The organism is Streptomyces sp. NPDC048483, assembly GCF_040651455.1.
GTDB lineage: Bacteria > Actinomycetota > Actinomycetes > Streptomycetales > Streptomycetaceae > Streptomyces.
In genome coordinates, this window is record NZ_JBEZJZ010000039.1 from 1 (window position 1) to 55,421 (window position 55,421).

The window sequence follows — 55,421 nt, forward strand, 5'->3', positions numbered from 1 at the left end:
CGAGATACGCGCAGACCTCCACCAGGCACTACTCGAACTCGCCTGCTCCATCATCTGCTTGCGACGACTACGAACCGCATTCTGAAACGATCAGTAAGTGCCATGAGCCAGGACTCCGCTGCCGTACCAGATGCCGCACGCAAGCTTGCCGCCCGTCGACGCCGCGAAATAGTCGCGGTGCTCCTCTTCAGTGGCGGCCCCATTTTCGAGAGCTCCATTCCGCTCTCGGTTTTCGGCATCGACCGCCAAGACGCAGGCGTTCCGAGGTACCGGCTACTTGTGTGCGCGGGCGAAGATGCGCCTTTGCGCACGACCGGGGGGCTCGAACTTTCCGCCCCCTACGGGCTGGAGGCGATCTCCCGTGCCGGGACGGTCGTCGTACCGGCCTGGCGTTCCATCACCCAGGCCCCGCCGCCCGCCGCGCTCGACGCGCTGCGCCGCGCGCATGAAGAAGGGGCCAGGATCGTCGGGTTGTGCACGGGGGCGTTCGTCCTCGCCGCAGCCGGACTGCTCGACGGCCGTCCGGCCACCACCCATTGGATGTACGCGCCGACGCTCGCCAAGCGTTATCCGTCCGTCCATGTCGATCCCCGCGAGCTCTTCGTCGACGACGGCGATGTGCTCACCTCAGCGGGGACGGCGGCCGGCATCGACCTGTGTCTGCACATCGTGCGGACCGACCACGGCGCCGACGCGGCCAATGCGCTGGCCCGCCGGCTGGTCGTACCGCCGCGCCGGACCGCCTCCGACATGGGGCACCAGCGCTACCTCGACCGCTCTTTACCAGAAGAGATCGGCGCCGACCCGCTGGCCGAGGTCGTCGCCTGGGCTCTGGAGCACCTCCACGAGCAGTTCGACGTGGAGACGCTGGCCGCGCGTGCCTATATGAGCCGGCGCACCTTCGACCGGCGGTTCCGTTCCCTTACGGGGAGCGCGCCGCTGCAGTGGCTGATCACCCAGCGGGTGCTGCAGGCCCAGCGGCTGCTGGAGACCTCCGACTATTCGGTGGACGAGGTCGCCGGGCGCTGCGGATTCCGCTCGCCGGTCGCGCTGCGCGGCCACTTCCGGCGGCAGCTGGGCGCCTCGCCCGCGGCCTACCGCGCGGCCTACCGCGCGCGCCGGCCGCAGAGCGGTGCGCCGGAGCCCGCGCTGCGGCCGGAGCGGGGCGAGCGCGGGGAGCGCCCGCCGCTGGGGCACGGCGGTCCGGAGCGGTTCGCCACGGTGGCCGGGCACGGTCCGGCGGCCGCGATGGCCGCCGCGGATGCGGGCGAGGCCGGGAAACCGACGTCGGACGCGTTCGCCGCCCGGATCCCGGAGGCACCCGTCTCCCGCAGCGCGGGCCGCCCCGTGCTGCCCAGCCAGCGGGAACGCCCCGTAGGGTGAGACGCATGAACGATCGCATGGTGTGGATCGACTGCGAGATGACCGGACTCTCGCTGGCGAATGACGCGCTCATCGAGGTGGCCGCGCTGGTCACCGACTCGGAGCTGAATGTGCTGGGCGACGGGGTGGATGTGGTGATCCGCCCCCCGGCCGAGGCACTGACCACCATGCCGGAGGTGGTGCGCACCATGCACACCGCCTCCGGGCTGCTGGACGAGCTGGACCGCGGTACGACGCTGGAGGACGCCGAGGCGCAGGTGCTGGCGTACATCAAGCAGCATGTGCCGGAGCCGGGGAAGGCCCCGCTGTGCGGGAACTCCGTCGGCACCGACCGGGGCTTTCTGCTGCGCGACATGCCGGTGCTGGAGAGCTATCTCCACTACCGGATCGTCGATGTGTCGTCCGTGAAGGAGCTGGCCCGCCGCTGGTATCCGCGGGCCTACTTCAACAGTCCGGACAAGAGCGGCAACCACCGGGCGCTGGCCGACATCCGCGAATCCATCGCGGAATTGCGCTACTACCGGGAGGCGGTCTTCGTGCCGCAGCCCGGCCCGGATTCCGACACCGCCAAGGCGATCGCGGCGAAGCACGTCCTGCCTGCCGACCCGCAGGCCACACCGCAGTGACACAGCTCGCTCCCGGGCCCGAGAAACCCGGGAGCGAGCACCCCTCAAGACCCTGTACACTTTTCCTCAGCCGGTGGGGAAAAAGAACCACACAGCACCGGTCATGGTGGGTATAGCTCAGCAGGTAGAGCACCTGGTTGTGGTCCAGGATGTCGCGGGTTCAAGTCCCGTTACTCACCCCACTGTCAAGGCCCCCGACCTCAGGTCGGGGGCCTTGACTGTTTCCGGGGGAATGCCGGGACGGAGCGTCAGTAGCCGACGGTGAAGCGCTCGCCGATGTGGCGCGGCCGCTCGACCTCGTCGAGGACGGCGACGGCGTAGTCCTCGGCGGAGATCCGGCTGTTGCCCTCGTCGTCGGTGATCAGGTCCTCGGTGGCGGTGCGGTAGCCGCCGGTGCGCTCGCCGGGCTCGATGATGTTGGCCGGGCTGAGGTTGGTCCAGCGGACGTCGGAGACGGTGCGGTAGTGATCCAGTGCATCGCCGTGGGCGTGCATGATCTGGAGCAGGAACTCCGGGAGGCCCTCCGCGTCCCAGACCTGCTTGCCGTCGGGGGTACGGAGCGAACCGGCGCCGCCGACGGAGATCAGCCGGGGCGCCGCGTCGCCGAGCGTGCGCAGACCGGCGACGAGGGACTCGGCGGCGGGCTTGATGGTGGCGAGGTGTCCCGGTCCGTCCCCGCCGCCGACCGCGCTGATCACCACGTCCTGGCCCTTGGCCACGGCGGCGACGGACGCCGGGTCGAGGACGTCGCCCTTGGTCACGGTCAGGTTCGGGTGGCCGGCGGTGATCTTCGCGGGGTCGCGGACGACCGCGGTGACCTGGTGACCGCGCTGCAGGGCCTCGTTCAGGATGCGGCTGCCGATGGTGCCGTTGGCCCCGAAGAGAGCGATCGTGGTGGACATGGGGGTCTCCCAGCTGTGGTTGCGTCCGACGCTACGGACTTCCGTTTTCCGTCAGCGGTTGTGCCGACGCCTTCTACGCTAGGGGCAGGAGCGGGACATTTCGGGGTAGCAAGGGGACGGGCGATGGTCAAAAAGCGACAGGAAGGGCCGAAGGGCGGGCAGGCCGTGCCGGAGATCCGGGAGGTGGCGTTCGCCGCGCTGGCCGGGCGGCTCGCCGGGGTGGAGGTGCTGACGCTGGCCGAGCTGCGCGAGCGCGCGGACGCCTGCCTGCTGGCCACGCCTCACCGGCCCGGCTTCCATCACCTGCTGCTCCTGGACGTCGGCCGGCTGGTGCACAGCGTCGACTTCCGCGAGCACGTCCTGGCGCCGGGCGATCTGCTGTGGTCGCGCCCCGGGCAGGTGCAGCACTTCGGCGATCTGGCCGGCGCGGAGGGGCGGCTGGTGCTCTTCGAGTCCGGCTTTCTGGACCCGGCGACCGCGGCGGCGGCGCGGGTGGAGGACTGGTACGGGCCCGCCGTACGCCGTCCGCAGGGCGCGGCGGCGCGGGGCGTGGCCGCGGCGATGCGGCAGCTGCACGAGGAGTTCGGGGCGCTGGGCGGGCTGCCGCTCGAGATCCATGTCGAGGTGCTGCGGCATCTGCTGGCCGTACTGGTGCTGCGGGCCGCGCATCCGGACGGGCAGGCGGGGGACGACGACGGGGCCTGCCGGGCGAGCGAGACCTATCTGCGCTTCCGGGACGCGGTGGAGCGGGACTTCACGCGCAGCCGCCGGGTCGCCGACTACGCGCGGACGCTCGGCTATGCGCCCCGTACCCTCTCGCGGGCCACCGAGGCCGGGGCCGGGGTCGGCGCGAAGGAGTTCATCGACCGCCGGGTCCTGCTGGAGGCCAAGCGGCTGCTGGCGCACGGCGACCAGTCCGCGGCGCGGATCGCGGACCGGCTGGGCTTCGCCGACGCCACCAACTTCAGCAAGTTCTTCCAGCGGCGGGCCGGGACGACCCCGATCGCGTTCCGGGCGGCCGTACGGAGCGGGGCGGGGGCCGCCGCGTAAGCGGCGGGGCGGCTACCCGAGGAGCGGGGCGAGGGCGGTGCGCAGATCCCCGGCACCGCGGAAGTGCACGCCGGTCATGCCCAGGGCGACGGCCGCCTCGATGTTCTCCGGCCGGTCGTCCACGAACAGACAGCGGTCCGTACGGGCCCCGGCGCGGTGCGCCGCGATCTCGTAGATGCGCCGGTCCGGCTTGGCGATGCCCACCCGGGAGCTGTTGATGACGCCGTCGGCGAGGTCGGCGAGTCCGAGGGAGGCCAGATCGTTGTCCAGCCACGGCGGTGCGTTGGTGACCAGCACGAGCGGGCAGCGCCGACGGGCCCGGCGCAGGAGGTCCACGACCTGTGCATCGGCCCGGAAATCCGCCCGGCTGAATGCGCGTGCCAGGGCCCGCGCATGGGGCAGCGGCACGCGGGGCGCGAGCCCGCGGACGATCGACTGCGCCCACTGGCTCCGGGTGATCTGCCCGAGCAGCAGCGGCAGGTCGTTCTCCGGCGCGTAGCCGATCGCTGCGGTACTGCCGGGCGGCAGCCCCGCCGCCTCCTCCAGACGCGTCACTTCGGTCATGTCGTAGAAGCGGATCACGCCGTCGAGGTCGCAGAGGACGGCATCGAAGGACGGTTCGCGGGCGGGTGGCGGCGGCTTCGGCACACCCCAAGGACAGCACAGGGCGGCGGGGCGCAGCGGGTGGGGGGAGTTCCGCCGCGCCCCGCCTCGGGGGGATGTCAGCCGGTGTAGGCGCCGAAGGCCTTGGTGAAGGCGAGCGGGGCCTGGTCGATGGAACTGCACGTGGGCTGGGCGGAGTTGCCGCCACCCTCGCAGGGCTTGTCGCGGGTCGAGGACCACATCGACAGCCCGCCCAGGTGCTTGTCCTGGGCGAACTTCACCAGCTCGGTGGCGTCATCGACCTTGAAGACCTCGTTCTGGACGTCGTTGACGCCGATCATCGGGGTCACCGCGACCGTCTTCCAGGCGTCCGCGTCGCCGAGGCCGAGGGCCTTCTTGAGCTGGCCCTGGGTGGCGGTGGCGGCCTTGGTGGCGTAGGTGCCCATGTCGCCGTCATAGGAGGGGCCGTAGTCCATCGCCATGATGTTGACGGCGGAGATCTTGACGCCGTTCTTCTTGGCGTCGGCGACGAGGTTCACCCCGTCCTGGGTCAGGCCCTCGGGCATGACCGGCAGGGTGAAGGAGACGTCCAGACCGGGGTGCTTCTTCTGGAGCTGGGCGATGGCCTGGGCGCGGCGGGTGTTGGCCTCGGTGTTGGGCAGCGCGCCGCCCTCGATGTCGAAGTCGGCCTTGGTGAGCTGGAACCGGTCGATGACCTTGCCGTACGCGGCGGCAAGTTCGTCCGCGGACGTGCAGGCGAGGCCGAGTTCGGAGCCGTTGGCGCCGCCGAAGGAGACCCGGACGTCGCCGCCGGCCTTGCGCAGGGCCGGTATCTGCTTGGCCACCGCGTCGTTGCCCAGCTCGCCGGAGCCGCCCCACTTGGGATCGCAGCCGCCGCCGGAGGTGATGAACGCGAGGTTGAAGGTCTTCACCCCGGTCTTTTGGGCGGTGTCCACCAGGTCGTAGGCGGGGGCGAGGGACGTGTCGACGTACGGGGCGAAGCCTGCCTTCGCGGGGGCGGCGTCGGTCTGCGGTGCCTTGTTCGCCATGGCCGAGCCGGCGATGGCGAATGCGCCGCCGGCCGCGACCGCGGCGGCCGCGCCGGTCACGATCAGCTTGGTGGTACGGCTCTTGCGCCGGCGGTGTACCGAGGGAGTCATGGGGTGCCTGCCTGTCACGTGGGGGGCTGGGTGCACGGGGTGTGCGCCGGTCCTGCACCGGTGGTGCATCCGGGTGCGTCCCGCACGCTAGCGACCGCGAAACGGACAATTGCCGGGATCGGGGCGGCACTTGGCGGAATTATGGCCGCCTTAAGGAAGCGGAAGGGGGTGGTTAAGAGGGGGTGAGAGGGGTGGTCAGGAGCCCCCGCCGGCCCGGACCGCCCGCCGCCCCCGCGCGCCCAGCCTGCGCCGCAGCCGGTGGCCGCGCCGTACGCCGTGGTGGTCCTGCCCGTCGTCCAGCGCCAGCCAGACCCGTACCTCGGTGCCGCCCAGGACCGAGCGGCCGATCCGGACGTCGCCGCCCGTCGATTCGGCCAGCCGGCGCACGATGTCCAGGCCGAGCCCGGTGGAGCCGTCCCCGCCGCCGCCGTGACCGCGCCGCAGCGCCGCGTCCGGGTCGTCGATGCCCCCTCCGGCGTCCGAGACCAGCACGATCACCGCCTCCTGCGCGTTGTGGACATCGACGGCGAAGGCGGTGCCCTCGGGGGTGTGGCGGAAGACATTGCCGAGCATCGCGTCCAGGGCGGCGGCGAGTTCGGGGCGGGCGACGGGGATCCGTACGGGACGGCCCGCGCCGGCCACCCGGACCGTGCGGCCCTCGTCCTCGGCGAGCGCCGACCAGAAGTCCATCCGCTCGCGGATCACCTCGGCGGCGTCGCAGCCCGCCACGGCGGCGGCCTGCTGGGCGTGGGCCTTCTGCTCGCGGGCGGTGCGGATGATCTGGTCGACCTCGCGCTCCAGCTGTGCGACGGCGGCGCGGGTCTGTTCCGCGGCGGGGGTGTCGCCGAGCGAGGCGGCGTTGAGGCGGAGGACGGTGAGCGGGGTGCGCAGGCGGTGCGAGAGGTCGGCGGCCAGTTCGCGTTCGTTGGCGAGCAGCTGGACGACCTGGTCGGCCATGGAGTTGAAGGCGATGGCCGCGGAGCGCAGTTCCTTGGGGCCGTCCTCGGCGACCCGTACCCCGAGCCTGCCCTTGCCCAGGTCGTGCGCGGCACCGGCCAGCCGCTCGGCGGGGCGCACCAACCGGGTGCCGAGCCGGTCGGCGACCGCCACCGAGCCGATGATGAGCGCGAGGCCGACGCCGGCCAGCACCACCCAGGAGGTGGTGACCCCGTTGGTGAGCGCGGCGTCGGGGACGAACACCTCGACCACGGCGATACCGGAGGCGACGGCGGTCGGCTGGAGGAGGCAGGAGCCACCGGGGACGGGCGAGATGGAGGCCCGGCCGAGCTTGACCGCGGCGGCCACGGCCTCGCGCGCGGCGCGGCGGGTGCCGATCTCGGCGGGGTGGGTGTGCTTGCCGCTCGCCGGGACATGGACGCCGATCCGGCCGCCGGGTCCGGTCTCGGCGCTGGCGACGGCGCGCTCGAGCTGGGTGCGGTCGGTGGTGATGGCGAGGACCGGACCGATGGTGGCGGCCTGCCGCTCGGCGTTGGAGAACGCGCGGTCGCGGGCCATCTCCTTGACGACGAGCCCGAGCGGTATCGCGAATGCCACCACGACCATCACGGTGACCGCCAGCGCCACCTTGACCAGCGCCCATCTCACAGCGGTGGCTCCAGCTTCACGCCCACGCCGCGCAGGGTGTGCAGATACCGGGGCTTGGCCGCGGTTTCGCCCAGTTTGCGGCGGAGCCAGGAGAGATGGACGTCAATGGTCTGGTCGTCCCCGTACGCCTGCTGCCACACCTCGGCGAGCAGCTCCTTACGGGCCACCACGACGCCGGGCCGCTCCGCGAGGAAGGCCAGCAGGTCGAATTCCCGGCGGGTCAGGTCGAGCGCCACACCGTCCAGTTCGGCCTGCCGGCGCAGCGGGTCGACGGAAAGACCGCCGACCCGCATCACTCGGGAGGGGGGTTCCGTCCCGGTGGCGCTCGCGCGGGAGCGGCGCAGTACGGCCGCCATCCGGGCCGAGAGATGTTCCACGGAGAAGGGCTTGGTGAGGTAGTCGTCGGCGCCGTCGTTCAGCAGCCGTACGATTTCGGCCTCGTCGTCCCGGGCGGTGGCGATGATCACGGGGACGTCGGTGATACCGCGCAGCATCTTCAGCGCCTCGGACCCGTCCAGATCAGGCAGTCCCAGGTCGAGGATGACGACGTCGAAGCCTACGTGCGCCACTTCGCGCAGCGCCTCCAGAGCGGTGCCGACGCTGCGTACCGTGTGGGAGGCGTCGGTCAGATGCCGGATGAGGGCCGAGCGAACGAACTGATCGTCCTCGACGACGAGCACACGTGCCATGGGCGGCACCGTACGCCATTCGGGCCTGTGCCTTTACGTGAGGTTGACGCCGGGCGGGGGTGGCGGACGTCACGCGCGGGCTGCAACCGGGCGGGCCGGTGGTGCAGTATGAGCCAAATGCAACGAGGACTGGTTCACGCGCTGGCCTGGACGCTGGCAACCGGCGCCGCGGTCACCTTGTCGTGGTTCGGCGTGCACACGGTGCTGTCCGGTACGGCCTACGACGCGCCGCGCGCGCTGCCGCTCTCCGACCAGGTGGCCGCTTCGGGGGACCGGGCGGACGGCGGGATCTCGCCACGCGCCTCCTCCACGCACCGCCCCAAGCCGTCCGGGCCGGCCGGACACCGCCCGTCCCCCTCCGACGGCACGCCGTCGAAGTCGTCGTCCCCCTCCGGCTCCAGCGGCGGCGGCCCCTCCCACAGCCCCTCCCCCGCCCCGCCGAGCGGCTCCTCGCCGGCCACCGACGGCCAGATCAAGAGCTACGCCACGGCGGGCGGCCGGGTCGTCTTCGACATGGACGCCCGGTCCGCCGAGCTGGTCTCGGCGACCCCGAACGCGGGCTGGGAGATGCAGGTGTGGAAGCAGGACCAGTGGATCCGGGTGGACTTCACCGGCGGCGGCGCCCATACGTCGGTGATCTGCACCTGGAACGGGCATCCGCCGACGGTGGAGACGAGCAACCACGCCACCTAGGCGAGGGGTTCCGCGTCCTGGCCGTTGAGCGGCCCCGCGCCGGTGTGCGGTGCGGCGGAGGTCAGGGACGGAGGGCGGTGGCCAGCCATACGGCGCCTCGCGTGCACACCCCGTCCGAGGTCTCGTACGGCCGGAGCGCCGCCGTCAGCTGCTCGCGGGCCTTCCTCACGGTCTCTTCGGGCACGCCGTCGAGGTTGCAGCGCACCGGGCCCATCGCGAAGAAGAAGTCCACGGCCTCGTCGGCGTCCCGCCCCCAGTTGACGGGGCCCTCGACGGAGGCCACCGTCACCTCGGCGTATCCCGCGGCGCCGAGCACCTCATGGATGCGGGCGGGGTCGGACAGCGACATCATGCCCCGCGACGCGGGAGAGGGCTCGCGGATGAGGGCGTTCACCGGTCCGAACACCTGGGCGGAGTCGCCGTCGTCGGCGGGCAGTTGCGGGCAGATGAAGGCGAGCCGGCCGCCGGGCAGCAGCGCGCGGTGGATGTGGGTGAACGCGGCGATGTGGTCGGCGAAGAACATGACCCCGCCGCGGCTGACGGCCACGTGGTAGCCACCGGAGGGAAACGGGTGGACCTGCGCGTCGCCCTGCTCGAAGGCCACGTTGGCCATGCCTTCCTCGGCGGCGGTGGCGCGCGCCCGCTCCAGCATCGGCGCGGAGATGTCGATCCCCACGGCCTGCCCTAAGGGGGCCCGGCGGGCGGCGAGGCGGGTGGTCTGGCCGGTGCCGCAGCCGATGTCGAGCACGCGGTCGCGCTCGCCGATCGCGGCCGCGGCGAGCAGCGCGTCGTTGAATCCGCCGTTCAACGTGTCATAGCGGTCGGGGTTGTCGGCCCAATGCGCCCCCTCGTGGCCGTTCCACGCCTGTGCGTGCCGGGTGTTGGCGATGGATGGCATCGACACTCCTCAGTTTCACCAGAGTTCGTCACTAGAGCTCGTCACTAGTGTTCAACTCTAGAGATAGAGTGCGGGCATGGGTGAGGTCAAGAGGGCGGGGAAGCGGGCCCTGAAGGCTCAGGAGACGCGGCGGCGCATCCTGGAGGCCGCGCGCGAGCTGTTCGTGGAGCGCGGTTACGGCGCGACGATGCTCCAGGAGGTCGCGGACAAGGCCGGGGTCGCCGTGCAGACGATCTACTTCGTGTTCGGCAACAAACGGACCCTGCTGAAGGAGCTCGTCGACACCACCATCGCCGGTGACGACGAGCCCGTGGCAACGATGGACAGGCCCTGGTTCCGCGACGCCCTGGCCGCCGGGACCGCCGATGCGCACCTGCGCGCGCACCTCCGCGGGACACGGGGAATCCTCGAACGCATCGCGCCGATCATGAAGGTGGTCGACACCGCGGCCGCGATGGATCCCGAGGTCGCCGAACTCTGGCAGCACGACGAGGACCCACGGTTCACCGTGCAGGCCACCGCCGCGAAAGCCCTGATGGCCAAGGAGGGAGCGCGCGAAGGGCTCCCCGTTGCGCAGGCCGCCGACGTGCTGTTCGCGCTGCTCAGCCCGGAGCTCTATCTGCTGTTCGTGCGCGAGCGCGGGTGGTCACCCGAGCGGTGGGAACGATGGGCCTACGACACCCTGCGCCCGCAGCTCTGCGCCGCCTAGATCCGCCTGGCCCCGAGTGCAGGACGGTACCCGGCGCCACCGGTTGACGCCTCGTCAGCACCTCGTCAGTCGAAGGCCGCGGCCGGCGGGGCCGGTGAGGCGACCGCGGTGGCGTCGGTGACCGGTGCCGCGCCGCCGGAGAAGTCCAGCAGCGCCCGGCCGTGTTCGACCCGTCCCGCGTGCGGATCGCCGGCCGCCCGCCGGGTCAGCTCGGCGACCGGCAGCGCGCGGTCGGATGCCAGCAGTACGGCATTGCCGAAGCGTTTGCCGCGCAGGACGGCCGGGTCGGCGGTCAGACACAGCTCGGGGAAGACCGTACGGGCGGTGGCGATCTGGCCCCGCAGAAAGCGCAGCGGCGGCCCGTCGGCAAGGTTGGCCGCGTAACAGCCGCCCGGCCGCAGTACCCGGCGCACCTCCCCCACGAACTCGGTGCTGGTCAGATGCGCGGGCGTACGGGCCCCGCCGAACACATCCGCGATGATCAGGTCCGCCCAGCCGTCCGGGACCTTCGCCAGCCCCGCGCGGGCGTCCCCGCCGCGCACCCGGATGCGCCAGCCGCTGTCCAACGGGAGCTGCCGGCGGACCAGTTGGACGAGGGGCGCGTCGATCTCCACCACCTGCTGGGTGGAGCGCGGGCGGGTCGCGGCAACGTAGCGCGCCAGGGTCAGCGCGCCGCCGCCGAGATGGAGGACCTGCAGCGGCTTGCCGGGCGGCGCGGCCAGGTCGGCGATGTGGCCGAGGCGGCGCTGGTAGGAGAACTCCAGGTACGCCGGGTCGTCGAGGTCCACATGCGACTGCGGGGCGCCGTCGATCAGCAGCGTCCAGCCGCGCGGCCGGTCCCGGTCGGGCCGCAGCTCCGCGACCCCGCCGTCCACCGTCTCGGTGACGGATTCCGGGCCGCCGCGCCCGCGCCTGCTCTTTGCCATGCCACCAGTATCGGGCGGGGGCGGTGCGCCGGCGGGCGCGGGCCCCGCCCCAGGGCGGAGCGGCGGGCCGCCCCGGACCGATGTCCCGGGTAGCCCGCCGCAGCACACCACGACCCGTGCCGGACCGATGCTCTTCCGGACCGGCGCTCGGATCACTTGTTGATGCAGATGTTCCCGAATGCCGGGTTCAGCACCGCGATGAAGATGTCGACGGTGTTGCCGCACACATTGATCGGAACGTGGATCGGCACCTGAACGAGGTTGCCGCTCAGGAAACCCGGGGAGTGCACCGCAACACCGCGGGCGTGCGCGCCGCCGTGGCCATGGTGACCATGGCCGCCAAAACGACCGTGCTTGGCCTGCTGGCCGTAGCCGCCCTTGTGGCTGTGGTGGCTGCCACCGCCATGGGCGGTGGCGATCGACGCGCCGCCGAGCACCATGGCGCAGCTGACCGTGGCCATGGTGGCGGACCTGACGAGCCTCTTCATCACCTTTCTCCTTTCAGTTCACGAATGGGGCATCGGTCACAACGAACGAATTGGATCGGGGATGCGGCCGTTCCGCCTTCTGGGAAAACATTCGCCCGTCCGGTCCTTTACCCGTGGCCCGGCCGGGTGCGGTATTCCGCCGATCGGCACAGCCGGGCCGGTACCCGGCGTGCCTGCCGCCATTTTCCACAGGCTTTCTGTCAGAGTGCTCTCCTATTGGCTGATTGACGTCCGGAGACTGCACGGAAGCCCAGCGGGGCTTATGGGAATCGGAAGAGGCAGGCATGCGGAAGCCGAGGGACCGCGGCGCGCGCGGCGCCGTATGCGCGCTAGCGGCTCTGGTATTGCCGGCCGCACTGTCCTCGGCGGTTGCCGCACCGGCTCCCGGGGAATCCGCACGAATTCCGTTCACCGAGCGCTATCACGCGACACAGCACGGCGGCATCATGCGTACCGCCAACTCCTCGGTCACCTGCGGTTCGTCGCCCGGCCGCGCGGCCGGGCCGTGCACGGCCGTCCAGCAGGGCGGCTACGGCTCCAACGGCCGCTACCGGATGACCTACATCGACGTCGACGCCGACGCCCGCACCGACAACTCCAGCCGCGCCGACCTGCAGCTGCCGCCCCGCTCCAAGGTCAGCTACGCCCGGCTGTACTGGGGCGGCAACCTGCGGGCCGGCGAGCAGAAGCAGGCCGAGGACAACAGCCGGGTGCTGCTCGCCGCGCCCGGCGGCCCGTACAAGGAGGTGCGTGCCGACACCCCGACCGGCCGCCGCACCACCACCGGCGCGGACGGTTTCCAGGCGTCGGCGGACGTCACCGCGGCGGTGCGGGACGGCGGCGCGGGCGCGTACACGGTGGGGCAGGTGAATGCGGCGCGGGGGAATTCCCCGGTCGGCGGCTGGGGCGGCTGGACGCTGGTCGTCGCGTACGAAAATGCCCGGGAGCCGCTGCGCAGGATCACACTATGGGACGGATTTCAGCCGCTGAATGCACATCACCGTGCCCTTTCGGTGAGCCTGAAAGGGCTACGGATTCCGCCGAATGCACGTGGCAGCGCGGGGGTACTGGCATACAACGGGGACCGCGGCAGCGGAAATGACGAACTCTCCGCCGCGGCCGACGAAAAGACTCCCATTGCACTCTGGGATGCCGCCAACCCGGCTAATGATGTGATGAATTCCACCGTTACGGATTTCGGCCGGGACATCGTCCGGCGGCCCGCTTATCGCAATACTCTGGGATTTGATTCCGACGTATTCGACCTCCGGCCCGCACTGCGGTCCGGAGGCGACCGTCTCGATTTCCGGTTCACCACCGAGGATGCGGGATATCTGCTCGGCGCACTCTTCGTCCAGGCCGACACCCGGCACTGACCGCCGCCCCGGAATTCCCGGCGGAGTTTTCTGTCAGCTCGGATATCAGGGGAGCAGTACGTGATGAAGGTTCTGCATGTCATCACCGGCCTGGAGACGGGCGGCGCCGAGCAGCAGCTGCGGCTGCTGCTGCGGCGGCTGCCGGCGCAGTGCGAGGTCGTCACGCTCACCGTCCCCCAAGGCCTCAAGGGCCGGGGTGGGGGTGCCCCCAGCGGTAGCTGGGGGAGTGCCCCCACCGGCCCGGTCGCCGACGGCATCCGCGCCGACGGCACCCCCGTCACCCATCTGGGGATGACCAACAACCGCGACCTGCGGGCGCTGCCCCGCCTCACCCGCCTCATCCGCGACGGCGGCTACGACCTGGTCCACACCCACCTCTACCGTGCCTGCGTCTACGGGCGGATCGCCGCCCGGCTGGCCGGCGTACGGGCGGTGGTCGCCACCGAACACTCCCTGGGCGACGCGGTGATCGAGGGCCGCCGGCTGACCCGCGGCGTGCGCACCCTCTACCGGGCCACCGAACGGCTCGGCTCTGCCACGGTCGCCGTCTCGGACACCGTCGCCGCCCGGCTGCGCCGCTGGGGCGTACCGGAGCCGCGCATCCATGTGGTGCCCAGCGGCATCGAGGCGCACCGCTTCCGGCACGACCCGCTCGTCCGCTCCGCCGTGCGGACCCGGCTCGGCATCCCGGTCGATGCCTTCGTGGTCGGCGGCGTCGGCCGTCTCGTCCCCGCCAAGCGGTTCGACGTGCTGGTCCGGGCGGTCACCCAGCTCTCCGGCGTCCACCTGCTGCTGGCGGGCGAGGGGCCGGAGCGCGAGATGCTGCGGACGATGGCCGGGCAGTTCGGCTCGGGCGACCGGATTCATCTGCTGGGCGCGGTGGGCCGCGCGGACCACGCACCGGCGGCGGCCGCCGAAAGCACGGGCAAGGGACCGGGCAGGGGCCCGGACAAGGTGCCGGACATTCCCGGGCTGCTGGCGGCCATGGACGTCTTTGTCTCCCCGTCCCAGGACGAGGCGTTCGGGCTGGCCGTCCTGGAGGCGCTCGCCGCCGGACTGCACGTCCTGTACGGCAGCTGTCCGGCCGTCGACGAGCTGCCCGCCGAGCAGGCGCCGGGCGCCCGCCGTATCAGCCCAGTCGTCCACGAACTGGCCACCGCGCTGCGCGAGTTGCGGCGCGTCGGGCCGGGCCGGCTGCCGGTCCCGCCGGTGGTGCAGCGCTATGACATCGCGCGCAGCGCCGAGTCGCTGATGTCGGTCTACGAGACGGCCGTCGCCGCCGCACCGGGGCGGCGGACCTCCCGGCGGCAGGCCCCCCAGGGCCGGCCCGCGGCGGATACGCCCGCGCCGCGCACCGCGGAACCGGCCCCGCCGCAGGTCACCCTGCCCGAGCCGGCCCGCTCGCCCGCGCCGTCCCCGGGCGGGCACTCCCTCTCGAAGCGGTGAGCCGGAGCCCGTCCGGCCGCCGGCCTCACTGACAGCGGTCGACGGCCTCGATCGTGCGGGCCGCCTCGCCGAGCGCCGCCCGCAGCACGGCCGGGTCGGTGGCGTCGGCGTACGCGCCCTCCGGCGGCACCAGCCAGCCGGTGCCCGACACCGGCGGCTCCGGCACCGCGTCCCCGTCGCACACCGCCCCCGGCACCGGCCCGCGCCCGTACGTCTGGGTGCAGGCGCTGCCCGGTACGTCCCAGCCGTCGGCCGTGCCCGGCGGCACCAGGAAGCCGAGGGTGTGGCAGGCGCCGTCGTGCAGGACCGGCCCGACGCCGTCCCGCAGCCGCAGGATGTCGACGGCCTCCAGTCCCTGCCGGGCGGGCACCGTGACGAGGTCACACGGCGCTGCGCCCCCCTGCGGCGCGCCCCGTCCGGATCCGCCCACGCCTCTGCTCACGCCGGTCTCCCACATGGAGAACCCCTCCTCATGCACGCGCCGCGCCCTTTACACCGAGTTCAACGGCTTCGCATGTCAACAGCTACGGCGGCGTAACGCTGCAAAGGATGGCACTTCATGGCGGATCACAGGTGAGATGGGCGGTTTGTGACCAAACGCTGGGTATCGCGCCCCTGGTAGCCGGTACGGTCGTCCCCGCCGCACCGCCAGGAAGCGGCACCGCCACAAGATGGCACGGAAAGGCCACGGAGAGGGTCCGCCATGGCGTCGCCACCAGCAGAATCAGCGTCGTCCCACACCGTACCCGCCCGCCCGAACACCGCTTTCCGACAGCTGCGCGGCCGGCTGTCCCCGGGCGAGTTCGCGGCGGCGGTCCGACGGTCCGCCCGTGAGATCGGAGAGCAGGTCTCGTGCGACGCCCGCTATGTGGGCCGCGTCGAGTCCGGGGAGATCCGCTGCCCGAACTACGCCTACGAGCGCGTGTTCCGGCACATGTTCCCCGGTCTGGCGCTGCCGGACATGGGCTTCGCGCCGCGCGAGACGGTACGCGGACGGGGGGCGCGTACGGCGGTGAGCGCCGCGCCCCTGGCACCCGACCCCGACCACCGCGATACCTGTATCCAGATCTGCGAGGAGAGCGACGTGCTGCGTCGCGCGTTCATCACCGGCGGCCCGGCGGCCGCCCTGGGCATCAGCGCCCTGCACCCCACCGGAGCCGCCGCAGCCGTGCCCGGCCCCCGGGCACCCGCCGGCCGGGTCGGCGCGGCCGAGGCCACCGCCGTCGAGGAAGCCGTCCGCCGGATCCGACTGCTGGACGACCGGCACGGCGCGGAGGGCATCTACCGCCGCGCCACCCCGCCGCTGCGGGCCGCCTACGAACTGCTGGACGCCGGCACCCAGCGCCGCTCGGTCGCCGACCGGCTGCACTCCGGGGCGGGCGAACTCGCCATCACCGTGGGCTGGTTGGCACACGACTCGGGCCGCTTCGACGACGCCCGCTCGCACTACGCCGAGGCCCTGGCCACCGCACGGGTCTGCGGGGACGCGGCCCTGGAGGCGCACGCCTTCTGCAACACCGCCTTCCTGGCCCGCGATGCCGGGCGCCCCCGCGAGGCGGTGCGCGCCGCCCAGGCCGCGCAGCAGGCCGCCAAGCACCTCGGCTCGCCCCGGCTGCTGTCGCTGCTGGCGCTGCGGGAGGCGGGCGGCTGGGCGGCGCTGGCGGACCGTACGGGCTGCGAGCAGGCGCTGGCGCGGGCCGAGCGGCTCTTCGCGGCCGGGCACCGGGACAACGACCCCGAATGGATGACCTTTTACGGCGAGGCCGAACTGGCGGGCCTGGCGGCGCAGTGCTGGTCGGCGCTGGGCAAGGGGGAGCGCGCGGCGGATTTCGCGCGCCGTGCGGTGAGTCTGCAGGACCCTCACTTCACCCGGAACATCGCCCTGTTCACCGCGGAACTGGCGGGCGATCTGGCGGACAGCGGCGCCCCGGAGGAGGCCGCGGCAACCGGGATGCGGGCCCTGGCCCTGCTGGACCAGGTCCAGTCGGCCCGTATCCGCACGATGCTCGACCGCACCGCCCGCACCCTCCACGGCCACCGGGGCACCGGCCCGGTCGCCGACTTCCTGGACCGGCATGCGTCGGCGGGAGCGGCGGCGCTCTGACCGCTGAACTCGGGGCCGGATGCGGTCGGTTCGGCCGTCAGCTCCGCCGTCTGCGGGTCGCCGGGGGCGTCCGGAGCCGAGCCCGAGGCAGGCCGCCGCATCGCACGCCTTGACGTGCCGGGCGGCGTACAGGCTGCGCATCCCCTCGTCCAGGAACACCGGGCCGGCCGGGTTGCGCTGCCGCGGCGGCAGTGCCCCGGCCCTCGCCGCGCACTTCGCCCCCGCGGCTTCCGCCCCGTCAGCCCAGGTGGCCCGTGTCGTTCCACCGCTCGATCGCCGGCTCCCCGTAGGCCCAGCCGAGCACCGACAGGGAAGTGGGGTCCAGCCGGATGCGGGCGCCGAAGGAGATGTCCAGGCCCAGCCAGCGGGCGCCGAGGGCACGCAGGATGTGGCCGTGGGCGAAGAGCAGGACGTCGCGGTCGGCGGCGCGGGCCCAGGCGATGACCTCGTCGGCCCGGGCGGTCACCTGGGCGAGGGTCTCGCCCTCGGGGACGCCGTCGCGCCAGATGAGCCAGTCGGGGCGGCCGGCCTTGATCTCGGCCGGGGTCAGCCCCTCGTACGCGCCGTAGTCGAACTCCATCAGCGCGTCCCAGTCCTGCGCCCGGCCGCCGAAGCCGGCCAGTTCGCAGGTCTCCTTCGCGCGGACGAGGGGGCTGGTGCGGACCTCGACGTCGGGCAGGCCGTTCCAGGGGGTGCGGTGCAGGCGCTCGCCCAGGAGCTTGGCGCCGCGGCGGCCCTCGTCCAGGAGGGGGATGTCGGTACGTCCGGTGTGCTTGCCGGAACGGGACCACTCGGTCTGCCCGTGCCGGGCCAGGAATATGCGCGCTGCCATGGTCGTGCCTCTCGCCTCTCGCCGAATTTCTCGGTCGTGCGCCGAATCTCTCGGTCGTTCGCTGATCACTGGTGGTTGAGTGTTCTCGGCGCGGGCGGCGTTGACCGCGGTACTCGGTTCCATCATCGCGCACGGGGTGGATATGTCCGTAACCGGGGATGCCGCCGCCACCGGGACAGGACCTCATCGGGCGCCGATCTGTGGGGGGTTGCCCCGCGTGTCAGTGCCGGATGCGAGACTTTCGCAGGTGAACGTTTCCCGCGACAGTCGACCCGCGGCGGCCGCTCCGCCGGCGGGGCAGCAGACGCCGACACCGAGCCTGCGCATGGGGGCACCTCCCGGCGTCGGCCGGGGCAGGCTCGCCGAGCTGCGCGGTCCCGGCGTACGGCCCCGTTCGCTCGATGCCCGTGCGCTGGCCGCGCTGGCCGCCAACCCGGGCTGCCGGCGCCGTGCGCTGCTGGACGGCGCGGGGATCGACAAGGGGGCGCTGGCGCAGGCGCTCGGCTCACCCGCGACATACGGCCAGTCCCAGTTCGCGATCATGCGTGGCATCACCTTCGAGTCACGGGTCAAGGCCGACGGCGGCGCGGCCCTAATGCAGCTGCTGCACGAGCGGCTCCGGACGGGCACCGCGCCACCGGAGGCCGAGGAGGTCGCCGTCCCCGATCTGTCCGCCGCCGGCCTCGAGGGCCGCGCGGCCCGTACGGCGCTGGCGCTGCGCGAGGCGACCGCGGCCGGGGGCTGGGCGCTGCTGGACCATCCGATGCTGGCCGTCGAGGTGGCCGGCTCGCCGGTCTATGTGGAGCCGGATGCGGTGGTGGTGCATCCGGACGGCAGCTGGACGGTCGTGGAGATCAAGTCCTTCCCGATGATCGACGGCGCGGCGGACGCCTCCAAGGTGGGCGAGGCGGCCCGCCAGGCGGCGGTGTACGTGCTCGCGCTCGAGAACGTCGCCGGGCATGTCACCGCCCGGACGGGGCGCACGGTGCGGGTCCGCGACCGGGTGCTGCTGGTCTGCCCGAAGGACTTCTCCAACCTCCCCACCGCCGCGGCCGTCGACGTCCGCAAACAGCTCGCGACGACCCGGCGGCAGCTCACCCGCCTCACCCGCGTCGAGGAGATCGCCGCCGCCCTCCCCCCGGGAACCACCTTCGATCTGCGGCTCGCGGACGACGGCAGGACGCCGACACGGCCGGCCGAGGAGCTGACCGCGGCCGTCGAGACGGTCGACGCGGCCTACTCCCCGGAGTGCCTGGCCTCCTGCGAGCTGGCCTTCCACTGCCGTAAGCGGTCCCGTCAGCAGGGCGCGGTGGAGTCGCTGGGGCGCGGGGTGCGCGGTGAGCTGGGCGGGCTGCACACCATCGAGGCGGTGCTCACGGCGGCCGGACCCGAGCGCGCGGACGGCCCCGTCGCGGGCCCCGACGACCCGGCCGTGCTCGCCCTGCGCCGGGCGGCCGCGCTGCGCGCCGAGGCGCTGGCCGCCGCGGCAGAGGAGCGGGCATGTCCCTGATCGAGACGCTGGCCCGGATGGAGGCGGTGGCGGCGGGCCGCGCCGCGCCGCTGACCACGGCGCGCCACCGCCATCTGTCCGAACGGCCGCTGGTCCTCGTCCCGCTCACGACCGCGGGCGAGGCCGGCGCCCCGCTGGGCATGCTGGTCGGTACGGACCGTGAGAAGCCGCAGCTGCTGGCCGTACCGCAGCCGCGCGACCGCGAGCTGCGGTTCGCGTTCCTGGCGGAGCTGGCGGAGTCGGTGCTGCCGTATGTGGACGGCTTCGCGGACACCGTCGAGTGGGAGGAGCGCAAGGAGACCGATCCGGAGACCGGCAAGCGGGTCCCGGTGCAGGTCGAACTGTGCGCGGATGCCCCGCAGTTGATCGTGCCGAGCGCCTCGGGCATCGAGTTCGTACGGCTGCTGGGACGCTCGATGCGCTTCCGGCGGACGGCCGAGCAGGAGCCGGAGACGCCGTATCCCGCGCCGCCGCATGTCCCGCTGCTGGGCCGCTGGTTCACTCATTTCGGTGAGCGGGCCCGGGTGCCGGGCGCCAGTCTGCTGCTGTCCATGACGGGACTGCTGAGCCGCCACTGGGCCACCGGGCAGAGCATGCTGGAGGACCAGCATCTGGGCGCGCTGCTCGCCTGGATCGACCCGCCGCCGGGCGGGTCGGGCCAGGAGGCGGCCGAGCGGGCGGAGACGGGGCGCGACGCCGACGGCCAGCTGCTGTGCCCGCCGGCCGGCCCGGCCACGGACCCGGCGTTCGACAACCGGCTGCTCTCCCCCGCCATGGCCCGCTACGACGCCGGGCTGTCCGACGCCGAAGAAGAGATCCGCACCCTGGTCGAAGGCCAGCTGCGGCCGACCTGGGACGCCGTCTGGCAGGGCCTCGAGCTGCTGCGCGGTCTGCCGCCGGGGGCCCGGGTCACCGACCGCTGGAAGCGCGACCGCTGGTCCTACACCGCGCACCGCGACCGGGTGCGCGCCGGGGAACCGCCGCAGCCGAGGCGGGACGACGCCATCACCGCCGCCCAGAAGCTGGCCTCCCGCGAGGCCGCGCAGGCCCAGCTCGACGCCCAGGAGGCGCTGGACGACCCGCTGGTGATGGCGGGCCGCCGGCTGTCCGGCGAGGCGATGTGCGGCACGGTCGTCCATACCGAGATGGCGTACTCCGAGGGTCGGCGGCCGATGCCGCGCCCGCTGGTCACGCTGCGCACGGCCGACCGCCCGCAGCTGTCCGAGAACACCAGGCTCTACCGCCCGCTGCCCGACGGCCGGACCCAGACCGCCGAGTTCGTCTCCTATGTGGCCGGGGAGCGCGGCGGCCCGGTGGTGCGGCTGACGGGCGGGATGGGGCGCGGCAAGGAGCCGGAGCCCGGTTCGGTGCCGGAGCCCGGCGATGCGGTGACGTGGACGCTGTTCGAGCATTCCCCGCGCGGCGGCCCCGGGCTGCCGGACCCCGAGGACACCCCCTGGACGCACGGCGGGCCGCCGCCGACCGCCGCCGCGGGCGCCCCCGACCCCGTGACCGCGGAGGATTTCCTTTGAACCCTCCCCCAGCTGGGCAGGGGGATTCCTGGCTCACACCGCTCGGTCGCTCAGCAAACGATCGAGTCTTACACGATCAACACCAGCCGGGTCGGAACCAGCCCGGTTGCCCCGAAAGACAAGGAGGTTGCGCGTGCTTGGTTCTCGCCTCGACCCGTCGGCCGCGGCCGCCGCCGCGACGGACGCGATCCTGCATGACACGCTGCACGGCAGCCGGCGCGGCGTGGTCGTCGACTCCCCGCCGGGCGCGGGCAAGTCCACCCTGGTGGTCCGCGCGGCCCGCGAACTGGCCGCCGCGGGGCGCCCGTTGATGGTCGTCGCCCAGACCAACGCCCAGGTGGACGATCTCGTCCTCCGCCTGGCCGACAAGGACCCCGGCCTGCCGGTCGGCCGCCTCCACAGCAGCGACGTGAACGCCTTCGACCCCGCGCTGGCCGAGCTCCCCTCGGTCCGTACGTCCGCCAAGGTCGCCGACCTGGCGGGCATGGACATCGTCGTCTCGACGGCCGCCAAGTGGGCCTACACCAAGGTCGAGACGCCCTGGCAGCACGCCATCGTGGACGAGGCGTACCAGATGCGCTCCGATGCGCTGCTGGCCGTCGCCGGGCTCTTCGAGCGGGCGCTGTTCGTCGGCGATCCGGGCCAGCTGGACCCGTTCAGCGTGGTGGGCGCCGACCAGTGGGCCGGGCTGGCGTACGACCCGTCCTCCAGTGCCGTGGCCACGCTCCTGGCGCACAACCCCGACCTGCCGCAGCACCGCCTCCCGGTCTCCTGGCGCCTCCCGGCCTCCGCCGCGCCCCTGGTGTCCGACGCGTTCTACCCGTACACGCCGTTCCGCAGCGGTACGGACCACGGTGACCGCCGCCTTGCCTTCGGGGTGGCCGGGGACGGCTCGGGCGTGGACCGGGTCCTGGACGAGGCCGCCGAGTCCGGCTGGGGCCTGCTCGAACTCCCCGCCCGCCATACGCCCCGTACGGACCCGGAGGCGGTGCGCGCGGTGGCCCGGGTGGCGCGCCGGCTGCTCGACCGCGGTGGCGCCGCGACCAGCGAGAACTCCCCCGACCCGGTGCCGCTGACGGCCGACCGGATCGCGGTCGGCACGGCCCATCGCGACCAGGCGGCGGCGGTCCGTGCCGCGCTCGCCGACCTGGGCGTCACCGGCGTCACGGTGGACACCGCAAACCGCCTCCAGGGCCGCGAGTTCGACGTCACGGTCGTGCTGCACCCGCTCTCCGGCCGCCCCGACGCCACCGCCTTCCACCTGGAGACCGGCCGGCTGTGCGTGCTCGCCTCCCGCCACCGCCACGCCTGCATCGTGGTGTGCCGCGAGGGCGTCGCCGAGCTGCTGGACGAGCACCCTTCGACCGAGCCGGTCCAGCTGGGCGTCACGGTCAAGTTCCCCGACGGCTGGGAGGCCAACCACGCCGTCCTGGCACATCTGTCGGAGCACCGGGTGCGGTGGAGACCGTAGACCGGGCCGACGGGCGGGGCCGGGGCCGGGGCCGCGCTACGGGTCCGGCGTCCGGCGTGCCGCACAGGCCGCCCACCCGCGAACCGCACGTCCTCACCCGCCCACCCCCCGAAGGGGGGGCGGCGGGAAAAACCCAGGGCCCGGCCCCCGCCCCTGTGGCCCACTTGCGCGACGCGGGACAATGGAATGCGGCACACGATCCTGGAGGTACGTACATGTCCCAGCCGCGTCCGGCTTCCGACCCCCGCGCCGAGGCGCCGGCACCCCGGCGCAGGAGGCCCGCGTCACTGGTCTTCGAGCCGCCCGAGGCCGTCGCCGACCCCGAGCACTTCTTCGACCTGGAGTCGATGGAGGACCCGTGCGAGCTGCTGCGCCGCTCCACGGAGCTGACGCTGGCGTTCCGCGTGGCGGCCGACCGCGCCACGGAGTACCAGGCGATCGCGGCCGCCCAGCTGACCGACCCGAAGCGGTTCGACCGGATGCCGCTGGCCGTGCTCGCCGAGCAGGCGGAGTGGTCCGAGGACTACGCGCTGAAGATGATCGAGTTCGGCCGCGGTCTGATGCGGGACGGCGGCACCCACATCGCCGACGCCGGCTGAACACCGGCCGGCACGTCCCGCCCGTATCACTCGTCACACGTACCTCAGAACGGCTCATGTTCCCCGACTATGAGCCGCTGGCATATGCAAAGCGGGCAAGATACCTGCTCACACTCGGCGCCACCCCGTTTTCCGGCAATCCGCATATCCAGAACGCGGGAAATGGGTAGACCTGCCCCCATGAGCGACTGGCTGCCCGACACTCCCCGGACCCTCACGTTCCCCACAGCGGCGTACGTCACCCTCGCGGGCGCCGACTGGCTCGCCTCCGCCAGCCCTCATCCGCACACCCTCCAGGCCCTGTGGGCGACGCACCCCGCCGCCCCCAGCGTGCTGCCGTGCGGCACCGCCTTCGACGTGATCAACGCCCCGGCACTCTTCGGGCGCCGCATGGTGGACCGGTTATGGTCCGTGGGCCCCGGCTCGGGGCCGGTGGCGGCGCACCGCGGCCGGATCCTGCTGTTCGCCGCCGCCGGGAGCGCCCACCGGCTGCCGTCGCTGCTCGGCTGGGAGGAGTGGGCGCGCGCCGTACCGCCGCTGCTGTGCCACGGCAGCGGGGACGCGGTGACGGTCCCGCCGCTGCACCCCTGCCACACCTCCGTCGACGGCGCGGAGGGCGCCGGGGGCGCGGCCACCCCGGCCGCCTCCCGGTGGCTGGTCGCTCCCGACGTCCGCAATCCATGGCTGCCGGGCCCCGACGTCCTGCTGTGGGCCTGTGTCCGCGCGGCCCGCTGGGCGGCCGAGGAGGAGCGCGAAACCGCACCTCAGGGCCCGGTTCCGGCGCTGACTCCGGGCTGAGCGAAACCGATTTTCGCCCTCCCCGGGCCGGGTGCTACTGTTTCCTCCGTCAGCAGGCGCCGCTAGCTCAGTTGGTTAGAGCAGCTGACTCTTAATCAGCGGGTCCGGGGTTCGAGTCCCTGGCGGCGCACAGACGGTCGAAGGCCCTCACCTCGGTGGGGGCCTTCGTCGTGCCCGGGTGCGCGGTTCAGTCGGCGCGGGCGACCTTGACCGTCCAGTCCCCGTCGGAGCTGCGGCGCTCGACCTGGATCCGTACGCCGGCGTGCGCGTCGGTCAGGCTCTCCCCCACACCCAGTGGCGCGTCCGCGAGCGGCGGGTAGACGGAGGTGCCCCAGCACCCCGCGGTGCCGGGATGGCCGTCCAGTACGTGCACCGGGCCCGACCCGGAGGCCGTGTCGCTGTGCACGCGGTAGGCCAGGATGCCCTGGCTGCATACGGAGCGGTCGTTGCCGGCCGCGCCGCGCGCCTCGAGGGCGAGGACGCTGTCCGGGCCCGTACGGACCACCAGCAGCCGTCGGCGGCGGTCGTCGCCGGGCTCGGTGGGGGCGGACAGGGGGCGCAGCGAGTGCAGTGAGGGCGCGCGGCTCAGGGGTGTGCAGTCCACCTGGTCGTCGCCGAGCCAGCCGAGCTTCCACTTGTGCCAGGCGAAGGGATCGGGCGCCAGGCCGAACTGGCTGCCCATGAGGTCCCAGTCCCCCACATAGGTGTCCCAGTCGCCCCTGCCGTCCTGCGGGCGGTGGTAGAGGTCCGGCAGGTCGAAGACGTGGCCCGTCTCGTGGGCGAGGACATTGCGGTCCGGCGGGCTCTGCTCGAAGACGGTCACGAAGCGGCGCAGGTCGGTGTGGTCGGCGTGCATCGGCTCGTCCAGGTTGACGACCTTGGTGGCGTCCGAGTCGACGCCCGGAGCGTCCGGGTCGGCGACGAAATAGACCAGGTCGTAGCGGCTGAAGTCCACCGAGGAGTCCGCGGCGGCGACCGCGTCGCGCAGATAGGCCGAACGGCGGCCGGCGTCCCAGTCGCGCTGTATTCCGTACGCGGCGGACCGGTGCGGCATCTGCACCCACTTCTGGTGGAGGTGCGAGCGCAGCCGGAACCTGCCGTACGAGGCGCGGTCGAAGAAGCGTGAAGTGGCCGGGAAATAGTCCTTGGAGAGTTCGCCCGGCCGGGCTATGGGACGGGAGTCGGGGAAGGACAGGAAGATCATGACGGCGTCGAGCTTGCCGGTGGGGCGGGGATAGCCGCCGTTCCAGCTGTCCAGGCCCTCGGAGTGATGGGCCTCGGTGCGTCCCAGCGCGCAGGAGTGGGCGGCCTCGGAGGCGGTGGCGGGCCCCGCGACGACGGAGGTCGCGATCAGCGCGCTCAGCGAGGTGGTGACGGCTGCGAGGCGCCTCAGGCGGCGGCGCTCCACCCCGTCGGGTGTCTGGTCGCGCGGCACATCGACCTCCACGGGACGGATTCGAGAAACCTCCCCCACCCTGTGGCGTTTCTTGCCGTTCGTCCTGCTCGGGAGCCCAGACGAGTGACGCGGCGCGTCGCGGCTGTCCCGTAACGGAAAGTGACAAACGGCCATTCGTGTAATCGGCGCGAACACAGCCGTGCAGAAATGGCTGAAGTTCCGTCATGCAGGTCGATGATCACGGCTGCGTCGCTGGATCGGCCCCTGCACCAGCCTCTATGATCGCCACACTTTCCAGCGCGAGATCCACCCTCCATCACGAGACAAGCGCCATGCGGGAGCGAGCAGTGAGCGGACACCCCGACAGCACGGGCCGCACGCGCGGAGCGACGCTGCCATCCGTGACGGAACGTGATGGCAGGACCAAAGGATCCGGCGGTACGCGGCACCTCCCCCTGGGCCGCTGCGACGACACCGCCGCCGCGCTCGCCGACTACCGCGCCGCCTTCCACGCCGCCCGTCTCCCGATGGCCGTCCTCAACCGCGACGGACTGGTCCTCGCGGCCAACCCCGCCTTCGGCGAACTGGTCGGCACCGACCCGGACGACTTGGTCGCCGCCACCGCCGCGGACCTCACCGACCTCGGCGCGGACCCGCGGGTGTGGACCGCCTACCGCGAGGTGCTGTGCGGCCGCAGCGACCGGCTGCACTGCACCCGCCGCCTCAAACACCCCGACGGGCACTCCGTCTGGGTGGAAGTCACCGTCGAGCCGCAGATGGGTGAGGACCGGGTGCTGCTGTCCGTCGCCGACATCAGCGACCGGCACGATCTGCTCGCCCGCCTGCGGCATCTGCAGATGCACGACCCGGTGACCCGCCTGCCCAACCGTGCGCTCTTCTTCGAGCGGCTCTCCGCCGCCCTGGAGGCGGCCGCCTTCGAACCGGCCGGTACCGGACGGATCGGGCTGTGCTACCTCGACCTGGACGGCTTCAAGGCCGTCAACGACACCCTCGGGCACCGCGTCGGCGACCGGCTGCTGAGCGCCGTCGCCCAGCGGCTGACCCGCTGCGCGGAGACGGTCGGCGACCGCGGCCCCGGACACGGCGGCCATCTGGTGGCGCGCCTCGGGGGTGATGAATTCGCCCTTCTGGTGGAAAACTCCACCGGGACCGACCAGCTGGCCGAACTGGCCCGGTGCGTGCTCGACGCGTTGCAGCGGCCGTTCGACCTGGCGGGCCAGCGGCTGTCGGTCTCGGCGAGCATCGGCGTCGTCGAGCGGGCCGCCGCCGGCACCACCGTCACCGGGCTGATGCAGGCCGCGGACACCACGCTGTTCTGGGCAAAGGAGGACGGCAAGGCCCGCTGGACCCTCTTCGACCCGGAGCGCAATGCGCACCGGATGACCCGCCAGGCGCTGTCCAGCACGCTCCGCCCGGCCGTCGACCGCGGCGAATTCACCCTTGAGTACCAGCCACTGGTCGGACTGGGTGACGGCCGGGCGCAGGGCGTCGAGGCGCTGGTGCGCTGGCGGCATCCGCAGTTCGGAATGCTGTCGCCGAATCGGTTCATCGCACTGGCGGAGGAGAACGGCGCCATCGTCGAACTGGGCCGCTGGGTCCTGGAACGGGCCTGCCACCAGGCCCGCGCCTGGCAGCTGGCGCACCCCGGCGGCCAGCCGCTGTTCGTCAGCGTCAATGTGGCCGTACGTCAGGTGTGGGACTCCGACCTGGTCGCGGACGTGGCCGGCATCCTGGCCGAGACGGGCCTGCCGCCGCGCCTCCTCCAGCTGGAACTGACCGAGTCCGCGGTGATGGGCTCGGCCGGCCGGCCCCTGCAGGCCCTCCAGGCCCTCAGCGACATGGGCGTACGCATCGCCATCGACGACTTCGGCACCGGCTACTCCAACCTCGCCTACCTCAGCCGCCTCCCCGTCTCCGTCCTCAAGCTGGACGGTTCCTTCGTCCACGGCTTCCGCTCCCAGGAACACCCCAACCCCGCCGACGAAATGATCGTCGAGGCTCTGGTGGCCCTCGCCCACCGCCTCGGCCTCACCGTCACCGCCGAATGCGTCGAGAGCGCCGAGCAGGCGGAACGGCTGCGCCGCATCGGCTGCGACACGGGGCAGGGCTGGCTCTACTCCCGGCCGGTGGCCCCGGACCGGGTGGAGGCGCTGCTGGATGCGGGGCGGCGGACGGGGAGCTGATCGCCCCTCCGGCGGGGCCGGGGGGCCGCCGGCCCGGCGTACGGCCTACCCCTGCGGGAGCCCGTACGCATCGGCTATCAGCTCGTACGACCTCAGCCTGGCCGCGCCGTCGTGCGCATTGGCCGTGATCATCAGCTCGTCCGCGCCGGTGCGCTTGGCGAGGTCGTCGAGGCCCTGCCGGACGGTGTCGGGGGTGCCGTGGATGACATTGCCCAGCCAGGTGTCGACGAAGTCGCGTTCCCGTTCGCTGAACTCGTAGGACTCGGCCTCCTCCGGGGTGGGCACCAGGCCGGGGCGGCCGGTGCGCAGGCGGATCATCGACAGGGCGCCGGTCATGACCTGGCGGCGGGCCTCGCGCTCGTCCTCGCCGGCCAGGGCCGCGACACCTATGAGGGCGTACGGCTCGGAGAGGGCCTCGGAGGGGCGGAAGGAGGAGCGGTAGAGGTCGAGGGCGGGGACGGTGTTGGCAGCGGAGAAGTGGTGCGCAAAGGCGAACGGCAGGCCGAGCGCGCCGGCGAGCTGGGCGCTGAAGCCGGAGGAGCCGAGCAGCCAGAGGGGCGGACGGTGGGGGGACTGGACGCCGCCGGGCGAGGTGGCCTGCACCGGGCCGGGGACGGCGTGGATCTTGGCGTACGGGTGGCCGTCGGGGAAGGAGCCGTCCAGGAAGCGGGTCAACTCGAGCAGCTGCTGAGGAAATTCTTCCCCAAGCTCTCGGCTTCGCTCGGTACGGCGCAGCGCGGCCGCCGTGGCGCCGTCCGTGCCCGGTGCGCGGCCCAGGCCCAGGTCGACGCGGCCGGGGGCCATCGCCTCCAGCGTGCCGAACTGCTCGGCGATGACCAGCGGCGCGTGGTTGGGGAGCATCACGCCGCCGGAGCCGAGCCGTATCGATGAGGTGTGCGCGGCGAGGTGGGCGAGCAGCACGGCGGGCGAGGAGGAGGCGACGCCGGGCATGGAGTGGTGCTCGGCGACCCAGTAGCGGTGGAAGCCGCGGCGCTCTGCCGCACGGGCGATGCCGACGGCGGTGCGCACGGCGCCGGTGGCGGTGTTGCCGGCGCCGACGGTCACCAGGTCGAGCACGGACAGCGGGACGGGGGCGGTGCCCCTGGCGGGGCCCCGGATACCGTCGTCGTTGCCCGGGGTGTGGTCCTCTTCGCCGCTCACGGTGCGGATCCTCCTCGCGTCGCGCTGGTCTGCGAGGGGGTCAACCGGAGAAGCTCTCCGAATATTCCGGGCCGGTCGAACCGCTTCGGGCCGACCGGACCGGTTTCCGGGTCGGTGCCGCCGCTGCGGCTGTTCGCGCAGTACGGCTACTGGCGCGGCGCCCGAGCGAAGAGCGTGCCCAGCGGCGGGCAGGAGATCTCGCGGTCGAGGAGGCGCAGCCCTTCCCACACCGTGACCTGATTGGCGGTGAGGACCGGTTTGCCCAGCTCGGCTTCGAGGTCGGGCAGATACGCGGCGGTGTGCAGGGCGGTGTCCGGCAGCAGGACCGCCTCGGCGTCGGGATGGTCGCCGGCCCGCGCGAGCCGCAGCACCTCCTCGCGGCCCCAGGTGCCGACCTCGGCGGCGGTGATGATGCCGCTGCCGCAGGTGGCGACGACCTCCGCCCCGGCGGACTTCAAGAAGGTGCGGAAGTGCTCGGCCACGTCCTCCGGATACGTGGCGGCGATCGCGACCCGGCGCGCGCCGAGCGCCTGGACGGCGTGCGCGAAGGCGAAGGACGTACTGGAGGCGGGCAGGGCGGCCGTGGCCGACAGCTCCCGCACCTGTTCGTGCGCGCCGTCCCAGCCGAAGACGAAGCTGGCGCTCGTACAGGCCCAGACAACGGCTTGGGCGCCGCCTTCCTTGAGCGCGTCGACGCCGGCCGCGAGACGCGCGGCGGAGCCCATCTCCAGCAGCGCGTCGACCCGGTGGGCGTCCTCGCCGATATCGGTGTGGACGAGCGGCAGCCGGACCGCGCCGCCGAGCAGCCCTTCGATCCGGGGGTAGTCGTCCTCGGCGGAGTGGCCGGGGTAGAGGAAGCCGACCGATGCCATACAGCTCTCCCTTTCGTGTGTGGGCGGTGGGTGCAGGTGCCCCGTGGAGGGCTGCCGGCGGTGGGGCCGCCGGCAGCGCGAGGGGGCGCGGGGGTAGGGGTCGGGTGCGGACCGGCCTCACACCGGGGGCTGGGGTCCGGGATCCTCGGGCAGGTAGGGCGAGGGCTCGACGCCGTCACCCATCTCCCCGTCAGGAGGCGCGGGCGGCCCGGCGAACGCGGCCTCGGGGGTCACCCGTGGCCCGGCCGTCTCCGGCACCTGATTCATCGCGGCGGGGCCACGCCGTGCCACCGGGTCGAGCAGCGCCTGATACGGGCCTACCGCGTACACGCCGATGGCGCGCAGCGCGGCCCACATCGTGACCTGGTTGGCGGACAGTACGGGCATCCGCAGCTCGGCCTCCAGCTGCGGGATGACGTCGTAGGTCGGCAGGTTCGTACAGCTGATGAAGAGCGCGTCGGCGGCGCCGACCACGGCCGCCCGGGCCATGTCGACGACGTCGCGGTAGGGCACCTTCCAGATGTGCCGGGTCAGTCCGAGGTAGGCGCGGCCGGTGACCGTGATGCCCGCCTCGCCGAGATAGTCCTCCAGGGAGTCGGTGACCGATTTGGTGTACGGGGTCACCACCGCGATGCGCCGCGCGTCGATCTCGCGCAGCGCCTCGAGGAGCGCGCCCGATGTGGTGAGGGAGGGAACCTCCCCCGCCTGGGCCATGGCGGCACACATGGCCCGCTCGCCCGCCACACCTCCGACGAAGCTGCCGGAGGTGCAGGCATAGGAGATGACCTGCGGGGAGACCGCGCACAGTGCCTGCACGGCGGCCTGCAGGGTTTCGTGCTCGCTGACCAGACGGGCCAGATCGAGGCTGACCTCGACGGGCACGAAAGGAGTCCGGGTGAGATGGAGGGACACGTCGTCGGGGACCCAGCGCCACAGCTCACGGTCGAGTGCGAAGTCGAAGGGCGCGACGACGCCCACACCGAGCTGAGGCTGTGGGCCTCCGAGAAAAGAGACGTCCATGAAGGCCCCTAGAAGAACGAAGGGCTGGAATGGCCAGGCCAGTGGCCGGGAAGGTAATGCAGCCGGTGTATGCCGGGACGTCGGAACAGAGCCGTTGTTGACACGGTAGATACGACTTCTTAGCGTGGTCAATCCTCGCATCTCAGGCATCTTCTCGGCGCCCCTTTAAGTAAAAGGGACTCACGTTTCAGAACGGTTTCTGACCTATGTCCGAAAGCACCGTCCTTGTCCTTGGTTCCGACCCGCCGCCGAAGCTGGACCGGCTGACCGGCCGAGCCCGGGTGATCTATGCCGACGAGGCCTCGCTGGCCGGCCTACTCCCTTCCGCCGATGTGCTGTTGGCCTGGGATTTCACCTCCGATGCGATCCGCCGGGCGTGGCCCGAGAAGGGCCCCAAACCCGGGTGGGTGCACACCGCCAGCGCCGGCGTGGACCGGCTGCTGTGCCCGGCACTGATCGCCGACGACACGCTGGTGACCAATGCCCGGGGCGTCTTCGAGCAGCCGATCGCCGAGTACGTCGCCGGTCTGGTGATCGCCATGGCCAAAGATTTCTACGGAAGTTGGGAGCTCCAGCGGCAGCGGCGCTGGCAGCACCGCGAGACCCGCCGGGTGGCGGGCACCCGGGCGGTCGTGGTGGGCTCCGGCCCGATCGGCCGGGCCATCGGCACCACCCTCTTGGCACTGGGTGTCAAGGTTGATCTTGTCGGCCGCCGGGCCCGGCCGGACGACCCGGAATTCGGCCTCGTACACCCGGGTGACGCGCTGAACGGCCTGCTGCCCCGCGCGGATTGGGTGGTCTGCGCGGCGCCCCTGACGGAGGCGACCCGCGGCCTGTTCGGCAAGGAGGCGTTCGCCCTGATGCCGGCGCAGGCGCGGTTCATCAACATCGGGCGCGGCGCCCTGGTCGTCGAGGACGATCTGGTGGCGGCGCTGCGCGGCTGGCGGATCGCGGCCGCCGCGCTGGACGTCTTCGAGCAGGAGCCGCTGACGACCGACAGTCCCCTGTGGGACGTCCCGCACCTGATCGTCTCGCCGCACATGAGCGGCGACACGCTGGGCTGGCGGGACGCGCTCGCCGAGCAGTTCCAGGACAACTTCGACCAGTGGTCGGCCGGCCGGCCGCTGCGCAATCTCGTCGACAAACGGCTCGGGTACGTACCGGTGCAGTGACGGCGCGGGCCGCCCGGCCCCGGCCTCGCCCGCCGCCTCCCCGGGGGCGGCCAACGCTCGGAGGACGCATGACGACCGAACCGACCCCGACCCACCTCGCCGACCTCACCGCCACCCGCCTCACCGCCGGGTACGCCGCCGGCGAGTTCTCCCCCGTCGAGGCCGCCTCGGCCGTCCTGGAACGCGCCGAGGCGGCCCAGGACCGGACGAACTGCTTCACCCGGATCGACGCCGACGAGGCGCTGGCCGAGGCCAAGAAGTCGGCGGAGCGCTGGCGGTCCGGCACCCCCGCCGGCTTGCTGGACGGGGTCCCGGTCACCGTCAAGGACCTGCTCCTCACCCGCGGCGCGCCGACACTGCGCGGTTCGCGCACGGTCCGGGAGGAGGGCCCCTGGAGCGAGGACGCGCCGTCGGTGGCCCGGCTGCGGGAGTCCGGCGCGGTGTTCGTCGGCAAAACGACCACCCCGGAGTTCGGCTGGAAGGGTGTCACCGACAGCCCGCGGCACGGGGTGACGGGCAATCCGTACGACCCGGAGCGCACCGCGGGCGGCTCCAGCGGCGGCAGCGCGGCGGCGGTGGCGCTGGGCGCGGGACCGCTGAGCCTGGGCACGGACGGCGGCGGGTCGGTCCGTATCCCGGCCTCCTTCTGCGGCATCTTCGCGCTCAAGGCGACGTACGGGCGGGTCCCGCACTTCCCCGCGAGCCCCTTCGGGACGCTGGCGCACGTCGGGCCGATGACCCGCAGCGCGGTGGACGCGGCGCTGATGATGGATGTGATCACCGGGCCGGACTGGCGGGACTGGTCGCAGCTGGGGGCGGCGGCCGGCTCGTTCCGTGCGGCGCTGGACGGGCCGGTGGCCGGGCTGCGGGTGGCGTTCAGTCCGTCGCTGGGCTGGGACGTGCCGGTGGCCGCGGAGGTCGCGGCGGCGGTCCGCAGGGCCGTGGGGGCGCTCGCCGGGCTCGGCGCGGTGGTCGAGGAGATCGACCCGGGCATCGCCGACCCGGTGGAGGCGTTCCACACGCTGTGGTTCAGCGGCGCGGCGCGGGTCGTGCAGCACCTGGACGGCGCGGCGCGCGAGCTGCTGGACCCGGGGCTGCGGGAGATCTGCGAGCAGGGCGCCGGTTACAGCGCGCTCGACTATCTGGCGGCGGTCGACACGCGGATGGCGCTCGGCCAGGCGATGGGCCGCTTCCACAGCGCGTACGACCTGCTGGTGACGCCGACCGAGCCGATCACCGCATTCGAGGCGGGCGCCGAGGTGCCGTCCGGTTCCGGGCACGCCCGCTGGACGGGCTGGACGCCGTTCACCTACCCCTTCAACATGACGCAGCAGCCCGCCGCGACCCTGCCCTGCGGGGTGGACGGCGACGGGCTGCCGATCGGCGTACAGCTGGTGGGCGCGCGGCACGCGGACGCGCTGGTGCTGCGCGCCGCGCACGCGCTGTACGAGGCGGGGGCGGCGGAGATCCCCGCGCCCCCTGCCTCCTAGACCCGGCGGAAGTTGAGCGTCTCCCCCAGGGCGCCGGCCCGCCACAGGTCCTGGCAGGCGTCCGCCATCCGGTCCAGGCCGTCGACCACCGAGCCCCACACGATGCCCGGCACCCAGCCCGCGTCGCCGTTGATCAGCAGGTTGTTGCGCTCGTAGAAGAGGGCGAGATCGACGACGGTGGCGCGGCCCTGGTGCTTGGCCTCCTGTTCGTAGCCGTAGGACGCGGTGGCCAATTGGGTGTCGCTGAAGGTGAAGTAGCACAGGTCGCCGGGGATGGGTGTGATCGTGGGGTTCTCCAGCGGCGGCTCCTGCGGGGCGAACGGCGGAACGAGGGCGTAGATCTCGTTGCGGGCGTATTTGGCGTGGTAGACGTCGCCGCCGAGCGGGAGCGCGTCCCAGACGGCGCTACAGGTGATCGGAGCGCGGTCGTCGAGCAACTTGGCCGTGCAGCTGACGCCGCGCTTGTCCAGGGAGACTTCGATGAAGCGATCGGTCATGCCCAGATCGTAGGGGGGCAATACCGGCTTACGGAACAAGTCTCACTGCTCGTATCACCACCACTTGTATTGCCCTCGCTTGTATCAAGGGCCGGAAACGATCGGCATATGTTCCAACAGTTTCGGGTAGTCGCGCGCCCATGGCTCCACCACAGGGGAAGACCTCAGACATCAAACGACCACCGACAGGCGGCATCCGTCGTCGCTCGCTGCTCGCGGGGGTAGCGGCGCTCGGCGCAGCGGGTGCGCTAGGAGCGACCAGTGCCTGCAGCCGGGTGCCGACGGCCGAGGCCAAGGACGGCGGACATCTGCTCGAACGGCTGAAGGCCAAGGGCTCGGTGACGCTGGGCCTGGCGGGCGAGCAGCCGTACGGCTACATCGGCGAGGACGGCAAGCTGACCGGCTCGGCGCCCACCATCGCCAAGGTGATCTTCAAACGGCTCGGTGTGCCCAAGGTCGAGCCTTTTCCCACCGAATTCAGCTCGCTGATCGCCGGGCTGAATTCCCAGCAGTTCGATGTGGTCGCCGCCGGGATGTACATCCAACCGGAGCGCTGCGAACAGGTCATTTTCGCCGATCCCGAGTACCAGATGCGGGACGCCTTCATCGTCGCCAAGGGGAATCCAAAGGGGCTGCACACCTACAAGGACATCGCCCGGAAGGGGGCGAAGATGGCGACCGGCGTGGGATACGCGGAACTCGGCTACGCCGAGGAGGCCGGGGTCAAGAACATCTCCACGCTGCCGGACCAGCTGGCGGGCCTGCTCGCCGTCGAACAGGGCCGGGTGGACGTCTTCGTCGGTACAGCCGTGACCGTACGCAATGTCGTACGGCAGTCGAAGACCACCAAGGCCGAGGCGACCGCCGAGGTCACACCGTATATGGACGGCAAGCCGGTGATCGACGTCGGCGCCTTCGCCTTCCGTTCGCCGGAGACGAATCTGCGCGACGCGTTCAACCGCGAGCTGCACAAGATGAAGAAGTCCGGCGAACTCCTGGACCTCATGCGGCCTTTCGGGTTCACAAAGGACCAGATGACGGAGATCACCGCCAAGGAGAAGTGCCGGCCATGAGCGATATCAGCTGGGGTTTGTGGGAACTCCTCCTCAGGGGCGTGTGGATCACCGTCCAATTGACCGTCTACAGCGCGGCGCTCGGCGCGGTGGTGGCGTTTACGATCGGCATCGCGCGCACCCACCGGCTGCGGACCGTCCGTTTTCTGTCCGGCGCCTACTTCGAGATCTTCCGGGGCACCTCCGCGCTGATCTTCATGTTCTGGATGTTCTTCGTGCCTCCGATGGCCTTCGGCTGGCAGCTGGCCCCGATGTGGGCCGCGGTCCTGGCACTGGGCCTGACGTACGGGGCATACGGCGCCGAGGTCGTGCGGGGCGCCATCGCGGCGGTCTCCCCCGGCCAGCGCGAAGCGGGCATCGCGCTCAGCTTCTCGCCCGCCCAGCAGCTGCGGAAGATCGTCCTGCCGCAGGCGTGGCCGGAGATGGTCCCGCCGTTCAACAACCTGGCGATCGAGCTGCTGAAGGGCACCGCTCTGGTGTCGCTCCTGGGCGTACCCGACATCACCTTCGGCGCGCAGCTGGTGCGCAATGCCACCGCGCAGAGCACACCTGTCTACACGATCATCCTGGTCATGTACTTCGTCCTGGCCTTTGTGCTCACCCGCGGGATGCGAGTGGTGGAGCGGCACGCCAAGGCGGGCATCGGCCAGGCCCCGCCGAAGCGGGCCGGTATGACCTCGAGGCTGAACATCGGCAAGCAGTCGAGCCCGATCGGCCCGGTGGCCCGTACGGCCTCCGGCCCGTCCACCGGTGCCACCGCGGAAGGTGATGTGTGATGAAGTTCGACTGGTCCGCGGTCGGCGACTTCATGCCGATGTTCTGGAAGGGTGTGGTGGTCACCCTCGAGGTCCTGGCGCTCGGCTCGCTGATGGCCTTTGCTCTCGGCCTCGTATGGGCACTCGCGCAACGCTCCTCTCTTACGGTGGTGCGCTGGCCGGTGACCGCGATCACCGAGTTCGTCCGCAACACCCCGCTACTGGTGCAGCTGTTCTTCCTCTACTACGTCATGCCCGAGTGGGGGATCACGCTCTCCGCCATGGTCACCGGCGTGATCGGGCTGGGCCTGCACTACTCGACGTACACCGCGGAGGTCTACCGCGCCGGCATCGACGGCGTACCGGTCGGCCAGTGGGAGGCGGCGACCGCGCTGAGCCTGCCGCGGAGCCGTACCTGGATCGCGGTGATCCTGCCGCAGGCGATCCGCCGGGTCGCCCCCGCACTGGGCAACTACGTCATCGCGATGCTGAAGGACTCGCCGATGCTCGTCGCTATCGGTGTGCTGGAAATGCTCGGCGAGGCGAAGCAGTTCGCCGCCAAGACCTTCCAGATCGTCGAGCCCCTCACCGTCGTCGGCATCGCCTTCATCCTCATCTCCTACCCCGCTTCTCTTCTCCTGCGAGCCCTGGAGCGTCGCCTTGTCCGCTGAAAGCACCCCCAACACACCTGAGAACACCGCGAGCGGCAAGGACGTTGCGTCCGGTTCCGGTTCCACCTCCGGCGAGAGCGCCAACCCGGCGGTCGACGGCAGCGAGCTGATCTGCTTCGACAAGGTCACCAAGCGCTTCGGCTCGCACACCGTCCTCGACTCGCTGGACATGAAGGTCTACTCCGGCAAGCACGTCACGCTGATCGGCCCGTCCGGCTCCGGCAAGACCACGATCCTGCGGCTGATGATGACGCTGCTGAAGCCGGACGAGGGCACCATCACGCTCAACGGCGAGTACCTCACCCACGAAAAGAAGGGTGACAAGCTCGTCCCGTCGAGCGACAAGCACAGCCGCGCGATCCGCAAGAACATCGGCATGGTCTTCCAGCAGTTCAACCTCTTCCCCAACATGAAGGTGCTGCGGAACATCACCGAGGCGCCGGTGCACGTCCTCGGCCTGGACAAGGACGCCGCGGAGGAGCGGGCCCGCGAACTGCTGGACCTGGTGGGCCTGACCGAGCACCTCGACAAGTACCCCACCCAGCTCTCCGGCGGCCAGCAGCAGCGGGTCGCCATCGCTCGGGCGCTGGCAATGCGGCCGCAGGTGCTGCTGCTGGACGAGGTCACCTCGGCCCTCGACCCGGAACTGGTGGCCGGCGTGCTGGACGTCCTGCGGGACATCGCGCACACCACGGACATCACGATGCTCTGTGTCACGCACGAGATGAACTTCGCCCGGGACATCTCCGACTGCGTGATGATGTTCGACGCCGGCCGGGTCATCGAGTTCGGCCCGCCCGAGCAGATCTTCACGGACCCGGCGCACGAGCGGACGCGGGAGTTCCTGAGCGCGGTGCTGTAGGCGGCAGTTGGGGCGGCGGCGCGGCGGGTCGGTAGGTGTGGGGGCGTTGCGCCGGCCGACGCAGGGCGAAATGGGACAGCTGGGACTCTTGCGACTCCGGTGACCATTGCCCCGCCGTTGCCACCGATGCGCCCCCGGCGCACGCCCAAGGGCCTTCATATGCGCCCCCGTGTCGTGCACTACGGAGCCCGGCCCTCTGCAAAGGGCCGGGCTCCGGCATGTCACAGGACAGCACCCCGGCGCACCGCCGGACTCAGACCATGCTTTTGGCATATGCCAGGGAAACTCTCCCCTGCACAGACGCGTGAACGGCATCGTCTTTCGGTCAAGACCCCCTCCATCGAGGGCCGTTGACCGCTATCGTGATACGAGCCCCGTTGTCCGGGCACGGTCCGCGCATGCGCCGCCGTGGCCAACGACGAGGTGACGACGCAAGCGGTAACAACCTGCTAGGGGGACACCGTGGCGCTGAAGCCCGAGCCGACCGCGCCGTTCCATTCGGTGCAGTACGCCCTTCGCGTGCTCGAAACGGTCTCCAGGCACGCCGACGGCGTGACCGATGCACAGATCGCACGCGAAACCAGTCTGCCCACGGGCCACCTCGCCCACATGCTGTCGATGCTGCGGCGCGAGGGCTATGTGGACCAGGTCTCGGACGGGGCGTATGTCGTCGGTGAATCGCTGCTCCTGCTGGGCTCCGGCCGCGACCGGCACCAGGCCCTGCGGGACAAACTGCAGGTCACCCTCGACGAACTGCGTGATTCGGTGGGTGCGGCGGTCTACATCAGCCGGTACATCGACGGCGAGGTCAAGATCCTGCACTACGCCGACGGCCCGCTGGCCCCGAAGGTCAACGAGTGGGCCGAATTCCGCCGCACCGCCCACGCCAGCGCGGTCGGCAAATGCCTGCTCGCGCAGCTGGACCACGATGGCCGGAAAGACCACCTCTCGCGCCACAAGACCGCCCGGCTCACCTCCCGGACGATCACCAACGAGAAGGTCCTCTTCCACAAGCTCGACAGCCAGCCACCGACGGTCCCGATGCTCGACCTCCAGGAGTACGCCGTCGGCACGGTCTGCGCCGCCGTACCGATCACCGCCGGTTCGACGGTCGGCTGCCTCGCCCTGTCCATGCCCCTGGAGCACGCGCACCGCCTGCGCCAGGCCGCCGATGCCCTCAACCGCAAGGCCGCTCCGGTGCTGCTGTCGCTGGCGATCTGAGCGGGGCACCGGGCCGGCGGGGCCGCAGGGCCTCCGCCGGGCCGTCCGTCGGGCCGTCCGTCGGGCCGTCCGGGCATGGTCGGGAGCACCCCTGCGGACCAGGTAGTATTTCTTTCGTCAGCGCGCGCCGCTAGCTCAGTTGGTTAGAGCAGCTGACTCTTAATCAGCGGGTCCGGGGTTCGAGTCCCTGGCGGCGCACCTGTGAAGTGGGCGTTCTCGGTTCTCCGGGGACGCCCACTTCGGCGTTCTCACCTCTCCAGGAGGTGCGCCCGATCGTGATCGCGGTAGTGGGCCAGCAGCACGGCACGTTCCTCGTCGGTGAAGCGGCGGTACGTGCTCCCGGCGGGCGCGGCCGGTCCCGTGGTCCCCGCAGGTCCGGCCCCCATCGGCGTCCACCAGACCGGTTCGGGGCAGCGGAATCCGGCCCGGCGGAGGGCGGCCCGGTGCACCTTGTTGGTGGCGGTCACCGGGAGAGCGGCCACGGTCCGTACGAATCGCGGCGCCATCTTCGTTCCGAGATCGGGCTGCGCCGCGAGAAAGGCCGCGAACCCTTCCGGGTCGAACGCCGCGCCGTCGCGGAGCGCGAGGGTCGCCATCACCTGGTCGCCGGCAACCGGATCGGGCACGGCGTACACGGCGACGCCGGTGGCCGGGGCGTAGCGGGCGAGAATGTTCTCGATCATCGCGGCGGCGAGATTCTCGCTGTCCACCCGCAGCCGGTCGTCCGCACGGCCCGCGAAGTGGAAGAACCCCTCGGTGTCGCGGAAGAAGAGATCGCCGGTCCAGTACCAGCCGGAGCCGGCCCGGCCCTGCAGGCGGCGGGTGCGCGCGGCGGTGGCCTCCGGGTTGCGCCAGTAGCCCTCGAAGGAGCTGCGGCCGCGGTTGACCAGCTCCCCTATGGCCTGGTCCCCGTTCAGCAGCCGGCCGTCGGCGTCGAGGCGGGCGCGCGGCAGCTCGGCGCCGGTTTCCGGGTCGACGACGGCGAGATCGTCGCCCGGCGCGGGCCGCCCGATGGCGCCGGGCGGGGTGCCCGGTGAGCGCTGGAGCGCGGCGCCGCCCTCGGAGGAGCCGTACCCCTCTATCAGGCGCACACCGAACCGGTCCGCGAAACGAGCGGCGTCTACCGCCCCCGCCTCGGTTCCGAAGCCCGTACGGAGCGGGTTGTCGCGGTCGTCGGGGGCGGGCGGGGTGGCGAGCAGATACTGCACGGCGCGGCCGACGTAGGTGAAGTAGGTGGCGCCGTAGCGGCGGACGTCGGGGAGGAAGGCGGAGGCCGAAAAGCGGCGGCGCAGCGCGACGGCCGCGCCGCCGGAGAGCGCGGGGGCCCAGCCGGCGATCACGGCGTTTCCGTGGAACATCGGCATACAGAGGTAGTGCACATCGTCCGGCCGCACGCCGAAGTACCCGACCAGCGAGTGTCCGGCGGCGGCCAGGCGGCCCTGGGAGCAGATGGCGGCCTTGGGCGCGCCGGTGGAGCCGGAGGTGAAGTAGAGGAGCATCCGGGAGGCGGGGGTGGGGGATCCCCCGGCGGCGCCGGTGATCCCGTCGGGGCGGGCGTCCTCGTACGGTGCGAGGAGCTCGCGGTAGGCCGGGGCGTCCACGACGAGGACGCGCTCGGGCGGGAGGGGCAGCTCCAGGTCCGCCAGCAGGGGCAGGTGGGCGCGTTCGGTGATCAGCAGCGCGCATTCGGTGTGGACGATGTCGCGCGCGAGCTCGGGGCCGCGGCGCGTGGGGTTGATGCCGGCCACGGCGGCTCCGGCGAGCGCCGCGGCACCGAGCCACAGCGGGTACTCGGGAACGTTGTCGAGCAGCACCCCGATGTGCGGCTCCGCGCCCCGCGGCAGCAGCTCCCCGAACAACGCCGCCCGTGCGGCCGCGCCCGCGGCCATCTCATGGTGGGTGAGGGCGCCCTCGGCGGACTTGAGGCCGGTGCGGTGATCGCCCCACTGCGCGCGAACCAGCTCCGCGACGGTCGCGGGGGCGCCGGCGCCGGGGAACGTGCTGCTGTGGGTGTGGGTGGGTGCCATGGCGCCGGAGGATAGTTGACGCTACGTCAGTTTTGGAGTCCCGGTCACCCCCAGCCTCCTCGGCACTCGCCCCGGGCGTCGGGGCCTCCCCGGGGGAAGGCAGGGAGACCCCACGGAACGGGATCAGGAGAGGTCGACGTCCGAGCAGGCATAGAACGCGTTGCCCGTGTCGGCGATGTTCCAGACACCCAGGATGATGTGGCGTCCCGACTTCTGCGTGGGCACGGTGCCCTGATGCTGCACCGTCTCTCCCGGCTGCGCGCCGCCCATCGGCACCGTCATGAACGGCTCGGGTTCGAGGTCGGCCCGGGTGAGCGGCTTGGTGGGGTCGTAGCCGTCCTTGGTGATGAAGTAGGAGAAGTCGGCGGTGGAGTGGCGTGCCGTCAGGCGCCAGGTGAAGGTGTAGCCCTGGCCCGGGGAGAGCTTGGTGCCGGGCCACTTGCCGCCGCGCGGGTCGTCGAGTTCGGCGAAGTTGTCGTGCCCGCCGGAACAGATCTTCCCGTCGGCGGGCCCGGCGGCCGGGAAGCCCTTGGGCGCCTCGACGCTCTGTGGTTCGTACTGAATCGCACCGCAGTCCTTGACCGTTCCGTTGGCGCAGAGCGCCTGACGGCTGGGGGGCGCGTCGCTGTAGCCGTGGCTGGAAGCACTGCCTGTCGAGAGAAGGGAGACACCGACGATGCCGATGCCGATCACGGCAGCACTGATCCGTTTGCGCATGCTTCGCTCCTGAAGAACGTGGGGGGAGTTCCGTGAGCAGATGAAGTGCGGTCTAGACCAAGTGGCAGACTAATCAGCATGGTTGGGCATGTCCAGACCAATGGCAAGCGCAATCAAGGGGTGGCGAACCGGTCGGATGCGGAGGCGGCACACGCTGCCATGGGCAGGCCGGTGTCGCGCATGCCGAAAGCCTCCGTCACGGGGTCGTCCCTTGTGGTGTGGGCGTCACGCTGCCGTCGGCAGGGGCGTGGCGGTGCTGGGATGTGCGGCGGCCTGGACGAGGGAGGTGTAGGTGCGGCGGAGGGCTATGAGGGATTCCTGGGCCTCGCGGTAGACGGCAGCGTCGGGGCCACCTCGGTGGGCGAGGGTGCGGACCGGGGCGCAGTGGCGGTCCATCGCACTCAGCCAGGCGCGGTGGGATGCCGGGAGGTGGCGGCGCAGGTGCTGGCGCCGGCCGTCGCCCGGTCGGCGGCCGCCGACGCCGAGCACCGCGTCCGCGGCCTGGAGGACCGGGGGTTCCAGGGCACCCTGTTCTGCGAGGGCGCCGAGGACGGCGCGCTGTTGCGGGGTCGTCGGGGCGGCTGCCAGTTCCGCGGCCTCGGAGCGGAGTTGGGCGCGCAGGGCGTGCTGGACGCGGACGAGGCGGCGCAGGGCCGTCGGGGTGGAGGAGTCGTCGGGGGCGCGGCCCGCGAGGGTTTCGGCGAGACGGAAGAGCCAGATTCCGTGGGCCTCCAGGCGGGTCGCGGCCAGCATCAAGCGGTCGAGGCGGCTGAGCGGCTGGCCCTCCGGGGCCCAGCGGACGATCGGTACGAGCGCTTCCGTGCGGGCCAGTTGGTCAATGGGGATGTGCTTGCGCGGTTTGCGTTCGGGGGCCCAGTTGCGTAGCGCGAGGGTGGGCAGCGCGACGAACTGGTCGTGGTCGATGCGGTGCGCGACGGCCGCCCACAGATCGAGGAATGCCTCGTCGGCGACCTGACGGGCGGCCGGGGCCTGCGGGTCGAGGCCGTTCCAGCCACAGGACACCGCGATCACCGCGACGCGCATGGCGGCGGCTTCCGCGTTGCGTGGCGAAAGGCGGGAGACGCGTTGCCGCAGGGCGGCCAACTCGCTGGCGCAGTGGGCCCGTTCCACGAGGGCGATGGCGGCCTCACGGCCGGGGGCGGCGGCCGCGGCGTGGGCCATGGCATCCAGCCGGGTCCAGGTTCCGATCATGGAACGGACCGGGGGCCGCTCGGGGAGGAAGCCGTGCATGCGGGCTTCGTGCGGCGACGAGCCGCAGGGGGGCGATGACGGCGAGGAGGGTGAAGGTGACGACAGGGAGGAGGCGGCGCCGGTGACGTCGTCCGCGGGGCGGCGTACCGGGGTGCGCTGTGCGGGCGGTACGGCGAGGCGGGGACGGGGCGTGGCCGCCTCGCCGGGAGCGGTCAGCGGCATGAGATCGGGGTCGGTTGTGGTCGGCATGGTCGTCATCAGCGCTTTCCCGCGAGGAGCCGGGCCAGGTGCGTGTCCATGTCGAGGTATTCGTTCTCCCGGCCGGGCGGCACGATGGCCGCCGTCTGCTCCAGCCATGCGGTCAGCTCCGTTGTGCGTACCGACAGCTCGCAGACGCTGTCGTCGGTGGACAGTTCGATATGGATGCGGCGCTGCCCACCCGGCCCGCGGAACGGCCACACCCGTACATCTCCTTCTCCGGTCTCGTCGCGCAGGCCGCCCAGCAGCAGCTCACGGGCGAACAGCCAGGTGGCGACCGACCGGCCGCGGGTTATGAAGTCGACCTCGACCTCATACGGGCGGTCACTGCGGTAGCTGAACCGGCCGGCCACCGGGACCGCGTCGTGCGGTCCTATGAGGAGCTGCATCTCAAGTGTGCGCTTGGCTGTCGACACCACGACGATCAACCTTTCCGAGGAGGGGCGAGTCCCGGGAGACCCGATTCCGGGGCGCGCGTCCTAGCAGACGTCGACGCGCGCGGTGGGGTTGCAGGAGGTGGGGGAGGAGTGACGGACGCCATCCGGGGACGTCGTCCACGGGGAACCCGGAGGGCCCGGGTGCGGGGGCGGGCCGAGCGGGGGCGCGCCGCCCGGAGCCTCGTCCGCACGCTCAGGGGAAGCCGGGCCGCGCCCGGCTTGATGCCGGGCCGGCGGCGGGAAGCAGGGAGTCCTCCGGCCGGTGATTTCCGGGCCGGTGAAATCCGGGCCGGTGATTGCGCCGGACGTGGGCGTGGCGCCGGCCTGCGGGGACCGCGGTGCGCGACCGCCCCGGTGGCCGCCTCCGCGGCCGCCTATGGCACTTCCCGGCGCTCCCATGTCAGTTCCCTCCGGGCTCGTTCAGGGCTTCCTGTACGGCTCCCGCCTCGGCGTCGGACACGCCCGCCGCGGCGTTGCTTCAGCCTCTCAACCGGGGGTTGATGGCGCATGTTGACGGGCAAGCGGTGCGCTACGGCCATGAACCCGATCCTCATGGGCCGATTCGGGGTACCCGTCGGCCGAAGGTCCCGAGGTGACGGGGTTTTCGGCCGGGCACGCGGCCGAGTCTGTGACACGGGTCACGCATATCGTGCGTGTGGGTGGTTCGGACGTGGGTACGGAGCACCCCCGAAGTTCGTGTAAAGTTCTTCAGGTCAGCGCGCGCCGCTAGCTCAGTTGGTTAGAGCAGCTGACTCTTAATCAGCGGGTCCGGGGTTCGAGTCCCTGGCGGCGCACGTAGGACTGAGGCCCCTCGCCAAGCGAGGGGCCTCAGTCATTGCAGCCCCTGGCCGCGTGCAGCCTCGGTCGCTGAGAGCTCAGTCGCCGCGCCCCAGCGCGCCCACCGGCAGCGCGAGGCCGGCGGCGCAAGGCCGGCGGCGATCGCCGTCCAGATGTGCCGGCCCCGTCGGCCGGAAGCAGCGGTGCGCCCATGGCGGCCACCGAGACGATCAAGCCAAGGAGTGCGGGGACCGGCGCCGTGCCCGGCCAGACTCGGCGGCGGGCTGCCCCTTGGCCTCGGCGGCCTCCCCCCTTGGACGTGTCGGGCCCCCAGAGCAGCCGGCCCTCCACGCCCCAGGAGCAGGGGCCGCAAGCTCGGCCGAGGCGATGAGGTTGAGGGGGACATGGCCCGCCTCGGCGTGCAGGGTCAGGCACCGATAGCGGCCGGCTCGCCCGCCGCCAGGGCCCGGAGCAGCACGGGGACGGTGGGCAGGGCGACGGCGAAGGCGGCGAAGCGGGCCCGGACCCAGCGGGAGGGGGCGAGTGTGGCCAGTACCGGGGCCCGGGGGCCGGCCGTGGGGGCGCGCACCGCGTCCAGCGCCGGCCCGTACGTGCGCTGCGGTGTCACCCGGCCGGCGGTAGGACGTACCCGGTGAGGGCGATCAGGCAGGCGGCGAGCGTCGCCAGGGCGGGCGCGCCGAGCGCAAGGATGCAGCGGCCGTGCCATACCGCGCCGGGGCGCGCCGGTTCACCACTTTTGCCGGGATCGCGCGTCTGGTTCCGCGCCTCGGCGTTCTGCATCATGTGCCTGTCGTCCGCCACGACGCCCCCGATTCCGTCGGCCCGCCTATCCGGTGGGTCACCGTTTCGCCGCATCCCGCGATGTCCATCACTGCCGGCCGGTGCCGGACATTACCAACGTAAGGCCAAGGCTTTACGGGACAGGGGGGCACCGTCGGCCGAAATCGATCGGGCGTTTCAGGGCGCGTTCTAGCGTGTCCTGCACCACGCCCGGCCGCCATCATCCGCCGACGGTCAGGCAGTTCGGGTGCCGCTGCAACCTGAACGCCGCCAAAGCCGTCTCACGACGGAGGGCGGTCGACATCAGTGAAGCCCGGGTCGGTCGACGGGGACCGCGGACTCGGGCCATCAGCTAGTGGCACGCAGCCGATGCTGCGTGCGGGGGGATGGACTTCATGACGTCGCCGCCTGACGGTGCCCGGACGCCGTATCCACACGACCCGTGGCATGCCGACGACCGGCAGCCCGCGCACGACGGGCCGCCACCCTTCGACCCGTCCGCGACGACACGGCTGCGCCTGCCGCGTCTGCACCGGCAGCGCCGACAGGAGCAGCGCGCACCACTGCCGCGCTACGACTACGAGCACTACAGCCGGCTGGCCGGTCCGCTCACCCAGCCCGACCCGGACAAGCTGTACAAGGTCCGCTACCGCTCCCTTCTCGCCGACGAGCCGCACCGCATCCGGGCGGCCCTGCTGCTGGGCGCCGCGCCGCTGGTCTCGCTCGGGCTGCTGGCCTGGCTGCTGCAGCCCGCCCACTGGACCCAACGTGACTACCCCGCCTATGAGTTCCTGCCGGTGCTGGATGTGGTCATGCTCGTCTCCATCGGGCTGATCGAGTTCTTCCGGTGCATGAATGTGCTCTCCAATGCGCATGCCACCCTCGTCGCCCGCGACCCGATCCCGGTCGTCCCCGAGCACGGCACCCGCGTCGCCTTCCTCACCTCCTTCGTGCCCGGCAAGGAACCTTTGGCCATGGTGACGAAGACGCTCGAGGCGGCGGTCAAGGTGCGCCACCGCGGGCTGCTGCACGTATGGCTGCTGGACGAGGGCGACGACCCCGAGGTCAAGGAGGTCTGCCGGCGACTGGGCGTGCACCACTTCACCCGCAAGGACATAGCGGAGTGGAACCGGCCCAAGGGCCCGTACCGTGCCAGGACCAAGCACGGCAACTACAACTCCTGGCTGCAGGCCCACGGTGACGACTACGACTACTTCGCCTCGGTCGACACCGACCATGTCCCGCTGCCCAACTACCTGGAGCGGATGCTGGGCTTCTTCCGCGACCCGGACGTCGGATTCGTCATCGGGCCGCAGGTGTACGGGAACTACGACACCTTCGTCACCAAGGCCGCCGAGTCGCAGCAGTTCCTCTTCCATGCGCTCATCCAGCGGGCCGGCAACCGCTACGGCGCGCCGATGTTCGTCGGCACGTCCAATGCCGTACGGATCAGCGCACTCCGCCAGATAGGCGGGCTGTACGACTCCATCACGGAGGACATGGCGACCGGGTTCGAGATGCACCGGCACCGCAATCCGCGGACCGGGAAGAAATGGCGGTCGGTGTACACGCCGGATGTGCTCGCCGTCGGTGAGGGGCCCACCGCCTGGACGGACTTCTTCACCCAGCAGTTGCGCTGGTCGCGGGGGACGTACGAGACGATCCTCAAGCAGTTCTGGAAGGCGCCGTTCACGCTGCCGCCGGGCCGGCTCTTCAACTACACCATGATGGTGATCTTCTATCCGATGTCGGCACTGAACTGGATCCTGGCGGCGCTCAGTTGTGCGCTGTTCCTGGGGCTGGGCGCCTCGGGTGTCCAGATCGACCCGTCGGTGTGGATGATGCTCTACGGCAATGCCTCGGCGCTGCAGATCGGGCTGTACGTCTGGAACCGGCGGCACAATGTCTCGCCGCACGAACCGCAGGGGTCGGGCGGGATCGCCGGCATGGTGATGTCCGCGCTGTCCGCGCCGATCTACGCCCGGTCGCTGTTCGATGCGGTACTGCGGCGCAAAAGCAGGTTCGTGGTGACGCCGAAGGGCGATGCGTCGAGTCCGGACACGCTGTTCGGGACGTTCCGGGTGCATCTGTTCTTCCTTGTGATCTTCGGGGGGTCGCTGGGCGCCTCGTTCCTCCTGGGGCACAGCCATCCGGCGATGATCACGTGGGCGGCGCTGGCACTGCTGATCACGGCCGCGCCGATCGTTGCCTGGCGGGCCTCCGTACGGAGGGAGAAGCGGAGGGCCGCCACCGGGCCGCCCGGTCCGGCCGCCGCTGAGCCCTCCGGCGCCCCCGACGCCGGCCAGACCACCGACCAGACCCTGCAGATCGCCTTTGGGGGACGTCAGACATGAAGTACCGTCCGGGCCGCCGCGCCCGCAGAGTGGCGATAGCGACGGCGGTGGTTCTGGCGCTGGCCGGGATGAACGGGCCGGCGCTCTACGACTTCGCCTCGGAGCAGTATCACCGGTACGAGATCAACAAGCCCGAGTACAAGGCGGCGAACGGCCACTGGGACGTCGTCGACGTCCCGGACAAGTACCGCATCAACACCATCCATGCGGCCCTGCTGCACACCGGGAAGGTGCTGCTGGTCGCCGGGTCGGGCAACAACGCCGCCAATTTCCGCGCCAAGTCGTTCCGTACGGTCCTGTGGGACCCGGAGAAGAACACCTTCAAGAACATCGACACCCCCAAGGACCTCTTCTGTTCCGGGCACACCCAGCTCCCGGACGGCAAGCTCCTGGTGGCGGGCGGCACCCGGCGGTACGAGAAGCTGGGCGGCGACGTGAAGAAGGCCGGCGGCCTCATGATCGTCTACAACGAGAACCCGGACGGGCCCCGGACGTTCCCGGCCGGCACGCTCTTCACCGGGCAGGAGAACGGCAGGACGTTCACGTCCAAGGACCCGGTGGTGGTGCCGCGGGCGAAGAAGGCCAAGGACCCGGTGACCGGCAAGGTGACCGTGACGCACAGCGAGGCGCGGGTCTATGTCGAGGCGCTCAAGGACGGCCGCGCGTACTCCACCGGCGCCCAGGACCGCTACCGTATCCACGGCCTGACCGGCGTGGATGCCCGCAATCTCTACGGCATCGCGCAGAAGCTGTCCTTCGACAAGAAGGACTTCCAGGGGATCAGGGACTCCTTCGAGTTCGACCCGGTGGCCGAGCGCTATGTGCCCGTCGACCCGATGAACGAGGCCCGCTGGTATCCGACGCTGACCAGCCTTCAGGACGGCAAGGTCCTCTCGGTCTCCGGCCTGGACGACATCGGGCAGGTCGTGCCCGGCAAGAACGAGGTCTACGACCCGCGGACGAAGAAGTGGACCTACCTCCCCAAGCGGCGCTTCTTCCCCACCTATCCCGCCCTCTTCCTCACCGACCAGGGCCGGATCTTCTACACCGGCTCCAACGCGGGCTACGGCCCGGACAACGTCGGCCGCAAGCCCGGCATCTGGGATCTGAGGTCGAACGCCTTCCAGGCCGTACCGGGGATGAGCGACCCGGACATCCTGGAGACGTCGATGTCCGTGCTGCTGCCGCCCGCCCAGGAACAGCGGTACATGGTGCTCGGCGGGGGCGGGGTCGGCGAGGATCCCCGGGCGACCGCCAGGACGCGGATCGTGGACCTGCACGACCCCAGCCCGCGGTTCAAGGACGGCCCCGACCTCTACGCCAAGGCCCGCTACCCCAGCAGCGTGATCCTCCCGGACGACTCGGTGCTGACCACCAACGGCTCCGGCGACTACCGCGGGCGCAGCGACTCCAACATCCTCAAGGCCGAGCTGTACGACCCACGGGCCAACACCGCGCGCCAGGTGGCCGATCCGCTGGTGGGACGGAACTACCACTCCGGTGCGCTGCTGCTGCCTGACGGCCGGGTGATGACCTTCGGCTCCGACTCGCTCTACGCCGACAAGGACAACACCAAGCCCGGAGTGTTCCAGCAGCAGATCGACCTCTATACGCCGCCGTACCTCTTCCGCGACTCGCGGCCGCAGCTGACGGATCCGGGCCCGAGGACGGTGCCGCTGGGCGGGCGGGTGACGTACGGGACCCGGCACGGCGCCACGATCACCAAGATGCGGCTGCTGCGGCCCGGCTCGTTCACCCATGTCACCAACGTCGAACAGCGTTCCATCGCCCTGGACTTCACCAAGACGGCGGACGGGGTGACCGTCACCCTGCCCACGGACCCGTCATTGGTGCCGCCCGGCTGGTACATGCTCCATGCGGTCGATGGGCGGGGGACTCCGTCCAAGGCGGTGTGGGTGAAGGTGGCGGCGCCGGGGGCGGGGGGCTAGCCTCCGTCGCCGGCGTCACGCCGTCTCCCGGCGCTACCTCTTGGCATTGCGGGCCAGTTCCAGGGCGTAGTGCGGCCACCACTCGCCCGCCTTGGGCCCCTTCTTGCAGGTGCCGTCCGACTCGCCCGGTCGCTTGATCCACAGGTAGGCGGCTATCTGCGGGTCGCCGGTCCTGGTCGTGGGCGGGGTGCCCAGGGCGCGGCCGGGCGGGTTGCACCAGTTCTCCGGGTCGTCGCCGCCGGGGGTGGGTCCGTTGCCGTTGCGGCTGGTGTCGATGACGAAGGGCTTGCCGCCGACCAGCGCGGACAGCCGCTTGCCGTAGGCCGTGTTCTCCTTGGTGGTCTGGTAGTTGGATATGTTCAGCGCGAAGCCGTCGGCCCGGTCGATGCCGGCCCGCTTGAGCGGCTCGGCCATCCGGCCCGCGTCCCTGATCCAGTGCGGATTGCCGGCGTCCAGATAGACCTTGGTGTGCGCCAGCCCCTTGAGCTTGCCGACCGCCTCCGTCAGCAGGGCGTAGCGCTCCTCGTGGAACTGCGGCGGGGTGCAGGTGTCCGCGATGTGCGGCAGAGCATCGGGCTCCAGGATGACGGTGGTGGCGCGGTCGCCTATGCCCTTGAGGACGCCGTCCAGCCAGGCCCGGTACGCATTGCCGTCCGCGGCGCCGCCCCGGGAGTAGCTGCCGCAGTCTCGGTGCGGGATGTTGTAGAGCACCAGCAGCGCCTCCCGGTCCGCCTTGGCGGCCGCCTCGGTGAAGCCGCGCGCCTGGCCCTCCGGGTCGTCGACGCCTATCCACTCGGCGACCGGCTGCGCCGCGATCTTCTGCAGGAGCCAGGCGTCGTCGGTCCTGCCGCCCTTGCCGTACGTGCGGACCTGGCGGGCCGCCTTGCCGTCGGGGTTGACCCAGAACGGGGCGATGGATCTGGGGCGTTGGGTGGGGCGGGGCGGGACTCCGCTGCCCTCTTCCTGGTCGTCGTCGGACGAGGTGCAGCCGGTGAGCAGCAGGGCCGCGAGTGTGAGAAGGAACGGGAGCAGGAGCACCCGTTGAGGCCGTAGCACGCCTGGTGGTCCGGCCACGGCCGCCCCCCGAAGACTTCCGTCGCTGTACATCCACTCCCCCTCGGAGCACAGATCCCGGCCGGCACGAGATCGCCGACCGCATTCATCGTGGCACATGGCGGGCGGACCCAACTCGGCCTGTGGACAACCGTTTGGGGCGATCGAAGCAAGCTGGGGGACAACCGCGCGCCTGGCCCCCGGGGCGTGGACGCGCGGGGGCGTGCCGCCTCCCCCTCAGCTCGCGTCCCCGCCACCCCCGCCTTCCCGTTCGCGCCGGAGCCGCAGCCGCAGGCGCAGCACCTGCCCCGCGACGACCAGGAGCGCGCCCCCGGACAGGACCAGACCGACGGCCGAAGTGCTGCTCAGCTCGCGATGGGCGGCGGCCCGTTCGGACGAGTCCCGTTCGGAGGAGGCCGGATCGGAGGAAGGTGCCTGGTGTACCCGGACCCGGACCCGGACCGTCCCGGTGGCGGTGGCGGACGCCGCGCGGCCGCCCGTCGCCGGGCAGGCGACGGTGACGGGATGCGTCCCGAGCGCGGCCTTGCCGCGGATCCGGGCGCCGCCGGCCAGGCCGTGGCCGTCCCGCCCGGCGGTGCGGGCCAGCGGCACCGTAGCGGCGAACGCCGGCGACTCGGCGGTGGCCTTCGCGGCGTCGCAGCCGCTGAGATGCAGGGTGACCGCGGCGCCGGGGGCGGCCGCGGCGGGGGTGACGGAGACCGTTCCGGTTGCGGCGCCGCGCTCGTCATCGGCATACGCGGGCGCCGTCGTCACCACGCACGCCGCCACGGCGGCACAGAAGATCAGTTGCGGTGAGCCCATGGTGAACCTCCGAATACTCCGAAGGTCCGCCCGCGCGGGGCAGTCCGCATCCGGGACGGCCCGGCGCTGCACCGTTCCAGTGAGTGTCCGGGCGTGTGCCGCCCGGCCGGCCGGTCGGCCGGTCAGACCAGGTCGACGATGTCCGCGATGGAGTCGACGACCCGGGAGGGCCTGAACGGGTGCCGCTCGATCTCCTCGGGCCGGGTCAGGCCGGTCAGCACCAGGAACGTCTCCATGCCCGCCTCGAGGCCGGCCAGCACATCGGTGTCCATCCGGTCGCCGATCATGGCGGAGGTCTCGGAGTGGGCGCCGATGACATTCAGTCCGTGCCGCATCATCAGCGGGTTGGGCTTGCCGACGAAGTACGGCTCGACGCCCGTCGCCTTGGTGATCAGTGCGGCCACCGACCCGGTTGCGGGCAGCGGCCCTTGGGGCGAGGGGCCCGTCTCGTCGGGGTTCGTCGCGATGAACCGGGCCCCGTCGTTGATCAGCCGGATCGCCTTGGTCAGCGCCTCGAAGGAATAGGTCCGCGTTTCGCCGAGCACGACGTAATCGGGGGCGTGGTCGGTCAGGACGTAGCCGATGTCGTGCAGGGCGGTGGTCAGGCCCGCCTCCCCGATGACGTACGCCGTGCCGCCCGGCCGCTGCTCGTCCAGGAACTGCGCGGTGGCCAGCGCGGACGTCCAGATCGACTCCCAGGGCACCTCCAGACCGATGCGGTTCAGGCGGGCCTGCAGGTCACGCGGGGTGTAGATGGAGTTGTTGGTCAGTACGAGAAACGGCTTGCCCGATTCGCGCAGCCGCTTGATGAAGGCGGAAGCCCCCGGGACCGGGATGCCCTCGTGCATCAGGACGCCGTCCATATCGGTGAGCCATGACTCGATCGGCTTGCGCTCTGCCACTGCCGGACTCCTGCCGTACGTGTAGACCCGATGCGTCGGCCGCCCGCCCCGGGTCACCCGGGTGGCCCGCGGCTCGCACGTGCGGCCGACGTGCCCACCCTAAGTCAGGGGGGTGCGACCGTGCCCCCGCCGATCACGGGGAATCCGGGTCAGCCCGTCGTGAGCTTGACCCCGTCGATCGCCCAGTACCAGTCGTTGCCCCCGGTGTACCGGAAGTGGAACCGGGCGCTGCGTGCCCCGGCCGGGACATTGAGCGCGAGGGTCTCGCACCGGGCGAGGGCATCGGCGGTGTAGGTCGTGAGGGGGGTGGGGGTGCTGTCGTCGTAGGAGACCAGGACCTCGGCCTTCTGGGTGCCCTCCTGGAGGTAGTGGGTGGTGTAGGTGAGGGTGGCCGTGGTGGCGTCGGGGAGCGGCCAGGCCGGGGTGATGAGGGTGGAGTCGAAGGTTCCGGTGACGGGTCTGTCGGACCATTCGTCGCCGTCCGCGACCGCGAAGACGCCACGGGCGCGGACGTTGGACTCGCGCTGCTGGTCGGGGGCGGCCCTGGTCCAGAACTCGTCGGTGGTGAAGGACCAGCCGCGCCACTCGGTGACGCCTCCCCCGCCCATCGTGCGGTTGTCGACCGACCAGCCGGCGGGCGGGGTGTGGGTGAAGCCCAGTACGGAACCGTCCAGGCCGGTTTCGTCCACCGCCGTGCCCAGCTCCGTGCGCAGGGCGTCGAAGTCGTCGGCGAAGGACTCGTGGAGGGGGCGGCCGTCCAGCTTCCAGGCGGGGTAGGCGGGGATGCCGAGGTGGCGCAGGGCGGTGGCGGCGATGTCGACGAGCCGTACGTCGTTGCGGAGGGTGCCGGCGGGGAGGCCGGAACCGGTGGCGATCACAAAGGTCTGGCGTTCGGCCCAGGTGGAGCCGCCGTGGCCACCGGGGTCGGTGTGGCCGTGGTCGGCGGTGACGAGGACGAGCCAGTCCTCGGAGCCGTAGGAGGGGCGGGACCTGAGGGCCGCGAGCAGTTCACCCACCTGGGCATCGGCGCCGTGCAGGGCGTCCAGATAGGCCTGGCTCGCGGCGCCCGAGGAGTGACCCGCGTGGTCGACGTTGTCCAGTTGGACGAAGACCGCGTCGGGGTTGCCGTCCTTGAGCTGGGCCACGGCGCGGGCGGTGGTGCCCTTGTCGTACTCCGCCTCGGGGGTGGCGATGCGGGTGTCGACCTCGGCGGAGAAGATCCGGTCGGGGATGGGGGCCCAGGAGGCGATGGCGTAGGTACGCAGCGCGGGGCGGGCCCGCTCGATACGGGTGAGGAAGTCGGGGTAGGTGGTGTAGTCGGCGCCGGTGAAGCTGTTGTCCTTGACGCCGTGTTTGTCGGGCCAGACGCCGGTGATGATCGTCGACCAGCCGGGGGCGGATTCCGTACGGGCCATGGGGGCGGCGTAGAGGCTCGTGGGGGCGGTGATGCCGGCGGCCATCAGACCGTCGAGGGCGGGGGTGTCGGCGTCCTTCACGCGGTCCAGGCGGCCGGCGCCGTCCAGGCCGATGACCAGGACCTTGGGGGTGGCCGAGGGCCGGGTGGCGGCTCGGGAACGGCCGGCGAAGGGGCCGGTGGCGAGGGCGGCGGCGGCCAGACCACCGGTCGCGCCGGTGAGCCAGGCCCTGCGGGATATCGCTGGCGGCATGGGTGTCCTCCGGGGTGCGGGAAGCGGAGCGGACTACGCAGACGTGCCTACGACAGCGTCAATTCTCCGCCACAGCAGGCGAGTTGACGCAGATTGATGGAGGGCGGACCGATGAACGGTCAGCTGCCCGTGGCCGTCTTCCAGGCCTTGACGTACGAATCCAGGTTCTTGTCGATGTCGTTCCAGTCGGGACGGAAGACGTCGACACCCTGCATGATCTTGGCGAGGGCAACGGCGTTGGCATCAATGGCCTGGATGTCCTTGCGGGCGGCGAAGCCGCCGCCGACCGAGGACACCTCCTTCTGGACGTCCTCGGACAGCAGGTGGTCCAGGAACTTCTTCGCGTTGGCGCTGTGCGGGGCGTCCTTGACCAGGCCCGCGGCATAGGGGAGCGCGAAGGTGGAGGGCTTGCCGCCGGACTGTGCGGCGGGGAAGAAGATGCCCTGGTGGGGCATCGACTTCATGTTGGCGTAGTTCATCTGGACATCGCCGTTGGCGACCAGGAGTTCGCCCTTGTCGGTCTTGGGGGCGAGCTGGCCGGTGGAGGAGGACGGGCCGACGTTGTTGGCCTGGAGCTTCTTGAGGAACGCCATGGCCGGGCCCTGGCCGCCGAAGTCGTGCATGGTCTTGATCAGTACGGCGGTGCCGTCGCCGGCGACACCGGGAGTGGAGTACTGGAGCTTGCCCTTGAACCTGCCGTCCGTCAGATCGGACCAGGCCTTGGGCGCCTGCTTCAGCTCCTTCTTGTTGTAGATGAAGCAGAAGTAGTTGTTGACGACGGAGGTCCACTTGCCGTTCGGGGCCTTGTCGTCGGCCGCGACCTGCTCGGAGCCCCTGGGGCGGTAGGTGTCCAGGAGGCCCTTGCCGTCGGCCTGCTGGATGAACGGGGGAAGCGTGACCACGACATCGGCCTTGGTGTTGGCGCGTTCGCGGGCCAGGCGCTGGACGGCGGCGCCGGAGCCGCTCTCGACGTAGTTGACCTTGATGCCGGTCTTCTTCTCGAAGTCCTTGAAGACCTTGTCGTAGAAGCCGTCGCCCGTCTCGCTCTTGAGGCCGTCGGCGCTGTAGACGGTGATCTCTTTGGCATCGGGGTCGGCGGACGAGGCGCCGCCGCAGGCGGTGAGCGAGGCGCCGAGGGTGAGGGCGCAGAGGCCGGCGGCGAGCGGCGTGCGGAGGGGGCGGGACATCGCGATGCAACTCCTAAGACGTTCACGGTGTTCAGAAAGGAGAGGACGAACGGAGGCAGGCCGAGGAGGGGATGGGGAAGGGGAAGGGGAAGGGGAAGGGGAAGCGGGCTACCGGTAGGAGGCCTTGGTGCGGATCCGGGAGACGGCGAGGAGGACGAGGAGGGTTGTGGCCATGAGGGCCACGGCGAGGGCCGCGCCGGTGAAGAGGGAGCCGCGGTCGGTGGCGGCGAAGATCTGGACCGGGAGGGGCATCCAGTCGGGGGGATAGATCATCATCGTGGCGCTCAACTCGCCCATGGAGAGGGCGAAGCACAGGCCCACGGCCGCAGTCAGTGAAGGCAGGAGCAGGGGGAGCTTGACGCGCCTCAGGACGTACGCGGGGCGGGCGCCGAGGCCGGCGGCGCTCTGTTCGTACACCGGGTCGAGACGGGCGAGGGCAGCCGTCACGGACTGGTAGGCGAAGGCGGTGACCAGGACCGTGTGGGCGATGATCACGATCTGCGGGGTGCCATTGAGGAGGAAGGGGGGCCGGGAGAAGGCCACCAGGAGGGAGAGGCCGACCACGACGGAGGGGACCGCGACGGGCAGCATGAACAGGGCGTCGAGCAGGCGCCGGGTGCGGCGGCCGAGCTTTTCCGCCGCCAGCGCCGCCCAGGTGCCGGCGGTGAGCGCGGCCAGGCCGGCGGCCAGTGCGGTCAGGACGCTGGTGGTCAGGGCATGGAGGGAGTCACCCCGCCCGATGTCCTGATAGTGCGTCAGGGTCGCACCTGAAGGGAGGGCACCGCTCCAGCTGGTGGCGAACGATGCGGCGACGATCACGAGGAGGGGCAGCGCGAAGACGGGGACGAAGAGAAGGAAGAAGAGGGTGTGGACGGCCCGGCGGGCGGCCTTGCTATGCACCAGCACGATGCGGCGCACCTCCTGCACGTGAGCCCGTACGGGACGCCACGGTCCGGTACAGGGCGTAGAGCGCGACGGACAGGGCGATGTTGATGACGGCGACGACGCAGGCACCGGTGTAGTCGCCGTCGAGGATGGCCTTGGTGTAGACGAGCATCGGCAGGGTGACGACGTCCTTGGCGCCGGTGAACAGCACGATCCCGAACTCGTTGAGGCACAGGACCAGGACCAGTGCGCCGCCCGCGGCCAGCGAGGGCAGTGCCTCGGGCAGGATCACCTTCCGTACGATCCGCCAGGGCCGCGCGCCCAGGGACGCGGCGGCCTCCAGCTGCCCGGTCTCCACCTGCGAGAAGGCGGCCAGCAGGGGCCGCATCACAAACGGGGTGAAGTAGGTGACCTCGGCCAGCAGTACGCCCCAGGGGGTGTGCAGAAAGTTCAGCGGGCCGGTGGCGGCGCCGGTCACATCCGTCCACAGGCCGTTGGCCACGCCGACCGTGCCGTAGAGGAACAGCAGCGCGAGGGTGATCAGGAAGGACGGGAAGGCGAGAAAGATGTCGACGAAGC

The 55,421-nt window shown here is 71.6% G+C and carries 50 protein-coding genes, 4 tRNA genes and 1 pseudogene (1 of these 55 running past the window's edge); 27 read left to right on the top strand and 28 right to left on the bottom strand.

The genetic code is table 11. From position 1 onward, the window contains the following. Positions 1-102: 102 nt before the first annotated feature. The 3 genes from AB0D04_RS20635 to AB0D04_RS20645 all read left to right on the top strand — a co-directional run bounded on the left by AB0D04_RS20635 (position 103) and on the right by AB0D04_RS20645 (position 2,191). Positions 103-1,383 (top strand): helix-turn-helix domain-containing protein, encoded by a 1,281-nt coding sequence (locus AB0D04_RS20635; protein ID WP_362705140.1) that lies wholly within the window; start codon positions 103-105, stop codon positions 1,381-1,383. A gap of 5 nt (positions 1,384-1,388) precedes the next feature. Continuing rightward, positions 1,389-2,009 (top strand): oligoribonuclease, encoded by a 621-nt coding sequence (gene orn / locus AB0D04_RS20640; protein ID WP_362705142.1) that lies wholly within the window; start codon positions 1,389-1,391, stop codon positions 2,007-2,009. Between the two features lie 106 nt (positions 2,010-2,115). Continuing rightward, positions 2,116-2,191, top strand: a tRNA-His gene (locus tag AB0D04_RS20645). Between the two features lie 66 nt (positions 2,192-2,257). On the opposite strand, the gene AB0D04_RS20650 is transcribed toward AB0D04_RS20645, so the two are convergent. Then, positions 2,258-2,911 carry an NAD(P)H-binding protein gene (locus AB0D04_RS20650; protein ID WP_362705144.1) on the bottom strand — a complete coding sequence of 218 codons (654 nt, stop codon included), beginning with the start codon at positions 2,909-2,911 and terminating at the stop codon, positions 2,258-2,260. A 123-nt stretch (positions 2,912-3,034) separates the two neighbouring features. On the opposite strand from AB0D04_RS20650, the gene AB0D04_RS20655 reads away from it, so the two are divergent. Continuing rightward, the gene (locus AB0D04_RS20655) at positions 3,035-3,961 is read left to right on the top strand and encodes an AraC family transcriptional regulator (RefSeq protein ID WP_362705147.1); all 927 of its coding nucleotides are present in this window, start codon (positions 3,035-3,037) and stop codon (positions 3,959-3,961) included. A 12-nt stretch (positions 3,962-3,973) separates the two neighbouring features. Here the strand turns inward: AB0D04_RS20655 and AB0D04_RS20660 are convergent, their stop codons facing one another. The 4 genes and pseudogenes from AB0D04_RS20660 to AB0D04_RS20675 all read right to left on the bottom strand — a co-directional run bounded on the left by AB0D04_RS20660 (position 3,974) and on the right by AB0D04_RS20675 (position 8,018). After that, positions 3,974-4,609 carry an HAD-IA family hydrolase gene (locus tag AB0D04_RS20660; protein ID WP_362705149.1) on the bottom strand — a complete coding sequence of 212 codons (636 nt, stop codon included), beginning with the start codon at positions 4,607-4,609 and terminating at the stop codon, positions 3,974-3,976. Positions 4,610-4,683: 74 nt separating this feature from the next. Further along, positions 4,684-5,571: pseudogene (locus AB0D04_RS20665) on the bottom strand (chitinase); the annotation flags it as partial. Positions 5,572-5,919: 348 nt separating this feature from the next. Next, entirely contained in the window at positions 5,920-7,329 is a 1,410-nt protein-coding gene (locus AB0D04_RS20670; protein ID WP_362705152.1) for a HAMP domain-containing sensor histidine kinase, read from the bottom strand. Next, the gene (locus AB0D04_RS20675) at positions 7,326-8,018 is read right to left on the bottom strand and encodes a response regulator transcription factor (RefSeq protein ID WP_362705154.1); all 693 of its coding nucleotides are present in this window, start codon (positions 8,016-8,018) and stop codon (positions 7,326-7,328) included. Before AB0D04_RS20675 ends, AB0D04_RS20670 begins: the two co-directional genes overlap by 4 nt. Positions 8,019-8,135: 117 nt before the next feature. Between AB0D04_RS20675 and AB0D04_RS20680 the strand changes: the two genes are divergently transcribed. Then, a complete protein-coding gene (locus AB0D04_RS20680; RefSeq protein WP_362705157.1) occupies positions 8,136-8,711 on the top strand; it encodes a hypothetical protein in 576 nt (191 codons plus the stop codon). A gap of 61 nt (positions 8,712-8,772) precedes the next feature. Here AB0D04_RS20680 and AB0D04_RS20685 read toward each other — a convergent pair whose 3' ends face one another. Continuing rightward, positions 8,773-9,609, bottom strand: a complete 837-nt coding sequence (locus tag AB0D04_RS20685; RefSeq protein ID WP_362705159.1) for a class I SAM-dependent methyltransferase — start codon at positions 9,607-9,609, stop codon at positions 8,773-8,775. 76 nt (positions 9,610-9,685) lie between these two features. On the opposite strand from AB0D04_RS20685, the gene AB0D04_RS20690 reads away from it, so the two are divergent. Further along, positions 9,686-10,318: a helix-turn-helix domain-containing protein gene (locus AB0D04_RS20690; protein WP_362705162.1), complete on the top strand. Its 633-nt coding sequence runs from the start codon at positions 9,686-9,688 to the stop codon at positions 10,316-10,318. Between the two features lie 65 nt (positions 10,319-10,383). Here the strand turns inward: AB0D04_RS20690 and AB0D04_RS20695 are convergent, their stop codons facing one another. Both AB0D04_RS20695 and AB0D04_RS20700 read right to left on the bottom strand, forming a co-directional pair. After that, complete coding sequence (locus tag AB0D04_RS20695) at positions 10,384-11,244, bottom strand: fused MFS/spermidine synthase (protein WP_362705165.1); 861 nt, start codon at positions 11,242-11,244, stop codon at positions 10,384-10,386. 152 nt (positions 11,245-11,396) lie between these two features. Continuing rightward, on the bottom strand, positions 11,397-11,705 hold the full coding sequence (locus AB0D04_RS20700) for a chaplin (RefSeq protein ID WP_362705168.1): 309 nt from the start codon (positions 11,703-11,705) through the stop codon (positions 11,397-11,399). A gap of 473 nt (positions 11,706-12,178) precedes the next feature. Here AB0D04_RS20700 and AB0D04_RS20705 point away from each other — a divergent pair, with 473 nt between their 5' ends. Both AB0D04_RS20705 and AB0D04_RS20710 read left to right on the top strand, forming a co-directional pair. Beyond that, complete coding sequence (locus tag AB0D04_RS20705) at positions 12,179-13,108, top strand: hypothetical protein (protein ID WP_362705169.1); 930 nt, start codon at positions 12,179-12,181, stop codon at positions 13,106-13,108. 63 nt (positions 13,109-13,171) lie between these two features. Further along, positions 13,172-14,554 (top strand): glycosyltransferase, encoded by a 1,383-nt coding sequence (locus AB0D04_RS20710; RefSeq protein WP_362705171.1) that lies wholly within the window; start codon positions 13,172-13,174, stop codon positions 14,552-14,554. 25 nt (positions 14,555-14,579) lie between these two features. Here the strand turns inward: AB0D04_RS20710 and AB0D04_RS20715 are convergent, their stop codons facing one another. Beyond that, on the bottom strand, positions 14,580-15,011 hold the full coding sequence (locus AB0D04_RS20715; RefSeq protein WP_362705173.1) for a hypothetical protein: 432 nt from the start codon (positions 15,009-15,011) through the stop codon (positions 14,580-14,582). Between the two features lie 246 nt (positions 15,012-15,257). Here AB0D04_RS20715 and AB0D04_RS20720 point away from each other — a divergent pair, with 246 nt between their 5' ends. Continuing rightward, complete coding sequence (locus AB0D04_RS20720) at positions 15,258-16,658, top strand: tetratricopeptide repeat protein (protein WP_362705175.1); 1,401 nt, start codon at positions 15,258-15,260, stop codon at positions 16,656-16,658. A 238-nt stretch (positions 16,659-16,896) separates the two neighbouring features. Here AB0D04_RS20720 and AB0D04_RS20725 read toward each other — a convergent pair whose 3' ends face one another. Beyond that, positions 16,897-17,490 (bottom strand): histidine phosphatase family protein, encoded by a 594-nt coding sequence (locus AB0D04_RS20725; protein WP_362705176.1) that lies wholly within the window; start codon positions 17,488-17,490, stop codon positions 16,897-16,899. A gap of 325 nt (positions 17,491-17,815) precedes the next feature. Between AB0D04_RS20725 and AB0D04_RS20730 the strand changes: the two genes are divergently transcribed. From AB0D04_RS20730 to AB0D04_RS20755, 6 genes are all read left to right on the top strand, one after another. Then, positions 17,816-19,000 (top strand): hypothetical protein, encoded by a 1,185-nt coding sequence (locus AB0D04_RS20730; protein WP_362705266.1) that lies wholly within the window; start codon positions 17,816-17,818, stop codon positions 18,998-19,000. Then, complete coding sequence (locus tag AB0D04_RS20735; protein ID WP_362705178.1) at positions 18,991-20,532, top strand: hypothetical protein; 1,542 nt, start codon at positions 18,991-18,993, stop codon at positions 20,530-20,532. Before AB0D04_RS20730 ends, AB0D04_RS20735 begins: the two co-directional genes overlap by 10 nt. 133 nt (positions 20,533-20,665) lie before the next feature. After that, entirely contained in the window at positions 20,666-22,003 is a 1,338-nt protein-coding gene (locus AB0D04_RS20740) for an AAA domain-containing protein (RefSeq protein ID WP_362705180.1), read from the top strand. A gap of 215 nt (positions 22,004-22,218) precedes the next feature. Then, positions 22,219-22,602, top strand: a complete 384-nt coding sequence (locus AB0D04_RS20745; protein ID WP_362705183.1) for a hypothetical protein — start codon at positions 22,219-22,221, stop codon at positions 22,600-22,602. Positions 22,603-22,782: 180 nt separating this feature from the next. Continuing rightward, positions 22,783-23,400, top strand: a complete 618-nt coding sequence (locus tag AB0D04_RS20750; protein WP_362705184.1) for a hypothetical protein — start codon at positions 22,783-22,785, stop codon at positions 23,398-23,400. Positions 23,401-23,456: 56 nt separating this feature from the next. Beyond that, a tRNA-Lys gene (locus tag AB0D04_RS20755) sits at positions 23,457-23,530 on the top strand. A 57-nt stretch (positions 23,531-23,587) separates the two neighbouring features. Here the strand turns inward: AB0D04_RS20755 and AB0D04_RS20760 are convergent. Beyond that, positions 23,588-24,835 (bottom strand): M6 family metalloprotease domain-containing protein, encoded by a 1,248-nt coding sequence (locus AB0D04_RS20760; protein ID WP_362705269.1) that lies wholly within the window; start codon positions 24,833-24,835, stop codon positions 23,588-23,590. A gap of 362 nt (positions 24,836-25,197) precedes the next feature. Between AB0D04_RS20760 and AB0D04_RS20765 the strand changes: the two genes are divergently transcribed. Then, entirely contained in the window at positions 25,198-27,000 is a 1,803-nt protein-coding gene (locus AB0D04_RS20765) for an EAL domain-containing protein (protein WP_362705185.1), read from the top strand. Positions 27,001-27,045: 45 nt separating this feature from the next. Here AB0D04_RS20765 and AB0D04_RS20770 read toward each other — a convergent pair whose 3' ends face one another. The 3 genes from AB0D04_RS20770 to AB0D04_RS20780 all read right to left on the bottom strand — a co-directional run bounded on the left by AB0D04_RS20770 (position 27,046) and on the right by AB0D04_RS20780 (position 30,053). Continuing rightward, the gene (locus tag AB0D04_RS20770; protein WP_362705186.1) at positions 27,046-28,161 is read right to left on the bottom strand and encodes an LLM class flavin-dependent oxidoreductase; all 1,116 of its coding nucleotides are present in this window, start codon (positions 28,159-28,161) and stop codon (positions 27,046-27,048) included. A gap of 146 nt (positions 28,162-28,307) precedes the next feature. Beyond that, the gene (locus tag AB0D04_RS20775) at positions 28,308-29,033 is read right to left on the bottom strand and encodes a decarboxylase (protein ID WP_362705187.1); all 726 of its coding nucleotides are present in this window, start codon (positions 29,031-29,033) and stop codon (positions 28,308-28,310) included. A gap of 117 nt (positions 29,034-29,150) precedes the next feature. Further along, a complete protein-coding gene (locus AB0D04_RS20780; RefSeq protein ID WP_362705189.1) occupies positions 29,151-30,053 on the bottom strand; it encodes a decarboxylase in 903 nt (300 codons plus the stop codon). A gap of 206 nt (positions 30,054-30,259) precedes the next feature. Here AB0D04_RS20780 and AB0D04_RS20785 point away from each other — a divergent pair, with 206 nt between their 5' ends. After that, on the top strand, positions 30,260-31,225 hold the full coding sequence (locus tag AB0D04_RS20785; protein ID WP_362705192.1) for a D-2-hydroxyacid dehydrogenase: 966 nt from the start codon (positions 30,260-30,262) through the stop codon (positions 31,223-31,225). A 68-nt stretch (positions 31,226-31,293) separates the two neighbouring features. Further along, positions 31,294-32,715: an amidase gene (locus AB0D04_RS20790; protein WP_362705195.1), complete on the top strand. Its 1,422-nt coding sequence runs from the start codon at positions 31,294-31,296 to the stop codon at positions 32,713-32,715. On the opposite strand, the gene AB0D04_RS20795 is transcribed toward AB0D04_RS20790, so the two are convergent. Beyond that, complete coding sequence (locus AB0D04_RS20795; RefSeq protein ID WP_362705198.1) at positions 32,712-33,212, bottom strand: DUF3830 family protein; 501 nt, start codon at positions 33,210-33,212, stop codon at positions 32,712-32,714. The genes AB0D04_RS20790 and AB0D04_RS20795 overlap by 4 nt on opposite strands. 140 nt (positions 33,213-33,352) lie before the next feature. Between AB0D04_RS20795 and ehuB the strand changes: the two genes are divergently transcribed. The 6 genes from ehuB to AB0D04_RS20825 all read left to right on the top strand — a co-directional run bounded on the left by ehuB (position 33,353) and on the right by AB0D04_RS20825 (position 37,992). Beyond that, positions 33,353-34,285, top strand: coding sequence for an ectoine/hydroxyectoine ABC transporter substrate-binding protein EhuB (gene ehuB, locus AB0D04_RS20800; RefSeq protein ID WP_362705201.1), 933 nt, complete (start codon positions 33,353-33,355; stop codon positions 34,283-34,285). Beyond that, on the top strand, positions 34,282-35,061 hold the full coding sequence (gene ehuC / locus AB0D04_RS20805) for an ectoine/hydroxyectoine ABC transporter permease subunit EhuC (protein WP_362705203.1): 780 nt from the start codon (positions 34,282-34,284) through the stop codon (positions 35,059-35,061). Before ehuB ends, ehuC begins: the two co-directional genes overlap by 4 nt. Further along, entirely contained in the window at positions 35,061-35,711 is a 651-nt protein-coding gene (ehuD, locus tag AB0D04_RS20810) for an ectoine/hydroxyectoine ABC transporter permease subunit EhuD (RefSeq protein WP_362705206.1), read from the top strand. The genes ehuC and ehuD overlap by 1 nt, the downstream gene beginning before the upstream one ends. Before the next feature lie 106 nt (positions 35,712-35,817). After that, entirely contained in the window at positions 35,818-36,573 is a 756-nt protein-coding gene (gene ehuA, locus AB0D04_RS20815; RefSeq protein ID WP_362705271.1) for an ectoine/hydroxyectoine ABC transporter ATP-binding protein EhuA, read from the top strand. 462 nt (positions 36,574-37,035) lie between these two features. Further along, positions 37,036-37,794: an IclR family transcriptional regulator C-terminal domain-containing protein gene (locus AB0D04_RS20820; protein ID WP_362705209.1), complete on the top strand. Its 759-nt coding sequence runs from the start codon at positions 37,036-37,038 to the stop codon at positions 37,792-37,794. Between the two features lie 124 nt (positions 37,795-37,918). After that, a tRNA-Lys gene (locus tag AB0D04_RS20825) sits at positions 37,919-37,992 on the top strand. 50 nt (positions 37,993-38,042) lie between these two features. Here the strand turns inward: AB0D04_RS20825 and AB0D04_RS20830 are convergent. The 4 genes from AB0D04_RS20830 to AB0D04_RS20845 form a co-directional block, all read right to left on the bottom strand. Next, positions 38,043-39,821 (bottom strand): AMP-binding protein, encoded by a 1,779-nt coding sequence (locus AB0D04_RS20830; protein WP_362705212.1) that lies wholly within the window; start codon positions 39,819-39,821, stop codon positions 38,043-38,045. Positions 39,822-39,944: 123 nt separating this feature from the next. Further along, on the bottom strand, positions 39,945-40,538 hold the full coding sequence (locus tag AB0D04_RS20835; RefSeq protein WP_362705214.1) for a lytic polysaccharide monooxygenase auxiliary activity family 9 protein: 594 nt from the start codon (positions 40,536-40,538) through the stop codon (positions 39,945-39,947). A 225-nt stretch (positions 40,539-40,763) separates the two neighbouring features. Then, complete coding sequence (locus tag AB0D04_RS20840) at positions 40,764-42,008, bottom strand: hypothetical protein (RefSeq protein ID WP_362705217.1); 1,245 nt, start codon at positions 42,006-42,008, stop codon at positions 40,764-40,766. Continuing rightward, positions 42,008-42,427, bottom strand: a complete 420-nt coding sequence (locus AB0D04_RS20845; protein ID WP_362705220.1) for an SsgA family sporulation/cell division regulator — start codon at positions 42,425-42,427, stop codon at positions 42,008-42,010. Before AB0D04_RS20845 ends, AB0D04_RS20840 begins: the two co-directional genes overlap by 1 nt. 738 nt (positions 42,428-43,165) lie before the next feature. Between AB0D04_RS20845 and AB0D04_RS20850 the strand changes: the two genes are divergently transcribed. Beyond that, positions 43,166-43,239: transfer RNA gene (locus AB0D04_RS20850), tRNA-Lys, on the top strand. A 410-nt stretch (positions 43,240-43,649) separates the two neighbouring features. On the opposite strand, the gene AB0D04_RS20855 is transcribed toward AB0D04_RS20850, so the two are convergent. Both AB0D04_RS20855 and AB0D04_RS20860 read right to left on the bottom strand, forming a co-directional pair. Continuing rightward, positions 43,650-43,850, bottom strand: coding sequence for a hypothetical protein (locus AB0D04_RS20855; protein ID WP_362705223.1), 201 nt, complete (start codon positions 43,848-43,850; stop codon positions 43,650-43,652). Further along, the gene (locus tag AB0D04_RS20860) at positions 43,847-44,044 is read right to left on the bottom strand and encodes a hypothetical protein (protein ID WP_362705226.1); all 198 of its coding nucleotides are present in this window, start codon (positions 44,042-44,044) and stop codon (positions 43,847-43,849) included. Before AB0D04_RS20860 ends, AB0D04_RS20855 begins: the two co-directional genes overlap by 4 nt. 374 nt (positions 44,045-44,418) lie before the next feature. Between AB0D04_RS20860 and AB0D04_RS20865 the strand changes: the two genes are divergently transcribed. Next, positions 44,419-46,377 (top strand): cellulose synthase catalytic subunit, encoded by a 1,959-nt coding sequence (locus AB0D04_RS20865; protein WP_362705228.1) that lies wholly within the window; start codon positions 44,419-44,421, stop codon positions 46,375-46,377. Further along, positions 46,374-48,326 carry a kelch motif-containing protein gene (locus AB0D04_RS20870; RefSeq protein WP_362705231.1) on the top strand — a complete coding sequence of 651 codons (1,953 nt, stop codon included), beginning with the start codon at positions 46,374-46,376 and terminating at the stop codon, positions 48,324-48,326. The genes AB0D04_RS20865 and AB0D04_RS20870 overlap by 4 nt, the downstream gene beginning before the upstream one ends. Before the next feature lie 33 nt (positions 48,327-48,359). Here AB0D04_RS20870 and AB0D04_RS20875 read toward each other — a convergent pair whose 3' ends face one another. The 7 genes from AB0D04_RS20875 to AB0D04_RS20905 all read right to left on the bottom strand — a co-directional run. Next, a complete protein-coding gene (locus AB0D04_RS20875; RefSeq protein ID WP_362705233.1) occupies positions 48,360-49,364 on the bottom strand; it encodes a glycoside hydrolase family 6 protein in 1,005 nt (334 codons plus the stop codon). 252 nt (positions 49,365-49,616) lie between these two features. Continuing rightward, a complete protein-coding gene (locus AB0D04_RS20880; RefSeq protein ID WP_362705235.1) occupies positions 49,617-50,201 on the bottom strand; it encodes a hypothetical protein in 585 nt (194 codons plus the stop codon). Positions 50,202-50,323: 122 nt separating this feature from the next. Beyond that, positions 50,324-51,103 (bottom strand): HAD-IIA family hydrolase, encoded by a 780-nt coding sequence (locus AB0D04_RS20885; RefSeq protein WP_362705238.1) that lies wholly within the window; start codon positions 51,101-51,103, stop codon positions 50,324-50,326. A 149-nt stretch (positions 51,104-51,252) separates the two neighbouring features. Further along, positions 51,253-52,770: an alkaline phosphatase family protein gene (locus tag AB0D04_RS20890; RefSeq protein WP_362705241.1), complete on the bottom strand. Its 1,518-nt coding sequence runs from the start codon at positions 52,768-52,770 to the stop codon at positions 51,253-51,255. A 119-nt stretch (positions 52,771-52,889) separates the two neighbouring features. Then, the gene (locus AB0D04_RS20895) at positions 52,890-53,957 is read right to left on the bottom strand and encodes a 2-aminoethylphosphonate ABC transporter substrate-binding protein (protein WP_362705244.1); all 1,068 of its coding nucleotides are present in this window, start codon (positions 53,955-53,957) and stop codon (positions 52,890-52,892) included. Between the two features lie 108 nt (positions 53,958-54,065). Next, a complete protein-coding gene (locus tag AB0D04_RS20900; RefSeq protein WP_362705247.1) occupies positions 54,066-54,863 on the bottom strand; it encodes an ABC transporter permease subunit in 798 nt (265 codons plus the stop codon). After that, positions 54,850-55,421, bottom strand: partial view of a 2-aminoethylphosphonate ABC transporter permease subunit gene (locus AB0D04_RS20905; RefSeq protein WP_362705249.1) — the 3' portion only. Its footprint extends 439 nt past the window's final position; 572 of the gene's 1,011 nt are visible here — the last part of the coding sequence; its start codon lies beyond the right edge, outside the window — the gene reads right to left on this strand; it ends in the stop codon at positions 54,850-54,852. Before AB0D04_RS20905 ends, AB0D04_RS20900 begins: the two co-directional genes overlap by 14 nt.

Excerpts from the sequence above, each read along its gene's own strand:
- AB0D04_RS20635 (WP_362705140.1), top strand. The coding sequence starts at position 103 with ATGAGCCAGGACTCCGCTGCCGTACCAGATGCCGCACGCAAGCTTGCC.
- orn (WP_362705142.1), top strand. The coding sequence starts at position 1,389 with ATGAACGATCGCATGGTGTGGATCGACTGCGAGATGACCGGACTCTCG.
- AB0D04_RS20650 (WP_362705144.1), bottom strand. The coding sequence starts at position 2,911 with ATGTCCACCACGATCGCTCTCTTCGGGGCCAACGGCACCATCGGCAGC.
- AB0D04_RS20655 (WP_362705147.1), top strand. The coding sequence starts at position 3,035 with ATGGTCAAAAAGCGACAGGAAGGGCCGAAGGGCGGGCAGGCCGTGCCG.
- AB0D04_RS20675 (WP_362705154.1), bottom strand. The coding sequence starts at position 8,018 with ATGGCACGTGTGCTCGTCGTCGAGGACGATCAGTTCGTTCGCTCGGCC.
- AB0D04_RS20680 (WP_362705157.1), top strand. The coding sequence starts at position 8,136 with ATGCAACGAGGACTGGTTCACGCGCTGGCCTGGACGCTGGCAACCGGC.
- AB0D04_RS20685 (WP_362705159.1), bottom strand. The coding sequence starts at position 9,609 with ATGCCATCCATCGCCAACACCCGGCACGCACAGGCGTGGAACGGCCAC.
- AB0D04_RS20690 (WP_362705162.1), top strand. The coding sequence starts at position 9,686 with ATGGGTGAGGTCAAGAGGGCGGGGAAGCGGGCCCTGAAGGCTCAGGAG.
- AB0D04_RS20695 (WP_362705165.1), bottom strand. The coding sequence starts at position 11,244 with ATGGCAAAGAGCAGGCGCGGGCGCGGCGGCCCGGAATCCGTCACCGAG.
- AB0D04_RS20700 (WP_362705168.1), bottom strand. The coding sequence starts at position 11,705 with ATGGCCACGGTCAGCTGCGCCATGGTGCTCGGCGGCGCGTCGATCGCC.
- AB0D04_RS20705 (WP_362705169.1), top strand. The coding sequence starts at position 12,179 with ATGCGTACCGCCAACTCCTCGGTCACCTGCGGTTCGTCGCCCGGCCGC.
- AB0D04_RS20710 (WP_362705171.1), top strand. The coding sequence starts at position 13,172 with ATGAAGGTTCTGCATGTCATCACCGGCCTGGAGACGGGCGGCGCCGAG.
- AB0D04_RS20715 (WP_362705173.1), bottom strand. The coding sequence starts at position 15,011 with ATGTGGGAGACCGGCGTGAGCAGAGGCGTGGGCGGATCCGGACGGGGC.
- AB0D04_RS20720 (WP_362705175.1), top strand. The coding sequence starts at position 15,258 with ATGGCGTCGCCACCAGCAGAATCAGCGTCGTCCCACACCGTACCCGCC.
- AB0D04_RS20725 (WP_362705176.1), bottom strand. The coding sequence starts at position 17,490 with ATGGCAGCGCGCATATTCCTGGCCCGGCACGGGCAGACCGAGTGGTCC.
- AB0D04_RS20730 (WP_362705266.1), top strand. The coding sequence starts at position 17,816 with ATGGGGGCACCTCCCGGCGTCGGCCGGGGCAGGCTCGCCGAGCTGCGC.
- AB0D04_RS20735 (WP_362705178.1), top strand. The coding sequence starts at position 18,991 with ATGTCCCTGATCGAGACGCTGGCCCGGATGGAGGCGGTGGCGGCGGGC.
- AB0D04_RS20745 (WP_362705183.1), top strand. The coding sequence starts at position 22,219 with ATGTCCCAGCCGCGTCCGGCTTCCGACCCCCGCGCCGAGGCGCCGGCA.
- AB0D04_RS20750 (WP_362705184.1), top strand. The coding sequence starts at position 22,783 with ATGAGCGACTGGCTGCCCGACACTCCCCGGACCCTCACGTTCCCCACA.
- AB0D04_RS20775 (WP_362705187.1), bottom strand. The coding sequence starts at position 29,033 with ATGGCATCGGTCGGCTTCCTCTACCCCGGCCACTCCGCCGAGGACGAC.
- AB0D04_RS20780 (WP_362705189.1), bottom strand. The coding sequence starts at position 30,053 with ATGGACGTCTCTTTTCTCGGAGGCCCACAGCCTCAGCTCGGTGTGGGC.
- AB0D04_RS20785 (WP_362705192.1), top strand. The coding sequence starts at position 30,260 with ATGTCCGAAAGCACCGTCCTTGTCCTTGGTTCCGACCCGCCGCCGAAG.
- AB0D04_RS20790 (WP_362705195.1), top strand. The coding sequence starts at position 31,294 with ATGACGACCGAACCGACCCCGACCCACCTCGCCGACCTCACCGCCACC.
- AB0D04_RS20795 (WP_362705198.1), bottom strand. The coding sequence starts at position 33,212 with ATGACCGATCGCTTCATCGAAGTCTCCCTGGACAAGCGCGGCGTCAGC.
- ehuB (WP_362705201.1), top strand. The coding sequence starts at position 33,353 with ATGGCTCCACCACAGGGGAAGACCTCAGACATCAAACGACCACCGACA.
- ehuC (WP_362705203.1), top strand. The coding sequence starts at position 34,282 with ATGAGCGATATCAGCTGGGGTTTGTGGGAACTCCTCCTCAGGGGCGTG.
- ehuD (WP_362705206.1), top strand. The coding sequence starts at position 35,061 with ATGAAGTTCGACTGGTCCGCGGTCGGCGACTTCATGCCGATGTTCTGG.
- AB0D04_RS20830 (WP_362705212.1), bottom strand. The coding sequence starts at position 39,821 with ATGGCACCCACCCACACCCACAGCAGCACGTTCCCCGGCGCCGGCGCC.
- AB0D04_RS20835 (WP_362705214.1), bottom strand. The coding sequence starts at position 40,538 with ATGCGCAAACGGATCAGTGCTGCCGTGATCGGCATCGGCATCGTCGGT.
- AB0D04_RS20840 (WP_362705217.1), bottom strand. The coding sequence starts at position 42,008 with ATGACGACCATGCCGACCACAACCGACCCCGATCTCATGCCGCTGACC.
- AB0D04_RS20865 (WP_362705228.1), top strand. The coding sequence starts at position 44,419 with ATGACGTCGCCGCCTGACGGTGCCCGGACGCCGTATCCACACGACCCG.
- AB0D04_RS20870 (WP_362705231.1), top strand. The coding sequence starts at position 46,374 with ATGAAGTACCGTCCGGGCCGCCGCGCCCGCAGAGTGGCGATAGCGACG.
- AB0D04_RS20880 (WP_362705235.1), bottom strand. The coding sequence starts at position 50,201 with ATGGGCTCACCGCAACTGATCTTCTGTGCCGCCGTGGCGGCGTGCGTG.
- AB0D04_RS20890 (WP_362705241.1), bottom strand. The coding sequence starts at position 52,770 with ATGCCGCCAGCGATATCCCGCAGGGCCTGGCTCACCGGCGCGACCGGT.
- AB0D04_RS20895 (WP_362705244.1), bottom strand. The coding sequence starts at position 53,957 with ATGTCCCGCCCCCTCCGCACGCCGCTCGCCGCCGGCCTCTGCGCCCTC.